Origin of the sequence: Vibrio algivorus, assembly GCF_030161215.1 — a bacterium.
GTDB lineage: Bacteria > Pseudomonadota > Gammaproteobacteria > Enterobacterales > Vibrionaceae > Vibrio > Vibrio algivorus.
Map to the genome: position 1 here is coordinate 346029 of NZ_BSPV01000009.1, position 57671 is coordinate 403699.

Below are 57671 nucleotides of genomic sequence, written 5' to 3' on the forward strand. Positions count from 1 at the left end.
TTGTTATCCGCTTTACAGCCTACCGCAGCTATTGCTGGCCTACCACGTGAAGCATCCCTTAATTTTATTCGTATGAATGAGCCTTTTACTCGTGGCTGGTATAGCGGCTCGTTAGGCTATTTTGGTCATCACCAAGCGGAATTTTGCGTTTCCATCCGTAGTGCTTCATTAGTCGATAACACAGTTAAACTTTACGCAGGTGCTGGCATTGTTCCAGGATCTGAAGCAGAGTTTGAATGGCAAGAATTGAACCGTAAAACGGCCACATTATTAAACTTGATTACCGACTATCCAATTGAAAATGAACGTGGTGAAACCGTATGAGCCAAGCTGGATTAAATCGAATTTGGGCTCAAGCTATTTTAGAGACGCTTGCTCAATCCGGTGTGAAACATATATGCATTGCTCCGGGCTCTCGTTCAACACCTTTAAGCCTTGAAGCATTAGAACTTGCACAACGTTCAGAACTTACTGTGCATACCCATTTTGATGAGCGTGGTTTAGGCTTCTTAGCACTAGGGATTGCTAAGGCAACTCAAGATCCAGTGGCAGTGATTGTTACCTCGGGTACGGCTGTCGCAAACTTATTACCAAGTGTGGCGGAGTCTGGTTTAACTGGCGAAAAACTTATTTTGTTAACCTCTGATCGCCCACAGAGTTTGATTGGTGTCGGTGCGAATCAAGCGATTGTGCAAAAAGGGATCTTTTCTTCTCATGTGAGAAAAAGTGTCGAACTTGCTAGTCCGAGCCGAGAGCCAAACCAGCCTACACCTCAAGAATTAATTCAAGCGCTGAGCGATATTAATCATGCTTTAGCTTATCAATATACTGTATCAGGTTCGCTACATATTAACTGCCCATATCCAGAGCCTTTGTATATTCAAAGTGAACAAGAAAAACAGCAATATCAGCCAGATTTAGTACAAGCGATGGACTCACAACGTCATTATTTAGAATTGACCAAATTGTATCCAAGTTACAACGTCCCTGAACTAACCAATAGCTCTCAGCAAGACATTATCAATCAGCTACCTCATTTAAAAGGGGTTATCTTGATTGGAAAAATGCCGTTGGATGACGCTCAAAAAGTTTCACAGTGGGCGAAAACATTAGGTTGGCCAATTTTTGCCGATCCTCAATCTGGTGTCAGCAGTGAATGGGCGCATTATGATTTATGGCTACAACAACCGGCTTATTTTGAACAATTATCACAAGCAGATTGTGTTTTACAGTTTGGTGCGCGTTTTGTATCTAAACGTATTGGGCAATTTATAAAGCAAGCAGTCTTGAATCATAACTGCTATTACTGGGTGTTTGAGCCGAACATTAGCGTGTTTAACCCAGATCGATTACCTCAACAAAGAACGGTGGCGGCGATAGGTGATTGCATTACGATGCTTGAAAATGCCTCACCATCATCGATTAATCACGTAGTTAGCTGGGCTGATAAACTACAACAACCGAAAGTATTGGTTGAGCAGGCCGCTTCTGATATTCAACAGAGTCACCAGTTAACCGAATGCCAACTTGCGCTGAATTTATCCCAATTGATTTCACTATTGCCTAATGCGGAGCTTTTTATCGGTAACAGTTTAATCGTACGTTTAGCGGATATGTTATCGACTATTGAATCTACGCAGGTTTATACCAACCGAGGCGCATCAGGTATTGATGGTTTGGTGGCGACGGCGACCGGTATTCAGCGTTCGAAAAATATTCCACTATTCACTCTGCTAGGCGATACATCACTGCTCTACGATTTAAATTCATTAGCATTGTTGACGACAGTGTTGCAACCTCATGTTGTGCTTGTGACTAATAATGATGGCGGGGCGATTTTTGATCTTTTGCCGGTACCAACCGAGCAAAAACAATATTTATACCAAATGCCGCACGGCTACCAATTTGAACATGCTGCGCATCAGTTTAAGCTTAATTATGCTGCGCCTGATTCATGGTTTAACTTGTTGGAACTGGTGCAGCAATATCTAGCCAATTTTGAACAAGGTGAGACCCGCTCAGCATTATTAGTTGAAGTGGTAACGCCAGCCGAACAAGCATCACAACAGATAAAATCCATATTGGCTAAAATAACCGAATTACATAACACTACCGAATAGGCGGGAAAATCTCATGCTTTATAGTCATATTGTCGACAACCAAGAAGGAAGCGGGATTGAAAAAAAGCAAGCGATTCCTGTTTTTTTGCATGGTTTTTTAGGGTCTAGCCAAGATTGGGATAGTTGTTTCTCGCACCTGAATGTTTCACATGCGATTCGTGTCGATTTACCATGCCATGGCCTGAGTAAATATTGTGAAGTAGAAGATTTCCAACAAGCCTGTCACCAAGTCCAACTAACGGTTCTTGCAAAGCTTAAAAAAGAAAATATGGATGCCTCAATGCCTTTGATTTTTGTTGGTTACTCATTAGGCGCGCGGATTACCATGTACGGTCTTGCAGAAAAGTGCTTTGAAGGACTTAATATTCAAGGTGCCATTCTTGAAGGTGGTAACTTTGGTTTGCAAACTGAAGAAGAAAAAGTACTACGCTGGGAAAATGATAAGCATTGGTCAAAACGTTTTGCGACAGAAGCGATTGATTATGTGTTGTTTGATTGGTATCACCAAGGTGTATTTGCCTCTTTGAGCCCAGACCAACGCGAAGAGTTAGTCGAGCTGCGTAGTGATAATCTAGGTTCTCAATTAGGTTGTATGCTACGTGCTACGTCACTATCAAAACAGCCTTATCTTTTAGACTCCTTAAAACAATTAACGATCCCGCTGCTTTATATTTGCGGTGAGCAAGACCAAAAATTTAAAGCATTGGCTGAGCAAAGCGGCTTGAAATTTAAATTGGTCTCAAAAGCGGGGCACAATGTTCATCATGAAAAGCCGGCGGAATTTGCCGCATTAATCTCTGATTTTATTAACCAGTTAAAGTAATCCTCTATGTCTATAGTTAATCCTCAAACTCGCACTGCGAAACTGTATCGCTATAATTTACCTATGGACAGTGGTGTGATCGTTCGCGATCAACGCTTATTACAAAGAGAAGGTTATATTGTAGAGCTTACGCAAGGCGATAACATGGCTTATGGTGAATGCGCGCCTTTGCCGGGTTTTAGCCAAGAAAGTTTAGATCAAGTGGAGTCTGAACTGATAGAAGCTCTGCAAGGTTGGCAGCACAATGGTGAATGGCGTGATTGGAATGTTATGAGTCCAAGCGTTGCTTTTGCGCTCTCGATGGCACAATGTGAGCTTGATGGTTTACTTCCTCAACAAGGAGAGTACCGCGCAGCACCTTTATGTAGTGGTGACCCTGATGAGCTGATTCCGATTTTTGAAACCATGTCGAAAGATGGTCGGCAAAAAGTCGCTAAAGTAAAGGTTGGTTTATATGAACCAATTCGTGACGGTATGTTAGTGAATCTATTTTTAGAATCAATTCCTGACTTACAACTGCGTCTCGATGCTAACCGTAGCTGGACTTTAGATAAAGCACTTAAGTTTGCTCAGTATGTTTCACCTGAATATCGTGAACGTATCACTTTCCTTGAAGAACCGTGTAAAACCCCAGAATTAAGCCGTGACTTTGCTCAACAAACCACGATTAATATTGCTTGGGATGAAACGGTTCAACAAATGGATTTTAATGGTTTTGAGTTATCTTCTTTGCTTGGCAATTATGTTGAAGCTGTGGTGATTAAACCTACCTTAATTGGTTCTATCGAGCATTGTTTATCTTTGATTGATTTTGCTCAGAAAAATGGATTACAGGCGGTGATTAGTTCGAGTATTGAATCGACAATCGGTTTAACTCAATTGGCAAGATTGTCGGCTTGGAAAACGCCACAACAGATACCTGGTCTCGATACCTTGCAACTTTTTCAAGCTCAATTAGAAATCACTTGGCCAGATAGCAAACTGCCAGTTTCAATGTTAGCTGAACAGACACTGATTAAGCAGTTTGTCGATTAGTCACATACCCCAAAGTAATTGGGGCGAATGAACGCCGACAACAAAGCAGCTACTTCAAGTACGGCGGGTATAACCGAAAGGTAGTAATGTGGATTTGATACAGCAATGGTGTGTAGAACATGCTGAAAAGACGGCGTTAGTCACCCCAACAGGCTCGTATACTTGGCAGCAATTAGATGAAGAAATCACTCAGTTGAGCTTGCAGTTAAAATCTCAAGGGGTGAAGAGTGGTCATATTATTGCGGTGATCAGTAAAAATGAACCTAAAGTGGTTTTTTTATATTTAGCGCTGTTAAGGCTTGGGGCTTTATGTGCCTTAATGCCACCTCAACCGATGATTGGGATAAAACAAAAGCTCAATATCATTCAAGCTAATTTTGTCTGGTTATCTGAATCGATTGATTCACTTCATGATACTGAGTTTGATCTTCCCTGCTTGTCATTGATTTTAGGCCAATCTCTAGCATCAGATAACGCCTCAATAGATATCGATTTACCTTATTGCTTTAGCTCGGAACAATTTGCCAGCATCGTTTTCACTTCGGGCTCGACAGGTATTCCGAAAGCAGTCGTACATGCGGTTAAGCATCATATCGCTAGTGCGAATGGTATTACCCAACAGTTTTTATTTAAAGAACATGATTCTTGGTTATTAAGCCTACCTATTTACCACGTGTCAGGGTTGTCTATTATTTGGCGTTGGTTGGCTAAAGGGGCTAAGTTAGTCATAGGCAGTGGTAACCTACAGGTTGACATTCAGCAAGTGACTCATGCTTCACTTGTTCCCATTCAATTACAGCGTTTACTAGATTCAGGCCAGACTATTCAACTAAAACGAGTTTTACTCGGTGGCTCTCATATTCCGCTATCGCTTACCGAAAGAGCAAGTAAGCAGGGGATAGAATGCTGGTTAGGTTATGGTATGACTGAAGCCGCTTCTACAGTGATTGCCAAGCAAGTGGATGCTAGTCCAACCGCTGGTGCATTATTACCTTTCCGAAAAATTAAACTGCAAGATGGACGTATTTATGTAGCAGGGGAAACCTTAGCCGCAGGCTATTTATTCCAAGGGCAACTTACGCCGCTCGTCACTGATGAGCAGCCTTGGTTTGATACCAAAGATCTTGGGCAATGCTATCAACAAGCGGGCAAAGTCGATGAATACATTATTCTAGGTCGGGCCGATAACCAGTTTATTTCTGGTGGCGAGAATATTCATTGTGAAGAAATTGAAGCAGTATTAGTTCGCCACCCCGATATAAAGCAAGCCTTGGTTCTTCCTATTGAAAATGAGCTATATGGTTATAGACCGGTCGCGTTTATTGATACGGAAACTCTGCAAGATTTTAACGTTTACCAAGAGTACTTGTTACCTTATTTAGATAAATTTAAGTGCCCAGATGCGTATTATTTACTCCCTGCACACTTAATGAACTCTGGAATTAAAATTTCTCGCGCAGATCTTAAAAAGTACTATCAACAAGTTATCACCTCATAAGTGCTTACGTATATAGCCTCAGGTTTGAGTGATAGCTCTGAATTCAGCACTTTGGGTATAGTGACAATAGTTATTTTATAGCACTAAACAGAATTTATTTATTGAACGAAAACCCGGCATACTTATTTCATCGTAAGCCTATTTAAGGATGAATATGATGAAGTTACTTGTCGTTGCAGCAGTGATGGCTTTAGTTTGGGTGTCGATTATTTCGAGTGGGTTGATATCAGCTTTAGCTGAGTTAGGGGCTTTTGTGGTGGTGATCGCTTGGGTTTTAAAAAGTAAGCAAGCAGTAAAAAGAAAAGAGGCCCGTATTGAGCCTCATGTATAACTAAATCACTTAGATGTGGTCTACTGGATATGAGTCATAATATAAATTAGTGAGCTTATAGAGATAATTGCCCATAGTGCTACACCAAAGATCATCGGCTTAGGGCCGGCTTCTTTAAGTTTTCCGATTGAAATGCCGCAACCAATTAAGAATAAGCATAGTACGAGCGTCTGTTTGGCTACACTGTAAATGGTGTGATAAGCCGCAGAGAATTGTGGTACTTGATCACAGAAAATAATGGCCGCACAATAAAAGAGAATAAAGAAAGGGATCGTAATTTTTTTACTTTCGCTTTTAAACATCATTGCACTAAGGAAAGCGACAGGCACAATCCATAATGCACGAGCTAGTTTTAACGTTGTCGCAATTTGTAAAGATTGCTCACCATATGCTTGTGCGGCACCGACTACTGATGATGTGTCATGAATCGCAATAGCAGCCCAAGTACCAAATTGCACTTGACTCATGTCTAGTACATGACCGACTACTGGGAATAAGAATAACGCCACTGAGTTAAGCACAAACACTACAGCTAGGGCCATACCAACAGGTTGGTCTTTTGCATTGATTGCTGGAGCAACCGCTGCAATCGCACTCCCCCCACAGATAGCAGTTCCTGCTGCAATTAAATGACCAGTTTCTCTTTCTAACTTCATCTTTTTCGCAAGTAACGTACCGATAAATAGCGTACAGAAAATACTTGTGACAATAATGCCAAAGCCTTGCTCAGTTGCGTGAATCGCTTGATCTATATTGATCCCAAAACCTAAACCGACAATGGAGTATGCCAATAGCTTTTTAGTGATCTTGGTAACAGGAATAGTGTGAGGAACAAAACCAAAGCTCGTTAATAAGAAGCCAAGAGTCAGTGCAACAGGAGAACTTACCCAAGGTGTAAAACAAGCTAAGGCAGCAAGGGTGAATAAACCATAATTGCGAATATAAGAACGCATAACAAACCTAAAACGTGTAAAAAATAAGGTGTAAGAATACCTGAAAGTAGTGGTTAATTAAGTCTTAATCTTTTAAACATATCGTTTAGTATTTATTAACGATTTAAAGTAGGTTATGTATTAACTAGTTTGCTTCGAGATTAGTTAAATTTTTAAAATACTTGGTCAGATAGCTAATCATAGCCAGGTTGAGTAGTCCTAATAGTATAAAGAAATCAGGGATTGTCATGTTAATGATACTCAAACAGATAATACCTATAATGGCACTACCAACCATGAATAGCGCATTGAAAATATTGTTAGCTGCGATTACCTGAGCGCGAGTTTGGTCACAAGCTAAGGTTTGTACCAAAGTATACAAAGGTACAATGAATAGCCCTCCACAAATTCCAAGTACTAATAAAGCAATAAATACCGGATATAAATGACTAGAAGTGAATAGTGTTGAGATGGTAATTAGGGTGTCAGTATATTTAGGTGTTGCCAACCCTAATACTAAACTACAAACGGTAATTCCAAACCCACCTAGCAACATTAATTTAAAATTGATTTTTTGATGGGATAGTTTGGCACATAGTAATGATCCCACCGCAATACCAACCGAAAATAATGCTAATAAAAAAGACACACTGGTGGAGTCGCCATTCAAATAGTGTTTAGTGAAATTGGGAAATTGAGTTAGATAACTTGCGCCTAAAAACCAAAACCAGCTAATCGCGATGATGGCGGCATAAATGGTTTTGTGTTGTTTCACCAGTAGTAATGTTTGTTTAGTATGCTGTACGGGTTTCCATTCAAATTTGACCGCTGAAATTTTAGCTTTGGCCTTGGGGATAAATAGGCTAGAGATAAAACCTAATAGGGCAAACGAGACCACTGCTATTGCCGTAATAGAGTAAGCCGAAGGCGCAGCCACAATAAAGCCTGCCCCTATTGTTCCGAATAAAATTGCCAAAAAGGTTCCGGTTTCGACCCAAGCATTCCCTTTGAGTAGTTCTTGAGGCTTTAAATGTTGAGGTAACAATGCATATTTTACCGGACCAAAAAATGCCGATTGTGCACCCATAAGAAACAATAAAAATAATAATGCGATGTAGCTTTGAGTTAGAAAGCTAATCGCACCAAGTAGCATAATCACTACTTCAGCCAGTTTAACCATACGGATTAATGTTGATTTCTCACATTGGTCGGTTAGTACACCGGCACTTGCCGAAAAAAGAAAAAACGGCAAGATGAACAAACCCGCTGCCAAATTAATAAATAAAGTGCTAGACATTGGTAGGTCATCGACACTGGCAAAAGCAACAAAAAGTAACAGAGCGTTTTTATAAATATTATCGTTAAAAGCGCCTAAAAATTGGGTGACAAAATAGGGAAAAAAACGCCTTGAAAGAAAGATGGGTGCTGGTTGATTATTCATTGTTATCCTTGAAACAGTGCGTAATACTCTAGCCAGTTTGGGGCTCAGTTTGCCTTGTTAGTCTCACCAATATGCTTTATTCGCAGTATGGTTACAACTAGATTTTAACTCAATGAGGCATACAAAGTGCAGGATTGAGTAACTCTTAGTTATCCGCAATTGAAGTCATCTATTGTGTAGCTTCTGACCAATTGCAATATTCTGAAACATAGCTGTAGTGTACACCTTGCATATTACCGCTATGATGAATTCAGTTTTACTTATTAATATAAAAGGGATCGTATGAATCGACTTTTTGTCATGGTGGCCTTGATTATGGTATCAATGGTTACAGCACCAATCGCTGAAGCAAAACGCTTTGGTGGTGGTAAGTCTTTCGGTAAAAGTTTTAAAACCGCACCAGCACCAAAACAGAATGTGCAAAATACTAATACGTTAAATAAAAAGCCAGATGCAACCAATACTCGTCGTGGTGGCATGATGGGCGGTATGTTAGGTGGTTTGTTGGCTGGTGGTCTACTTGCTTCTTTATTCATGGGCGGTGGTTTTGAGGGTATCCAATTTTTTGATATCTTAATTCTTGGTTTGATTGCTTTTGTTGCATTCAAATTTTTACGCGGCATGATGGGGGCAAAACAAGGTTCGATGAATCGAGGGCCTCAAGCTGCATATTCTGGTGCGATGAATCGCCAGCAATTTGAGCAGCCTAATGTGCAAAACTTTGAGCAACCTCAATCTTCAGGTGGTTTTGGTGCAACAGGGCAGTCTGATGTTCCTCACAACTTCCCTCCAGGTTTTGATCGTGTAGCATTTGTTGAAGGTTCTCGTGAGCATTACCGCACATTGCAAGGTGCTTGGAACTTTAATCAATTAGATAAGATTGAAGAATACGTCACTCCAAGCCTGTTCGAAGAACTAAAAGCTGAACGTGCACAACTTCAAGGTGATCAACACACCGATGTCATGTACGTTGATGCCGAAATTGTTCGTGGTGAGTACGATGCTTCAAAAGCACAATTGAGTATTCAATTTACAGGTCGCTACCGTGATGCTGTAGAAGGCATAGAAGAAGATATCGATGAAGTTTGGCACCTTGAGCGTGATTTAACCGCGAATAATGCGCCGTGGTTAATCGTTGGTATTCAAACTAACTCGTAAAGTTAGCTCTTAATCACAAACATGACTGAGCCAGTGGAGCAATCTGCTGGCTTTTTTATTGTCTATACACTAGTCAATCAAATGACTATTCCACATGTTGGCGATGTCGGTCAGCTCTTTTAACACAGCGCTTGGTTTTGTTTTTCTTGAGATAGAGATAAAGATTAGGTTGTCAGACTCAGTAATATTATCAACATCGGCTAGCTCAGCTAATCGTTGAAAGAAAATGTCTTCATCCATTTGGCATTTAAAAATGGGTTTTTCAAGTTTGATGATTTCCATGTGTACGACTTCTTTTCTCTGAGTCACTTGGGTATAAATGTTACTGAATATAGATACTACAGAGTATAGATGGTACTTGGGGATAGCTAAGTGTAAGACATAAAAAATCCCCAGTAACAAAATGCTACTGGGGATTGATTTTATTTTTGAATACAGCTTTAAAACTTATTCAGCTTGAGCCGCTTGAATCGCTGTTAGTGCTACGGTGTAGACGATATCGTCAACCAATGCACCACGAGACAAGTCATTCACAGGCTTACGCATACCTTGTAGCATTGGACCGATAGATACTAGGTCTGCAGAACGTTGCACCGCTTTGTACGTTGTGTTACCAGTATTTAGGTCTGGGAATACAAATACAGTGGCTTTACCTGCTACAGGAGAGTTAGGGGCTTTAGAAGCAGCAACGTTTTCCATGATAGCAGCATCGTACTGAAGAGGACCGTCAATGACTAGGTCAGGACGCTTCTCTTGAGCGATCTTGGTTGCTTCACGTACTTTATCTACGTCTGCACCTTTACCAGAAGTACCCGTAGAGTAAGAGATCATTGCAACGCGTGGATCAATACCAAATGCTTTTGCAGAATCTGCCGATTGAATTGCGATTTCTGCTAGTTGCTCTGCGTTTGGATCTGGGTTGATCGCACAGTCACCGTATACCAATACTTGGTCTGGTAGCAGCATAAAGAACACAGACGATACGATAGACGCACCAGGAGCCGTTTTGATGATTTGGAACGGAGGAACGATAGTATTCGCTGTAGTGTGAACAGCACCTGATACAAGGCCGTCTACTTCACCCGCTTCTAACATCATAGTGCCTAGGAATACTGAATCTTCCAGCTTCTCACGAGCGACCACCTCAGTCATGCCTTTCGCGCCACGTAGTTCAACTAAGCGAGCTACGTAGTTTTCACGAACTTCTTCAGAGTTGATGATGGTTACACCAGCGCCTAGTTCAACACCTTGTTGGGCCGCAACGCGTTTGATCTCATCAGGGTTACCTAACAGCACACATTCAGCAATGCCACGCTCAGCACAAATCGCAGCAGCTTTAACCGTACGTGGTTCATCGCCTTCAGGAAGTACGATACGTTTACCTGCACGACGAGCAAATTCAGTTAATTGGTAACGGAATGCTGGTGGGCTTAGGCGACGGATACCTTGAGTACCTTCGGATAGAGAATCAATCCAAGGGCCATCAATGTGGCTTGCCACGTGATCGTTGATAAATTCAATACGTTCTTTATCGTCTGCTGGGACTTCTAAGTTAAAGCTTTGTAGGTTAAGCGAAGTCTGCCAAGTGTTACCTTGTGCTTTGAAGATTGGCAGACCGGCATCAAATGCAGGCTTACATAAATTAGCAATAGATGTTGGGATGTCGTAACCACCAGTTAGCAAGATTGCACCAATTTCTACGCCATTCATTGAAGCAAGAGCAGCCGCAACGATAACGTCTGGACGGTCAGCTGATGTTACAAGTAATGAGCCTGGCTTAAAGTGTTCAATCATATTTGGTAGAGAGCGCGCACAGAAAGTGATGCTCTTAATGCGACGAGAATTAATTTCACCCGCATTAATGATGTCCGCATTTAAGTGTTTCGCCATATCGATAGCACGAGTGGCAATTAACTCAACTTTCCAAGGCACACAACCTAGCACGCGGATTGGACTAGAGTTGAAGATTTGCATTACTTCGATATTAGCTTGAGCTGTATTATTGGCCTCGTCAAAAATCTCAGAAAGGTCTGGACGAGTACGGCCTGCTTCATCAACTGGTGCATTTAGCTTATTGATGATAACGCCTGAAATTGATTTATTTTTGGTGCCACCAAAGTTTGAACAAGCAACATCAATGCGTTCTTTTAATTGCGCAGGGTTGTTGGTACCAGGTGTTGCGACAAATACGATTTCCGCACCGAGTGTTTTCGCAATTTCTGCGTTTACTTGGTTAGCAAAAGGATGCTTACGAGTCGGTACTAGGCCTTCAATAAGAACTACTTCAGAGCTGTTGCTGATTGCGTTATAACGCTCAACGATTTGCTCAAGTAGCACATCCATTTTTTCATTACTGATCATGGACTCAGCTTCTGACATCATAGTAGGCTCAGCAATTTTGATATCGCTGCTTGCCGAGATAATTGATGATGTAAGATCTGGGATATCATCGCCACTACGAGGTTGAGCGATAGGTTTGAAAAACGAAACATTTACACCCTTACGCTCCATAGCACGTAAGACGCCTAAGCTCACGCTAGTAAGACCAACACCAGCGCTAATAGGAACAAGCATAATAGTACGAGACATAGAATTATTTCCTCTAACTATTGAAAGTGACTGGGTAGAAAATACACAGTCATAAAAGAAAACAGGCTAACGTAAAGTTAGCCTGTTAAGTATTAAAGACCCGCTAGACGAGCTGTATCTTCAGCGATAACCAATTCTTCATTGGTTGAAATAACCATCGCTGGCACACGGCTGTTGTCTGAAGTGATCACACCTTCACCACCGAAGCGAGCGGCAAGGTTTTTCTCGCTATCAACTTCAACACCTAAAAGAGCAAGACGCTCAAGAACGAGTTGACGGATAGGGCCAGAGTTTTCACCGATGCCACCAGTAAATACGATGGCATCTAAACGGCCATCAAGAGTCGCTGTGTAGCCTGCAATGTATTTAGCAAGACGGTGACAGAATACGTTCATTGCACGAGCAGCTTCTGGTTTGTCTTGGTAGTTGTCTTCAACGAAACGACAATCAGAAGTCACTTGAGTTAGACCTTGTAAACCAGACTCTTTGGTTAGGATTGTATTGATTTGTTCAACAGAGTAGCCAAGAGCATCATGCATGTGGAAGATGATTGCAGGGTCGATATCGCCACAACGCGTACCCATTACTAGACCTTCAAGTGGAGTTAGACCCATTGAAGTATCAACTGATTGACCATTCTTAACTGCACAAACTGATGCGCCGTTACCTAGGTGACAGTTAATGATATTTACTTCGTTTTCTGGTTTATCCAGTAGGTTCGCTACTTCACGAGTAATGAATAGGTGAGAAGTACCGTGCATACCGTAGCGACGGATGCCATTTTCTTTGTATAGGTTGTAAGGAAGCGCATATAGGTATGCCTCTTCTGGCATTGTTTGGTGGAATGCAGTATCAAATACAGCCACGTTTTTCAAACCAGGGAAAGCGATTTTAGCCGCTTCGATACCAGCAATTGCTGCAGGGTTATGAAGTGGTGCAAGGGTAATGCAATCTTCGATACCTTTCATTACGCCATCATCGATTAATACAGAAGATGTGAATTGTTCGCCGCCATGCACAACACGGTGACCGATAGCACCAAGACCTTCACCTAGTTCTGGTTTAGAAGCCAGAATAGTGTCCACGATGAATTTTAACGCTTCAGCGTGTGCTGCACCGTTACCAAGTTGAGCTTCATGCTTTCCATCTAGTTTCCATTTAATACGTGCTTCTGGAAGACCTAAACATTCAGAAAGGCCGGTTAGAAGCTCATCGCCAGATTCCGCATCAACGATTGCAAATTTTAGTGAAGAACTACCGCAGTTTAAAACTAGGACTAGCTTTGACATGAGTGAATACCTGTATTCGTTCAAAAAATGACTGTAATGAAATAAAACAATTTCAAGAATAGACGACAATCGGGGATCAACGTATTATTCTTTAAATATGCCTTGCTTTTGGTGCTTTTTGCATAAGAAGCAAAGGCGATAAAATTGATTTAATGCGACACAATTCTCGGTTTGCTTTGTAATCAAGCAACTGAGATTATAAAAGTGCGCAAAGGATAACGATTATATCCTAAGATAACAAAAAATTTTTAATGAATATTAACTTTAGTCAATTTTATTACAGTTTTTGTTGATTTTTTGTTGTTTTATTTTAGTTGGCGGGAGGGCTTATGAGTCAAACAGGGTTTATTCACCGTTTTAAAGATGGCCAGCAATACATGGATCTTTGGCCGGTTCGTAAAGAACTTGCTCCTATGTTTCCTGAGCAACGTATAATAAAAGCAACTAAGTTTGGTATTAAAGCTATGCCTGCCGTTGCAGCAATAAGTGTATTACTGCAAATGAGCTTGCAAAATTACAATGCAATGCCGCAAGCCATTGTAATCGCTTTATTTGCGATTAGCCTACCTTTGCAAGGAATTTGGTGGCTTGGTACTCGCTCTAATACTGTATTGCCGCCAAGCCTTGCTAATTGGTATAGAGAGTTATATCAAAAAGTGGCGGAATCTGGCGCAGCGCAAGAGCCAATAAAATCTAATCCTCGTTATAAAGAGCTAGCTTCTATGCTTAAGAGAGCGTTTCGTCAACTTGATGAAACCGCACTGGAACGTTGGTTTTAGCTTTTTAAATCACTTCTCATAATGAACAAAACAAAGCCCTAGTAATTAGTTATTAGGGCTTTGTTGATATTTTGCTATCTGTTACTTCCTTTTATATAGATTAACTGGTAAGAATATGTCTATCCCCCTTCGTACTTGAAGGTGCAGTTTTGTTGACAGCGTTTATTCACCCCCTGTCTTTTTATAAAGAAAGTCATGGGCGAGCTATGCTCATGGGATCTTATTCACTTGTCATCTCACTGTACCTAATTACTTTGTACTTTGGGTATATGACAGGGAGCTCTGTCGGGATATTAATAATAAAATTACCCAGATAACTAGGGTATAAACACAACATTTATTGCTGAATCAAGGAGTCAAGATGAAAGCAAAACAACTTTTCGCAAGTGCAATTTTTGCAGGTGCGGCGTTACTTACTACCACAGGTGCTATGGCTGAAACTTACAAAGTATCAGTTTCACAAATCGTTGAACATCCGGCGCTTGATGCATCGCGTAATGGATTAATTGATGGTTTAAAAGCGAAAGGATATGAAGAAGGTAAAAACTTAGAGTTTGAATATCGTACTGCTCAAGGTAACCCTGCCATTGCTTCTCAGATTGCCCGTCAATTTGTTGGTGAAGGTGCTGATGTACTCGTTGGTATTGCTACCCCCTCTGCTCAAGCATTAGCAGCAACCACCAAGAATATTCCTATTGTATTTACAGCAGTGACTGACCCTGTAGAGGCTAAGTTAGTTAAAAGCCTTGATAACCCTTCTGGCAACGTAACAGGCCTTTCTGACCTCTCTCCGGTAGGTCAACATATTGACTTAATGAAAGAGCTGCTTCCCAATTTGAAAACTATTGGTGTGGTGTATAACCCAGGTGAAGCGAATGCGGTTGCTTTGATTAATTTGCTTAAAGCGGAAGCAAAAACTCGTAATGTTCAAATTATTGAAAGTACAGCATTGAAGAGTGCGGATGTTCAATCGGCGACTCAAGCTATTGTGGCAAAATCCGATGTGATTTACGCGATGATCGATAACACAGTTGCGAGTGCTATTGATGGTATGGTTGCTGCTGCTAATCAAGCGAAGAAACCAGTTTTTGCAGCTTCAACTACTTATATTGAAAGTGGTGCAGTGATTGGTCTTGGTGCAGATTACTATCAAGTTGGTGTTCAAACGGCTGATTATGTTGCAGCGATTCTTGAAGGTAAAAAACCTACAGACCTGCCAGTCACCGTAGCCAAAGCTTCCGATTTAATTATCAATCAGCAATCAGCGGATAAACTTGGGATTGAGATTCCTCAATCGATCTTGGATCGTGCTGAAGTATATAAAAAGTAAGGTTATTGATAGAGCGGCTAAGTTTAGTTTAGCCGCCTTTAATATTGGATTGTATTCTCCAAATTGAATTGGGGATTTTGTTACTGGCAGTAAAATGCTGGTAATAGTAAGCAGCGAGGGAGTATTTATGTCTGCTTTTGCCTTTTATGGCGCTTTAGAACTAGGCCTAGTTTATGGTTTAGTTGCACTAGGTGTTTACCTTACTTTTCGAGTTTTAGATTTTCCTGATCTAACGGTGGATGGTAGTTTTCCTATGGGGGCCGCGGTTGCTGCGGCAGCATTGGTGTCTGGTGTTAACCCGTGGATCGCGACAGCAATGGCATTTGTTGTTGGTGGGATGAGTGGGTTAGTTACGGCTTTTCTCGCGGTACGTTGTGGAATTTTGCATTTACTTGCCTCTATTTTGACTATGTTAGCGGCTTTCTCGATTAACATACGTATCATGGGAAGACCCAACTTATCCCTGCTAGGTGAAGAAACGATATTTACGCCATTAGATGCTTTCGCTGGCACTTTGTTTGTTCGTCCTTTAGCAGTGGCAATTATCGTTATCATTTCGGCATTAATTATTATTCGTTTACTTAATAGTGATTTTGGCCTTGCTTTAAGAGCGACAGGTGTTAATGCTCGAATGGTTGCAGCACAAGGTGCAAGTACTGGTTTTTATACGTATTTTGGCTTAGCTCTTTCAAATGGGCTGGTTGGTTTTGCAGGCGCAGTTTTAGCTCAAACCAATGGCTTTGCAGATGTGACTTCTGGGGTGGGGACAATAGTCGTTGGTTTGGCGGCTGTTATTCTTGGTCAGACATTGATTCCTAGTCGTAAGATATGGGTAGCAGTTGTTGCTGTTATAGTCGGTTCTGTTTTGTACCGTATTGCAATCCAGTTTGCGCTTAATACTGGTATGTTTGGTATGCAAGCATCAGATTTAAATTTAGTGACGGCTATTTTGGTTGCGGCAGCTTTGGTTGCGCCGAAAATTAAAAGCAATATGAAAGCCAAGCGTGCAGCCAAGGGGGCTTTATGATTGAGCTCAAGAATATTGAAGTGACATTTAACCCGGGTACGGTTCTTGAAAATAAAGCGTTAAGAAAAGTATCACTGAACGTTCCTCAGCATCAATTTTTGACAGTGATAGGCTCCAATGGTGCAGGTAAATCGACTTTACTGGGTGCCGTGACGGGTGAAACGCCAATGATTGGCGGTAATGTCATTATTGATAATGTTGATGTGACAAAACGTTCAGTTGATCAAAGAGCCAATATGTGTGCAAGAGTCTTTCAAGATCCACTGGCTGGAACTTGTGGCGATCTGACTATCGAAGAAAATATGGCAATTGCTTATATGCGTGGTAAGCGTCGAGGTTGGACTATGGCGCTCACGAATAAACGCCGTAAGTTATTTCAAGAGCGAATCAGTATCTTAGGTTTGGGACTTGAAGATCGCTTAGGTGACAATATTGGCTTGCTTTCTGGTGGCCAACGTCAAGCAGTCAGTCTGATTATGGCAACGCTATCTGATAGTAAATTGCTGCTTCTTGATGAGCATACCGCTGCGTTAGATCCGCGAATGGCTGCTTTTGTGATTGATTTAACCAAAACGGTAATTAAAGAGTTTGATCTCACTGCCATGATGGTGACCCATTCGATGAAAGATGCTTTAGATTGTGGTGATAGAACTATCATGCTGCACCAAGGTGAAATTGTACTTGATGTCGAAAGTGACAAACGACAAGGTATGCAAGTATCAGATTTACTCGAGATGTTTAGTAAAGTGAGGGGAGAAGAACTCTCGGACGATAGCTTGTTACTAGGTTAAATTTAGATCTACAATTTAATTTACTCCTCTTATCGATGTTTATTTATTATTGATATGGGGAGTAATTTCTTTTTACTGACCTTAACCTGATAGTGTAGAATGACGTTCTATTTTTTGGATGTCATTCACCTAGGTTTTTATTTTTCAAATGGTTTATCGTTCTCGCCTAACATTCAAAGTTGTTTTTTTAGTCCCTCTGATTCTAGCTATGACAATATTAGCTTTTATTGTTACAGGCTACGCCAAAGATATAAATAAAGATTTGAACGTAGAATATAACAGTATTAGCCGTAATATTGAGCACTCGGTTAAGTTGCTTAGTGGCATGAACTATAGTTTTGCATTGTATTTTAATGATCAAGATGAGCATCTTCATCAAATTAGTAAACATGATTTACATACGCAAGAAATGGGAGCTGATGGTTTATGTTTGTGGTTGCCAAAGAGTCGTAAAATTCAATCAGCCTATCGTGCAGATGCTCGTGAAGTTTTAAAGCTTGATTATGCCGCTAAAGCGTTCGCTGAAGGGTGTGAGCCCGGATCTGACTTATATAAAGATATTGAAAGCAAGTTGGTATTAGCGCCTAATTTTTCATTTGTGAATGGCATTGAAGACTATATTTTAGGTTTATATTACCTTTCGCCTAAAGGTTACCTAATTGCTTCACCAGCTCATATGGTCGATCATATGCACCAAAATACTGTCAGTATTGTTCAACAGCGTGAATATTGGCAGGAAGCTAAAAGTGGCATAAGTTCTATTCGTATTAATGGGCCAGTAAAGGACATTGCTACCGATAATAAAATCTTAATTATTTCAGCTGGATTATTTGATGAAAATGAATTCCATGGTGTAGTGGCGCTCGATGTTTTGGTTTCTAAACTCTATACAGAAGGCTCTTCGATTGGGGAACGAATTCAGTTTATAAACCTTAATGATGCGGTTCTACCTAGTAATGCATGGATGCCACGCACCTTATGGATTGATGGTGTTAAGACCAATCAGATGATGTACTTTAATTGGCAGTGGTCACATGAAATTCATAGTTTCTTAGTTAATAGCGCCCCTTCTCTTTTTATGTTGCTTGCTCTATATGCCGTTCTAGTCATTAGTTTGATATACATAAAAATTACTAATGAAAGAAAGCATTTTAAAGATTTATCACAACGTGATCCTTTGACTTCTTTGTTAAATCGCCGAGGTTTTGAAGTTGCTTATAAAAGCTTTGATAACCAAAAATATGAAGGGCTAGCGGTTTTTGATATTGATGACTTCAAAAAGATTAATGATGCTTTTGGGCATGATGTCGGTGATGATGTGATTTGTGGTGTTGCTAATTGCTTAAATCGAAACTCAAGATCGAGCGATGTGGTCGCACGCTTTGGCGGTGAAGAGTTTGTTTTATATATGCAAGGCACTGATGCAGATAAAATGATTGAAGCGATTCAACGTATTCAATCGGAAATTGGCTCAACGTCTACTAAGGTTATTGAGCAAGGCTATACTATTTCAGCTGGTTTTGCGATTAAGCTAACGAGTCAAAACACTGGCTTAGAACAGCTCCTTAAAGAGGCGGATGATAAGCTTTATACTGCGAAAAAAATGGGTAAAAACCAAGTCGTCATTGATTAATATTAAGTAGACTAATTATCAATGAATGGATTTTATATAGTCTACGATAGGTTGCGCTTTGTTATAGCGTCGGATATTGCGGAATAAATCATCAGCTTGTGCGTATTCATGACGTAAATAAGAAAGCCATTGCTTGATTCTGTTAGGGTAGTACAGACCCTTGTCCCCTTCGATTTCAAACTCAGAGTAGTTGAGCATGAGATCAACGACTTGCTTCCAAGGCATCGCGTTTTCGTTATATTTTACTACATTTCCCAAATTGGGTAGATTGAAAGCTCCTCGGCAGACCATTAAAGCGTCTGCTTTCGTTTTTTCAAGGCAAGCTTGCCCATCCTGGTAATTCCAAATCTCGCCGTTGGCAATAACAGGTATCTGACAACGCTGTTTTATCTGCTCAATATATTCCCATTTAATTTCACTGGCTTTATAGCCTCCCATCTTGGTACGACCATGTACTGTTAATTCATCGGCACCGGCTTGCTGTATAGCATCGGCAATTTCAAAACAATCTTGTGGGTCTTCCCAACCTAAGCGAATTTTGGCTGAGACCACAATATTATTCGGTACGGCTTTACGACAAGCGTCAACAATTTGATAGATTAATTCAGGGTGTTGGAGTAGTGCGGCTCCACCTTTACTTTTATTGACCATTTTAGCAGGACAACCAAAGTTAAGGTCGATGCCCTGTGAGCCCAGTTCAACAGCGCGCACGGCATTTTCTGCCATCCAGTTAGGATTTTGCCCAAGCAGTTGTAGCCTAACAGGCGTTCCTGAGCGAGTTTTTGAACCTTGGAATAGCTCTGGGCATAAACGAGTAAAAACATGTTCTGGTAATAATTGATCGACCACGCGAACAAACTCAGTCACACAGAGATCATAATCATTAATGTCAGTCAGTAATTCGCGCATTAAATGGTCAAGTACACCTTCCATCGGGCCTAGTACGACTCGCATGGCTTTTCTCCAGAACAGTATAAAAATAGGTTGCAGATTGTAGAGGGTTCGGTTTGTATTGTCACTGGCTATATATTTTTTATGCTTGAAGTCACTTGGGTATAAACAAACTTATTTGGTACTTTTGGGATGACTCGTTACACTAAGCGGAAACATAAAGTATGAGAAACCTAAATGCCGCTCATTGAACATATCAATTTAGATAATACCGAATACACGCCAGCCTTTATAGAAGGGGCTATTTTAGCTGCTAATATGACACCAAAAGTCTTGCAACCTGATGTTTGGATTGCGCCTTTGGTTGAGCTAGATAAGCAACAAGCAGAAGCGAATTTAACTCGTCATTTTGAATTACAATACTCTTATTTAATGGCTTGTGAATATGATGTGCTAAGACTATTAAGCGTTGATTCAAATGATTATCAAGATTTAGCTGAGTTTGCCGAAGGCTTTATGACAGTGTGGCCTGTGATTGAAGCTGGATGGAATGAAGTGGCTGAAATTCCTGATGGTACGGTACGAATGCTGCAAGGTTTATTAACAACTTTGATGCTTGCTATTGATGAAGAGGCTACACAGCAACAAATGATTGAGGCGGGAATTAAAGTGCCACCGACTTTATCTGCATTATTACCTCAACTTAATATCATGATTAACGAAGTGGCAAAAGCTGCCGATGAAGCGCTGCAAGGGGCAAAAGCACAAAGCATCAACCCATATAAAGAGATTGGCCGTAATGATGTGTGTATATGTGGTAGTGACAAGAAGTTTAAACATTGCTGTGGCAAGAATGAGTAATTTCTGGTTATAGAGCTATAGAGGATAGGGCAACGAAAGTTGCCCTATTTTTTATTTGTTTTTTACGAACTGAGATAGCACGATGACAGCAAGTACCACTAAATTGATGCTGAATATGATCGTGAGCCATTGTGGCATTGAAAGGTCTAAAAACTGCCAAACAATTTTAGAACAATCACCGGTTGGTTCAAACATCCAAGGGGCCCATTGGTTAAGTGGTGCCCAAGTCGGGAATTGAGGGAAAATATCGCAGGTAGCAAAAGGTGAAGGGTTAAACTGATAACCAACATGCTCTAACGATAGTTGTAAACCACGAAAGCTGCTATATCCCCATGTCGCTAATCCAGCCCATCGAACCCACTTATTCATCGGGTTTAAGAGTCCGATAATGGCAGATGCTCCGATACCGATAAAAGCAACACGCTCATAAACACACATAACACAAGGTGCCAACATCATCACATGTTGGAAGTACAAAGCGGATAACTCAAAAAAGGCAACACTTAACAGTAATAGTATCCATGAGAGTCTTTTTTGCGAAAATGTATTAATAGAAGATAACCACGCCACAACGACTTCCTTATTTCTGATGCGATAGATATAGTGAAAGAAATAAAACTTGTAACATCAGAGTGTTAAATTGATCAATAGTTCAAAATTATGAAGTGGGAAATGCTGCCTGTAAACAACAATTCCCACTTAATTTTAATCAATGGACTATTAGTGACCAATAATAGGGCTAGCTTGTGTCGCGATCTCAATCGTAGATGAGGTAATCCATCCCATAGAGTTAAAATAGGCTGTCATAGGTTCTAAAAGGAACTGAATACCAAAGTAACCTACAATAGCTAGCACTAATGTATACGGTAATGCCATAACGACCATGCGACCATAAGATAAGCGAATTAATGGGGCAAGTGCCGAAGTTAATAAGAATAGGAAAGCAGCTTGACCATTTGGTGTTGCAACTGACGGCAAGTTAGTACCGGTATTGATTGCGACTGCTAGTAAATCAAATTGATCTCGAGTAATTGCACCATCTAAGAGAGCTGTTTTCACTTCGTTGATATAAACTGTGCCGACAAAAACGTTATCAGACACCATGGATAATAAGCCATTTGCGATATAGAACATGGTGATTTGTTGATTACCTTCAAGTTCTAACACGGCTTCAATGATAGGTTTAAACAGATGTTGATCGATAATAACGGCAACAACTGCGAAGAAAACAGCTAATAAAGCCGTAAATGGTAGTGCTTCTTCAAAGGCTTTACCTAATGAGTGCTCTTCGGTAATACCAGTAAATGAAGTTGCCAAGATAATTACGGATAGGCCAATAAGACCCACGGCAGCTAGGTGGAAGGCCAAGCCTACAATAAGCCAGACGGCAATAATAGCTTGTACATAAAGTTTCGCAATATCTTGTTTAGTACGTTTTTGTTGCTGTTGATAATCAAATTCTAATAATATTTTTCGGACATTATCAGGTAGCTCTGCGCCATAACCAAAAACTTTGAATTTTTCGACGGCAATACACGTTAAAATCCCACACACAAAAACAGGGACAGTAACCGGGGCCATACGCAAGATAAACTCACCAAACTCCCAACTTGCTTGGTCAGCAATAATTAAGTTTTGTGGTTCACCTACCATCGTCATTACGCCACCAAGTGCAGTACCTACACCCGCGTGCATTAACAAAGAACGTAAAAAAGCACGGTAATCTTCTAAATCGTTACGAGTAATTTCAGGGATAAGCTCATCGGTGGTGTGATCATGATGTGCTCCGGAATCAGGGTTAGAAACCACTTTATGATAAATAGCGTAAAATCCAATAGCCACACTGATGATAACGGCGATAACTGTTAATGCATCTAAAAATGCGGATAAGAAAGCGGCGGTAACGCAAAAAGAAACAGAAAGCAAAATTTTAGAACGTACACCAAGCAAAATTTTAGTGAACAAAAATAGTAGCAATTGCTTCATAAAGTAGATGCCAGCTACCATGAATATTAATAGCAGCAATACTTCGATATTAGCTGCGAGTTCATGTTTGATTTGTTCTGCTGTTGTCATTCCCATCGCTACTGCTTCAATGGCTAATAGACCACCAGGTTGTAATGGGTAGCATTTTAGAGCCATAGCTAAAGTGAATATAAATTCAGCGACTAGTAACCAACCGGCAGTAAAAGGATCAATAAAAAAGAATACGATGGGATTAATGATTAAAAAGGCCACAATGGTAACTTTATACCAATCTGGGGCCTTGCCCAGGAAGTTTTTAATGAAGGCGTTTCCTAAAGACATACTCATGAACTTACTCTTTTCACTCCAAAAATTTGAACTTATGCACAGTATGACGAGATTAGTATATCAATATGTGAAGCGGATCAATATTTCACGTGTCAATATAAAACTATTTCGTCGTTATGGTGGAAAGTTGCTATTAAGTTTATGTTTTTGTTACTAGTGTTGTTGTTTTGTTTGCTTTTTGTGGCGATGAGAATACAGGCAAAGCAGAAAGAGTAAAATGACAAAAATAAAATAAGTGGAAGTGGGTTATATTTTTGCCATAAAAATTGAATAAAGCTTCGGAGAGATCTCTCATTTTGAGACATTTATGAGAGATAGGTCTTCTATACAATATGGAATGATGGTTTTCAGGAAGTTGGAAGTAGTGGTATGATGAGTGTAATTTTCATTCCTAAAACTAGGTAAAGTGAATACATGGTTATTAAGGCAAAGAGCCCTGCAGGATTTGCAGAAAAATATATTATCGAAAGTATCTGGAACGGACGTTTTCCACCTGGCTCTATTTTGCCGGCAGAAAGAGAGTTATCTGAACTGATCGGCGTTACTCGAACGACGTTGCGTGAAGTATTGCAACGATTGGCCCGTGATGGATGGTTGACCATTCAACATGGTAAGCCAACTAAAGTTAATAATTTCATGGAAACATCGAGTTTACACATTCTCGATACACTCATGACGCTTGATACCGATAATGCGACAAGTATTGTTGAAGATCTATTGGCTGCTCGTACTAGCATTAGCCCAATTTTCATGGGATATGCCTTTAAGTCTAACCCTGAAGCTTGTATTAAAACCTTAAATCGAGTGATTGACTCATGTGAAACGCTTTTATCTCATCATTCATGGGAATCTTTTATTGAAGAGTCACCTTATGCTGAAAAAATCAAACAGTCAGTAAAAGAAGATAATGAGAAAGATGAAGAAAAGCGAGATGAAATTTTAATCGCGAAGACGTTTAATTTTTATGATTACATGTTATTCCAACGTCTGGCGTTCCATTCAGGAAATCAAATCTATGGATTGATATTTAATGGAATTAAGAAATTATACGATCGCGTGGGTAGCTTTTACTTTTCGAATCCAGAAGCGAGAAAGTTGGCACTTCAGTTTTATAAAGAATTATTAGTGTTGTGTGAAAAGGGCGATCGCCAAGAGTTACCTAATTTGATTCGTCGTTACGGCATTGAAAGTGGTCACATCTGGATGAAAATGAAGCAAAACCTACCGACTAATTTCACGGAAGATGATAGTTAATTTAACTCACTTCTAAGTCTTGCTTGGATCTAAACCTGCTACTAAATAGCAGGTTTTTTTTCACCAATAATTATAGCCTCTAAAGGTAAGTAAATTTCTTCACAAGTTTCAGAAAGTATTTGGTCATAAACATTAAAAATTAAGTATGAGGCTTCTAATGACAGTTGGTAGAGTTGCTCTGGTGTCTCTATAACACTTTCTTGTTGTTCCCAATATTTTAATGTCTGAATCACACCATTCTGATCATTATCAGTCATTGTTAATGGGCAAATTAATGAAAGTTGATTCATTCTTCGGCTTAACATGACCGCATGGTGGCGAAACCGTTGTTGCCCAATCGGTGTGTCGATGTCCTGAATACTGATTCTAAAGCGAGTTAAGCTTTCTAAAGTATCGAGAATTTTTTGCCACCTATGGTGATATTCTTCTGCAATATCATCATGGTGTGTATCAATTAGCCATTCAATCATGATCTCATCAGTTAAAAACATCATTTGACGAATTAACCTACCATGTTCTAGTTGATTTTTGGCGACATTGAATTCTGTCCAATTTAGTAATACAGATTGAGTTTTGTCGTATAACACGCGAATTTCTGGTCCAGTATCCGCCCCTGCGCTGAGCTTTAGATTTTGTAATATTTCGATAATAGAAAGGTTGGTTTGCTTTAGTGTCTGTACAGAGTAGACCGCGGCAGCTAAATGCGCGTGAGTGAGGGCTCGATGTTGGCGAGTCAGATAAATTAGCTGGCGTAACTGATTAATCAGACGATAGCGGTATTGGTGGCTTTTTTCTCGCGTAATGTTGAAGTAGAACATACTGGCAAGAATACCAATGAGCAGTAATATACTGATTCCGATAAACATGAACGACCTCCTTTGGATTCATATTATATTGGAATACCTTGCAAGATTTGAACCAAGTTCAGAGGCATTTATTTAACCCCAAGTTTGGATAGGATTAGACTCCTTGCTTATTCTGGTTGATATAAATTGGAGCAGCATTGCGACTTATTGGTGCAATGAGTAAAACGAGAACTTTAGGTATCAAAGACGACATAGAAATAACCCCCAATGCTGATCGTCCGGCATTTGGGGGTTATTTGATTTGGAATGGAAATCCTTACTATGAAGTGATTACATCACACGCATACCAGGTTGAGCACCGTCGTGAGGCTCTAAAATCCATAGATCTTTACCACCTGGGCCGGCAGCTAAAATCATACCTTCAGACATACCAAATTTCATTTTGCGTGGTTTCAAGTTCGCAACCATTACGGTTAACTTACCTTCCAGTTCTTGTGGTGTATAAGCCGATTTGATTCCCGAGAATACCTGGCGTACTTCACCACCAATATCTAATTGGAATTTAAGCAATTTATTGGCTTTTGGTACTTCTTCACAAGAAATGATTTTAGCGATACGCATATCAATTTTAGCAAAGTCATCAAATTCAATTTCTGCTTCAATCGGCTCTTTATCTAGCTCTGATTGTGCAGAGGCTTCTGCTTGCTCTTTAGCTGCCATTTCTACTGCCGCATCTTCTTTTGATGCTTCAATCATCGCTTCAACATGCTTCGGATCAATACGGTTAAATAACGCCTTAAATTTAGTGATTTCGTGATTGACTAATGGTGAAGCCATGCTGTCCCACGTCAATGTATCGTTTAAGAAGGCCTCACTACGTGCTGCAAGTTCAGGCATAACAGGCTTCAAGTACGTCATCAATACGCGGAATAGGTTAATACCAACTGTACAAATGTCTTGTAGATCTTGGTCTTTACCTTCTTGCTTTGCGATGACCCAAGGGGCTTTTTCATCAACGTACTGGTTGGCTTTATCCGCAAGTGAAGTAACTTCACGAATAGCGCGCCCAAACTCACGAGTTTCATAAAGCTCAGCAATGCGATCTGCTGCATCGACAAACTCTTGATACAGAGCCATTTCGGTAAAGTTGTTAGAAAGCTTACCTTCAAAGCGCTTAGTGATGAAACCTGCGTTACGAGAGGCTAGGTTCACAATCTTGTTCACTACATCGGAGTTTACGCGTTGAGTAAAGTCTTCTAAATTTAAATCTAAATCATCAATGCGGCTGTTTAGCTTGGCAGCGTAGTAATAACGTAAACATTCAGGGTCTAGGTGTTTAAGGTACGTGCTAGCCTTAACAAATGTGCCTTTAGATTTTGACATTTTTGCGCCGTTAACCGTGACATAACCGTGTACAAATACGTTGTTTGGTTTGCGGAAACCTGCGCCATCAAGCATCGCTGGCCAGAATAGGCTATGGAAATACACAATATCTTTACCGATGAAGTGATACAGTTCTGCGGTGCTATCTTGTTTCCAATATTCATCAAAGTCTAAATCATTGCGCTTATCACAGAGGTTTTTGAATGAACCCATGTAACCAATAGGAGCATCAAGCCATACGTAGAAGAATTTGTTTTTCTCACCTGGTATTTCAAAACCAAAATACGGTGCATCACGTGAGATATCCCACTGTTGTAGACCGGATTCAAACCATTCTTGCATTTTGTTAGCCGTTTCTGATTGCAAAGAGCCAGAACGAGTCCATTCTTTTAACATACTTTGGAACTGTGGTAAGTCGAAGAAAAAATGCTCAGAATCTTTCATTACAGGAGTCGCACCAGAAACAGCAGACTTTGGATTGATAAGATCGGTTGGACTATAAGTCTCACCACAAGCATCACAGTTATCACCGTATTGATCTTCAGCTTTACATTTAGGACACGTGCCTTTTACGAAACGGTCCGGTAAGAACATTTCTTTTTCTGGGTCAAATAACTGAGAAATTGTACGGCTAGTAATAAATCCATTTTCTTTCAAACGAAGATAAATCATTGACGCTAATTCGCGATTTTCATCACTATGAGTGCTATGGTAATTATCAAAGCTGATGCTAAAACCTGCAAAATCTTGTTCATGTTCTTTTTGAACTTCTGCAATCATATCTTCTGGCTTAATACCAAGTTGCTGAGCTTTCAGCATGATCGGCGTACCATGAGCATCATCTGCACAGATAAAGTTTACGGTATTACCACGTAAGCGTTGGTAACGGACCCAAACATCCGCTTGAATGTGTTCAAGCATGTGGCCGAGGTGAATAGAACCATTAGCGTATGGAAGTGCACAGGTTACTAAAATTTTTCTTGGATCAGTTGCCATATAATATTTTCGCTTCTTATTCTTGGAGAAAGACAAAGCACAGTTATTCATACTTTTTAGCTTGAGATAAAGTAGGGGAGTAAATGGTGCATTATCATCATAAAACTTTGCCTTTGATTCTACCCGATACCCAACTAACTTCAAGAACACATAAGCTTGCTAAGGCTTTATTTTTTATATTGATGAGAAAACCCTTAACTGTTGATACTGTTTGTTGGGGGGTATAACTGCTAGGATTCAATTAACTCCACATGATAAGAGAGGTTCCATGTCTGATTTTTCATCCCATTCATTGTTAGCAAAAGATGAGTATATACATCGTTTAAATCAGTTTGAGCATGAAGCTTTGATTGAAAACTGGGCAGAGATACCAAGTTTGGTTCAGTTTAGTGATGAGTATGTGAATCTTGTTTTGCCTTTTTATTATCAAGATCTAAAATCGGATTTACAGAATTGGTGTGATTTACAAACTCAACAAGATGCCCGTTTTCCTAAAACACAAGTCTCGGTACGAGTGAAACCATTGCAAGCTCCTCATGGACAAGCGGTGAAAGGGGTGAAGAACATTATCGCGGTGACATCAGCAAAAGGTGGGGTGGGTAAATCGACAACAGCAGTCAATTTAGCTCTTGCATTGCAGGCTTTAGGTGCCAAAGTTGGATTACTCGATGCTGATATTTATGGTCCGTCGGTGCCTTTAATGTTGGGCACTCAAGGTGAGAAGCCCGGCGTACGTGATAATAAATGGATGATTCCTGTTGAAGCACATGGTTTATATACCAATTCGATTGGTTATTTAATTGCCGATCAAGATGCTGCAATCTGGCGAGGTCCGATGGCTTCAAAGGCATTAGCCCAAATATTGAATGAAACCTTGTGGCCGGATCTCGACTATTTAGTGATCGACATGCCACCGGGCACGGGTGATATTCAGTTAACTTTATCTCAGCAAGTTCCTGTTACTGCTGCGTTGGTGGTCACTACGCCACAAGATCTAGCTCTAGCTGATGCTCGTAAAGGTGTCACTATGTTCGAGCAGGTTGAAGTGCCAGTACTTGGTATTATTGAAAATATGAGTTACCACATCTGCTCTCAATGTGGACATCATGAAGCCATATTTGGTCAGGGTGGGGCACAAAAAATGGCACAAGATGCCAGCTTAACATTACTTTCCCAAATTCCGCTGCATATCGATCTAAGAAGTGATATTGATAATGGTTGCCCAACCGTCGCAGCAAGACCGGATAGTGAACATAGTCAAATTTATCTTCAGCTGGCCTCTCATGTGGCCGCTAATTTATTCTGGCAAGGTAAGCCGCGAGCAGAAAATATTATGTTTGTTGATGTTAGTTGATGAAGAACTGGTTGAGAAATAAGCACTTGATCTCAACCTGCTTATTTTTCAATCTTCATCCATATTATTGGTTAATAATTTCATCTTGAAACTCGCACCTTGCAAGCGTTTGGGTATATAATCTAGCGGTTTAAATATTCAATTTCCCCAAGTCATCATGCTTTCATGAAGCTTGGTTATATTTGGAATTCCTTGTCACTATTAAGCTGGGTGCTTTACATGTCAGAACAACAAAACATGCCTGAAAAAAACAAATGCGTCATTGTAGGAATCGCCGGCGCATCGGCTTCAGGGAAGAGCTTAATTGCAAGCACCATTTATAAAGAATTACGTGCAAAAGTTGGTGATCACCAAATTGGCGTTATTACAGAAGATTGTTACTACCGTGACCAGAGTCATTTGAGCATGGAAGATCGAGTTAAAACCAACTATGACCATCCAAACGCTTTAGATCATGATTTATTATGCGAACAACTAGAGAAACTGGTTCAAGGTGAATCGGTTGAGATCCCTGAATATAGTTACTCAGAGCATACTCGTACTAAGGAAACTACCTTGATGACACCGAAAAAGGTGATCATTTTAGAAGGCATCTTGTTATTAACAGAGCCCCGTTTACGTAATTTAATGCATGCATCCGTCTTCATGGATACACCATTAGATATCTGCTTATTACGTCGAGTTAAACGTGATGTTGAAGAGCGTGGTCGTACAATGGAGTCGGTATTAAAGCAATATCAAAAAACCGTTCGCCCTATGTTTATGCAGTTTATTGAACCATCAAAGCAACATGCTGATATTATCGTACCTCGTGGTGGTAAAAACCGTATCGCGATTGATGTTCTAAAAGCACACATTGCTAAACTGTTGAAATCGTAAGACACAAGAATAGACAATTTAAGTATTGATATGAAATCACCACTTTGGAATGACTAAGGTGGTCTGAGGAGAAACGCCGGTGAGATTGTGTGATAGGGATATAAAGAAGTATTTAGCTGAAGGCAAGATAGCCATGTCTCCAGCACCATCAGAAGAAAGTATTAGTGGTTTGACGGTTGATGTCCGCTTGGGACATCAGTTTCGTGTATTTAATGATCACAGCGCACCATATATCGATTTGTCTGGTAAAAAATCTGAAGTTACAGCTCAACTTGAAAAAGTAATGAGTGATGAAATTGAAATTTCTGATGATGAAGAGTTTTACTTACATCCTGGACAACTTGCTTTAGCGGTAACCTATGAGTCGGTTGATTTACCGGCCAATATCGTTGGCTGGCTAGATGGGCGTTCTTCATTAGCGCGTTTAGGTTTAATGGTACATGTTACCGCACATCGTATCGATCCTGGTTGGTCTGGTCGAATTGTTCTGGAGTTCTATAACTCAGGGCGTTTACCACTTGCTCTAAAGCCAATGATGCCAATTGGTGCATTGAGCTTTGAAGTATTATCTGGTGATGCAGAAAAGCCTTATAACAAACGTGATAATGCCAAATATAAAAATCAACAAGGTGCGGTCGCGAGTCGTATCAATGAAGATTAAATAGACTCAGTGACTTTAAGATGCTGAATTCAGAGCTATAATCCAAGTCTTTAGACAAGGAAGATTTATGAGGAATATAAATACCTTTCAAGTAAATCTATAGATATAAAAGGGCTAATAGAAAGCCCTTTTTTTATGGATTGTCAGTATCTTCTTACTGATTTTACTTTATCTAAACGAATGATAGTTTGTTATACTAGCTATTAAAAATATGTATGTTTGTTTTGAAAAGGATCTCCATGAAAAAAATACTTCTATTCCTTTCTATACCAATTGCCGCGGTTTTAATTGCCATTTTGGCACTGGTCATTTTTGTTAATCCTAATCAATTTAAGCCGCTTATTATTGAACAAGCTAAGGCTCAAACGGGCTTTGACTTAGTGATCGACGGTGATATTTCTTGGAATTTCTTTCCATCCCTAGGTTTCTCAATAGGTAAGACCCAAGTATTAAATCCAGCAGAAGGCTTTAAGCAGGCGCAAGTGGTTAAATTTGATGAGGCCGCTTTGGATGTATCAGTACTCCCATTGCTTGAAAAGCGACTTAATATTGGCAACGTCACACTAAACGGTGCTGATATCTTTATTCAGAAGTTGAAAGATGGTCGTTCAAATCTTGATGTTGTTAAACAATCCGCTGAAGACAAAGTCAATCAAACAGCCTCAAGTAGTGATGCTACTAATGAACCCGCTGAAAGTGTAAATCCTGCCAGTGAAAGTCCATGGGAAATTAGTTTAGAAGGTATTACGGTTAATAATGCAAAACTAGTGATGCTAGATGCAATGAATAGTTCAGACCTGACACTGTCTGATGTGAATTTTGCATTATCACAGTTTAGTTTCGGTGAGTGGAGTAATGCTGAGTTTGATATTACGGGTAAACAAAACCAACAAACTTTTGCTGTAAAAGGAAAGACAGAGTTTAAAGTTTCGCAGGACTTATCGGATTACCAATTACGTGGCACAGATATAGAAGCACAATTTAAAGATCCTTCTACCGATATTAAGCAAGCTCGTTTCACGCTTGATTCGTTTCAATTTAACTCTGTCAGTAAAATGGCACTGAGTGTTAATGGAACGGCATCTGGTATGAATATCGATATTAATCAGTCTGCATCCATTATGCTCGATCAGGCGATGACAGAGCTTAAAATTCAGAATATGAATGTTATAGGGAAAGTTGATGGTAAATCGTTGCCACTTAGCCCGATTTCGATGGATATGAATTCTGATATTCGCTTTGACTTAGCGAAGCAATATTTAGACGTTACATTGAAAAAGTTATCAGTGAATGAGCTTAACTTTGATGGCTCTACACAGGTGAGTTTAGCACCAAGTATTCCTAAAATAGTGTTCGATATTCATAGTCCTGAAATTAATGTTGATGCATTGCTCAAGCAAATGGAGCAAGCTGCACCTGAAAAATCAGAGACAACAGCAAAAGCCGCCACACCTAAACAGTCAAACGGTACTAATACTACTGCATCTCAAGCGGAACCGGATCTTAGTGCAACACGTACATTAGATGTCACGGGTAAAGTGAGCATTGATAAACTTACGGCAAGTAATGCCAAAATGCAGAATGTACAAACGCAGTTTAAAGTGAATCGTGGCGAGATTGATTTGCAGAAGTTTGCCGCTAACCTGTACCAAGGTTCGGTAAGTGCTAATGCTAAAATTGATGCTCGTAAAGATGTTGCTACTTATACTGTGCATAAAGAAATTAAAGGTGTTCAGGTTCAGCCGTTGTTGAAAGATATTGCACAGATGGATTTTGTTTCTGGTACTGGCAATATCACTGCAGATATAAAGGGTAAAAGTTTAGTTGTTGATAAAATGAAACAAAACTTAGCCGGTGTAGTGAAGATTAATTTTGCAGATGGTTCCTTTTATGGCGTCAATGTTGCTCATGAAATTCGTTCTGTTCAAGCTTTATTCAAAGGCAAGAAAGCAGAAGAAGTTCAGGTTAAGAAAACTGACTTTAGTGCTGTAACGGCAACGATGAACCTGTCAAAAGGTGTTATGAAAACCAATAATTTAACTGCCCAATCGCCACTATTAAGGATCTTAGGTAGTGGTCAGGCGAACTACGTTAATGAGACGGTTGATTTTCTGGTTAGTACATCGGTGGTAGGCACTTTGAAAGGCCAAGGTGGTAAAGATACTGACGAGTTAAAAGATATTACTCTTCCTATCACAATTAAAGGCACGTGGGCGGAACCTAAAATTCGTCCAGATTTAAATGCTGCATTAGATGAACAAACCAAGCAGAAAGCTCAAGCTGAGATTGACCGAGCAAAAGAGAAGGCTCAAAAAGAAGTTGATCGAGGTCTAAATAAATTACTGGGTGATGACGATTCTAAACAAAAAGATGATGTTAAAAAGGCCGCTGGTGATTTATTAAATGGCTTATTTAAGTAGAGTTTACTTTTCTCTATAAATTTAAATGCCATTTCAATTGAAGTGGCATTTTTTATGTATCTAATTTTAGGCGTCATTTTGAAAATTGATAGATAAAAGTTACCAATCAATACCTTTACGTGCTTTAACACCTGCTTCAAAAGCATGCTTAACATTTCGTACTTCCGATACTGTGTCAGCGAGCTCTATTAAGCTACGGTGAGCAGCACGGCCAGTGAGAATAACCGATTGCTCTTTAGGTCTATTTTCGATGGCTTGAATAAGCTCATCTAAATCGATATAACCATAGGTGACCATATAGGTGACCTCATCTAGCAATACGACATCCATGCTCTCATCTTGCAGTATTTTTTTGCATTCTTGCCATACTTGTTGAGCTGCTTGAGTATCTTTCTTTTTATCTTGAGTTTCCCAAGTAAATCCAGTTGCCATCACATGAAAAGAGACGCCTAGTTTTTCTAATAGATTCTTTTCACCATTATCCCATGTGCCTTTAATAAACTGAGCGACAGCGCATTTTTGACCATGTCCGACGGCCCTCGCTACAGTACCAAAACCCGATGTGGTTTTACCTTTACCATTGCCAGTGATAACAACGACTAAGCCTTTCTCTTGTTGAGCGGCTTCAATACGTTGGTCTACTTGTTGTTTGATTTTTTGCTGGCGTTGCTGGTGCTTATCTTGTTTATGCTCAGACATTTTATATCGTTCCATGAAGGTAGGGATGAGTGGATAGTAACGAATTTATCAGGTAGAAAAAACCAAAGTTTTAGAAGGCTATATTAGAATTAAAAAAGCCCAACACGATGATTGGGCTAATGGTTTATTGAAGATTATACTGCGGATTAGTCTGCGAGTAGGTCATCAATAACTTTATAGGTTGGATCTTCTTTGACATTGATTTCAATTAGGCTGCCAGCTTTATCCAGTAGAGTTTTACAGTCTTGGCTTAAGTGGCGTAGATGAAGTGTTTTACCTAAACGAGTGTAACGTTCTGCCACAGTTTCAATAGCTTCAATAGCTGAGTGGTCAACGACGCGAGATTGGCCAAAATCGATGATTACATCTTGAGGATCATCATAAGCATTGAAAAGCTCAGTAAAGTTAGCTGCAGAACCAAAGAAGATAGGGCCGTTAATTTGGTAAACTTTAGAGCCTTCTTCATTGATGCTTGTAACTGCATTGATATGCTTTGCATGTTGCCAAGCAAACATTAATGCAGAAACCACAACACCAACGCCAACCGCAACCGCTAAGTCTGTCAGGACAGTTACGATAGTCACAAGAATAATCACAAAGAAATCTTGTTTTGGCACTCGGCGAGCCAGTTTGAAAGTAGCCCATTCAAATGTTCCGATTACGACCATAAACATCACACCAACTAGTGCTGCTAGTGGGATCATTTCAATCCACGTTGCAGTGAATAAGATGAAGCAGAGTAGGGCAATCGCGGCAGTAATACCTGATAAACGGCTACGGCCACCTGAATTAATGTTAATCATCGATTGACCAATCATGGCACAACCACCCATCGCACCAAATACTGAACAAGTTAAGTTACCAAGACCTTGGCCAATACATTCACGGTTACCTTTACCGCGAGTGTTAGTCATTTCATCGACTACCGTTAAAGTGAGTAGCGATTCAATTAAGCCAATGGCCGCGATGATCAAGGCATATGGGAAAACAATTTGTAGTGTTTCGAAGTTAAACGGTACTGCTGGTAGTGCAAATGTTGGTAGTTCACCAGCGAGTGTTGCATTCATATCACCAGACATGGTGCGCAAGAAATCAACCACAGTACGGGTATCTAAGTTTAACACTTGAGTTAATGCTGTGACGACTACAATAGCGACAAGTGAAGAAGGGACAGCTTTAGTTAACTTAGGTAAGAAATAAATAATAGCCATGGTTAAAGCGACTAAGCCTAACATGATCATCATCTGCCCTTGCGGTAACCAAGTCATTATACCGTTGATATCTGGCGCTTTAAATTGACCAAGCTGGGCCATGAAGATAACGATCGCCAAGCCATTCACAAAACCAATCATTACAGGATGTGGGACGATGCGAATAAATTTACCTAATTTTAATAAACCTGCAGTAATTTGTAATAGACCGACTAATAAAACGGCTGCAAATAAGTATTGAACACCATGAACGGCAACTAAGCTCACCATCACAACAGCGGTAGCGCCAGTAGCACCAGAAATCATTCCAGGGCGCCCTCCGAAGATAGAAGTCATTAGACCCATAATAAAGGCGGCATATAAACCAACCATGGGATCGACACCTGCGACAAAGGCAAAGGCAACAGCCTCGGGTACTAATGCTAGTGCTACAGTTAAGCCTGATAACACATCATTTTTTAGAGATTGACTAGATATTTGGGGAAACATATTTACTCAGTTAAAAGTTATAAAATAAAGGACTCTAGCCATGAATGGAAAATGATACCAATGTCGCACTAAGGGGAAACAAAAGGTACAAGTGAAAGGTATTCATGATTGAGAGTGAAAATAATTTGTTGGCGAATGTTACAGAATGGTGGAATTTTCTGCAACATGTTATCGAGACCGAAAGGTATCAATCGTTGAGATAAAAAAAGCAAGACCACTACCTCTAGTGATCTTGCTTAATAATTTAACGATTAAGACTATTTAGCTCAGTCGTTAAGTGTTTTTGACATTCCAGAACTCGCATGGCCAGTTGCTGATTGGCTGCCCGCCGCTTTACCTGTGAATGTGGATTCACGGAAAGATGCAGCAACAATGGTGATGTCGTTTAACTCGCCAGTACCAGAAGCTTTTGCCATTGGTGCGCTGACATGAGATTTTGCTTTAGCAGCTTTTACTTTGACCGATTTTGGCGTCTTAGCTTGTTGTGCTTTTGGCGTGCTCTCAATAACAAGGTTATCTTGTTGCTCCGTTTTAACTTCAGTAGCGGTTTCAACTGCAAGTGCTTCACTTGGTGTTTCCGTTACTGGGGTTGCTTCTACCACTGGTGCTGCTTCTGTTTTCACAGGTTGCTGCATGGTCGGTGCTTCAGTTGTCGCAACGTTTTCTGTTAACGCTTTGCTTAGGATAACTATTTTACCCATAGACATTTCAGGAAAAGCGTAACCGCCAGTCGGGATCGATGCTTCTACTGTAGGTTGTACTTGCTTTTCTTTTTGTTTCGGCTTTTCTGCTACGTATTGTGGCCATACTTTACCCATTGCCATCTCTGGAGATGCAACACCACCTGCACGTAGGCGGTATGGGTTAGGACGGCGGTCACGAGTGCGACGACGACGTTGACCACTAGCACGAAGATGGCGTGGTGAACGACGGTTACGACGTTGTTGTCCTTCTTCTTTTTCTGTTGACTCAGGCTTAGTTGCAATTTCTGCTTGCTCTACTTTTGCTAGATCTTGAACGTTCGCTTCTTCTGCAACTTGCTCGTTAACACGTACTTTCTTCTTCATCTGACGACGTTGACGACGTTGTTTAACTTGAGTCGTTTTCTCTTCAGTTGAGGTTGATTTTGCTTGAGCTTCAGCGGCAATTTGTTGGCCTTGTTCTACAACTTTGGTTGCATTTTTAGTTGGCTTTTTATCTTGCTTTGGCTTGCGTTTTTTATCATTACGAGCGTCATTTTGAGGCGCTGCCGATTCTGCTACTTTATCTGCAGTATCGTTAGTACGTGGTTTACGGCGCTTGTTACGTTGATCGTTATTACGTTCATTACGATCTCGGTTATTACGACGACGGTTATTATCACGTTGATCGTTACGTTGACGGTTTTGCTGAGTTGGTTTTGCCTCTTCAGCCGCTTTCTCTTCTTTTGGCTCTTCGCCACCAAAGAAGAAATTACCAATAGCTTTAAACAATCCACCTAAACCACCAGACTTGGTTTTCGCTTGGGTCTCAGGTTTCGCTTTGAGCGCAGGCGTTGGAGCAGCTGTCGGAGTCGGTGCCGGAGCGCTTGATGGTGCAAAACCTTTCAATACTGGCTCTTCAATACGACGAGGCTTCATATCGGCTAAAGCAGGTTCTTTTGCTTCTGCTTCTTTAAATGCTTCAATTCGTTTAGGCATCAAGTACGATAAAATTTGATGTTCTTCACCATCGCGTAGGCGAACCACTTCAAAGTGAGGGGTTTCCATGTCAGCGTTTGGTACAACAATGATGTTTACTTCTTGATGCTTCTCGATGTGTTGTATTGATTTACGTTTTTCATTAAGTAAGTAAGAAGCGATAGGCACAGGCACAACTGCAAGTACTTGTGAACTATTGTCTTTTAGGGCTTCTTCTTCAATCAAGCGAAGTACAGATAGTGCTAATGATTCATTGTCACGAACTACACCAGTACCAGTACAACGAGGACAAATGTGGTGGCTTGCTTCCGCTAGTGATGGGCTCAAACGCTGGCGTGACATTTCTAATAGACCAAAGCGTGAAATACGACCAATTTGTACGCGAGCGCGATCCATTCTTACCGCTTCGCGCATGCGAGTTTCGACTTCACGTTGGTGACGAACTGGCGTCATATCAATGAAGTCGATAACGACTAAGCCACCTAGGTCACGTAAACGTAATTGACGTGCAATTTCATCTGCTGCTTCTAGGTTAGTATTTAATGCGGTTTCTTCAATATCCCCCCCTTTCGTTGCACGAGCAGAGTTGATATCAATAGACGTTAACGCTTCAGTTGGATCGATAACAATTGAACCACCAGAAGGTAGACGAACTTCGCGTTGAAACGCTGATTCAATCTGGCTTTCAATTTGGTAGTGGCTAAATAGAGGAACATCGCCATCGTATTTTTTAACGCGTGAAACGAAATCAGGACGCACCAATTGGATATGGGCTTTAGCACGCTCGTAGATGGTATTACTATCAATGAGGATTTCACCGATATCACGGCGTAAATAGTCACGAATAGCACGAACGATAACATTACTTTCTTGGTGAATTAAGAAAGGTGCCGCTTCGCCGTCAGAGGCTTCTTTAATAGCAGCCCAATGTTTCAGTAGAATATTTAAATCCCACTCAAGCTCTTCTGCACTTTTGCCTACACCTGCAGTACGAACAATTAATCCCATACCTTGTGGTAGTTCAAGGGTACTTAATGCTGCTTTCAGTTGAGTACGCTCATCACCTTCAATGCGACGAGAAATACCGCCAGCACGAGGGTTATTTGGCATTAATACTAAGTAACTACCCGCAAGAGAAATAAAAGTTGTTAACGCTGCGCCCTTTTGACCGCGTTCTTCTTTTTCTACTTGAACAATAACTTCTTGGCCTTCTTTGAGAACTTCTTTAATGTTCGGACGACCTTGGTAGGTGTAACCAGCAGGGAAGTAATCGCGGGCAATTTCTTTAAGAGGGAGGAAGCCATGTCGGTCAGCACCATAGTCTACAAATGCAGCTTCTAAACTTGGTTCTACTCGAGTAATACGGCCTTTATAAATATTAGCTTTTTTAGATTCATGACCAGGACTTTCAATATCTAAATCAAATAGTTTCTGACCATCAACTAATGCGACGCGCAACTCTTCTTTTTGAGTTGCGTTGATCAACATTCTTTTCATTTTTAAAATTCTCGTTGTTTTTCTTCGTGATAATTGCTTATCGCTTTATGTCGTATCAAAGGTGCCAGATCCCATGACTTTGGCTTCAACCTCACGGCTGTATAGGGGATGCTCTAGGGCACAATAGCCACCAAACATTCATACCTTTCTTATTTAAAGTTATGTCACAAAATATTGTGCTAGAACTTCAATTACTTTGGGTAGAACGCGAATGCTTGGTCCGAATTCAAGTCGGTATTACTTCTGCATTGATAACGTGAGTAGGCGATAAGTTGGTCTTCGTCAGTTGTGTCTTACGCCTAATGCAGCACATACGTTCGAAGCTTCTACTCATTAATTGCAATGGATGACATTAAATTTGCATAGAAAATGTTCAATACAACCATTGCAGCTGTGAACTATAGCAGCGCCAAGAAATATCAGCAATCAGCTTTACGTCAAAGTGCGCAAATAAATAGGAAAACCTGTGGTTAACTTGGAGGTGAGTGATATTACATCAGTATTATTAATAATATTAAATTCTTTTATAACATCAGTTTAGATTGATTTTTGTTTTAATTTTGTACGCTTGTAAGCGAAAAGTGATCGTGGGGGATAAAATAGAGATAATAATTTTCAGAATCTTATGCCTACAGGCGATGTTTGAGTGTTAGAATAGTCAGATGAATGATATTAAAACAGAAGTAAAGTTTGTTGATATTGACGCTGATATGGCAGGTCAACGAATCGACAACTTTTTGCGTAATCAATTAAAGCAAATCCCTAAAAGCATGGTTTATCGAATCTTGCGTAAGGGAGAGGTGCGCGTAAATAAAAAACGTGTGAAGGCGGAATATAAATTACAAGCCGGTGATATGGTTCGTATTCCTCCGGTGCGCATTTCGGCAGAAGAGGATGCTGCTCCCGTGAGCACTAAATTAGATAAAGTATCTGAATTAGAACATTGCATCATTTTCGAAGATGACAGTATGCTGATTTTAAATAAACCATCAGGGACTGCGGTTCATGGTGGCAGCGGTTTGAAATTTGGCGCTATAGAAGCATTACGAGCACTGCGCCCACAAGCTCGCTTTCTTGAATTGGTTCATCGCATCGACCGTGATACTTCTGGCATCTTATTGGTTGCCAAAAAACGTTCTGCATTACGTCACTTACAAACACAGTTTCGTGAGAAGACTGTTCAGAAGTATTATTTTGCTTTAGTAATGGGGGAGTGGAAGTCGAGCTGTAAAGTTGTCAAGGCTCCACTGCTCAAAAATGAAGTGAATAGTATTGTTAGGGTTAACCCAAATGGTAAGCCGTCAGAAACTCGTTATAAGATTTTAGAGAAGTTTAATCAGGCGACTTTAGTTCAAGCTAGCCCGATTACAGGGAGAACGCATCAAATTCGTGTTCATTGTCAGTATGTCGGGCATCCGATTGCTTGGGATGACCGTTATGGTGATCGTCGTTTTGATGCTTATACCGGGCAAGTCGGGCTGAATCGTTTATTTCTTCATGCAGCGAATATCAAGTTTATTCACCCTGCGACTGAAGAAGCAATGGATATTTCTGCACCGATGGAGGCTAAATTAGAAAAAGCCTTAACCGGGTTAAGAACTAAATGAGCCTAAGATAAAATATGAATGCCTTGCTTTTCAAGCATATCAATTAAGGTAATAAGCGGTAAGCCTATAAGAGAATTAGGGTCCTTACCTTCTAAACGTTTGAATAGCGCAATACCGAGTCCTTCGCTTTTGAAGCTACCAGCGCAATATAAAGGTTGTTCAGTGTCGACATAGTATTCAATCTGCGCTTGAGAGAGCGTTCTGAAGTGTACTTTGAATTTATCTAGCGTGACATCGCAGCAGCCAGTTTCACTGTTAAATAGCGCAAGGCCGGTATAAAAAGTGATGACTTGTCCACTTGCTTGAATTAATTGCTCAATAGCATTTTCTCTCGTGAGCGGTTTGCCAACAATGTTGCCATTGATCACACAAACTTGATCAGAACCAATAATGATTTGTTTTTCTTGGACTTCTAATGCGCATGATTGGGCTTTCATTTGGGCTAAGCGTAGTACCAATTGGGTTGCACTTTCATCAGGCAAAGGCGTTTCATCACAGTTTGGTTCACGAGTTTCAAACTCGATAGCAAGTTTATCGAGCAATTGTTTTCGGTAAGGGGACGTGGAAGCTAAAATTAGTTTTGATGACATAAATTAGGGCTCTTAAAGCTCAATCAATAATTTCATATACCTTAAACCAAATAACCCTATGCGTCATGTTTAACAGTGCATAGAACTGGAAAAAGGAAAGTGTAAGTTTTTTGCCTTTTCCTTTGACTAAATTCATTTTGGAGGATAATATTCGCGCCCTATGCAAAAGGTAAAAATACCGCGTACAGTTGACCCAGCAAAATCAGCTCAAAAACGCTTAGATTATCAAGGTATAATCCAGGTTAGTTTAATGAAGCGTCTTGCCGAGTTGACTGAAGGCGTCAAACGCAACGCAGAAGTATCATTGTCCTTTGAGTTGGATGAACAACGATTAGTCGTTATCTCTGGTAAAGCTAACGTCGAAGTCGATTTAGAATGTCAACGCTGTAATGAGATATTCGCGCATTTGTGCGAAGTTGAATTCACTTGCACCCCTGTTTACAGTGAGAAAAGTGAACAAGACGCACCGGAAGAGTACGATTTGGTAGATCTGAACGAGTACGGTGAGTTGGATCTGATTAAATTAGTGGAAGACGAGTTCATTCTAGAATTACCTCAAATTGCGATGCATGACGAATCTGAATGTAGCGTAAAATCAAACAATATGGTGTTTGGCGATCTCCCAAAAGAAGTTTTGGAAGAAAAACCGAATCCATTTGACGTTTTAAAAAATTTAAAGCGCTAGTGCTTAAAGCATTAGAGTTTAAAAACGAAGGAGTAGGGTCATGGCCGTACAAAAGAGCAAAAAATCACGTTCAATGCGTGGCATGCGTCGTTCACACGATGCGCTAACTACTAGTGCATTATCTGTAGACGCAACTTCAGGTGAAACTCACCTACGTCACAACGTGACTGCTGACGGTTACTACCGTGGCAAAAAGGTTATCAACAAGTAAGGTTGACCTTTGCAAACTATTACCGTTGCACTTGATGCAATGGGCGGGGATTTTGGTCCTCGCGTAACAGTGCCTGCCGCCGTGCAGGCATTGTCACATTTCCCAGAGCTGAAAGTTATCTTGGTCGGTGATCGTGAACAAATCACGAAAGAACTGACACATCTCGGATTTACTCCGACCCCTCGTCTCATCATTAAACATAGTGAGAGAGATATTTCTAATGATGAAAAGCCATCTTTAGCATTACGCAATAGTTCTGGAACGTCTATGCGTATTGCACTCGATCACGTGGCAGACGGCATGGCAGATGCTTGCGTCAGTGGTGGGAATACTGGTGCTTTAATGGCTTTGTCAAAATTTCGCCTTAAATTATTACCCGGAATAGAGCGTCCAGCCCTTGTTAGTGCGTTACCAACGGTATCTGGTAAAAAAACTTGGATGCTTGATCTAGGTGCGAATGTATCGGTTGATGCGGATACTTTATTCCAGTTTGCCGTGATGGGCAGTGCGTTGGCTGAAGTACATATTCCACATCAGCCTCGAGTAGCAATTTTGAATGTTGGTGAAGAAGAAATAAAAGGCAATGACTTGGTTAAGCGTTGCTCAGAATTACTCAGCCAAACAAAAGAAATCAACTATTCTGGTTATATTGAAGGAAATCAGCTTTTTTATGATGTCGCAGATGTGATAGTTTGTGATGGATTTGTCGGAAATGTGTGCCTAAAAACCTGTGAAGGGGTAGCGCACTTATTCCATCAAAAGTTAAAAAGTTATTTTACTTCTTCAACAATTAAGGGCTGGATTGCTCGAAAATTGTTCTCTAATTTATTTAATGAGTTAAAAACACTGAACCCCGACCAGTATAATGGTGCAAGTTTGCTAGGATTGCGCGGCATTGTTATCAAAAGCCATGGGCAAGCTGATACATCTGCTATGATCAATGCAATTGGTGAAGCAGTGTATGAAGTTAAACAGCAAGTCCCAAGCCGTATAAGCGATCGCTTAGAAGCGGTTTTACTCGAGAGGCATTATTAGTCTTCATGAATAGCAAAATTTTAGGAACAGGTAGTTATCTACCGACTCAAGTGCGTACCAACGCCGATTTAGAAAAAATGGTTGATACGAGTGATGAGTGGATTGTAACTCGTACTGGTATTCGCGAGCGCCGTATTTCTGCTCCCGATGAATCAGTTGCTGATATGGCCTATCATGCGTCAGTCAATGCGATTGAAATGGCTGGTATTAATAAGCACGATATTGATCTAATCATTGTTGCGACCACTAGTGGCAGTCACAAATTCCCATCATCAGCTTGTCAGGTTCAAGCTGCACTGGGCATTAAAGGTTGTCCTGCATTTGATGTGGCAGCAGCTTGTTCAGGGTTTGTGTATGCTTTATCGATTGCTGATCAGCATATCAAAACAGGTATGGCGAAAAATGTGTTGGTGATTGGTGCCGATGCCTTATCTAAAACCTGTGATCCAACAGATCGTTCAACGATTATTTTATTTGGTGATGCAGCCGGTGCAGTCGTGCTTGGTGCAAGTGAAGAACCTGGCATTATTTCAACTCATCTGCATGCAGATGGTCGCTTTGGTGAGTTACTTAGCCTTGAAGAAGCAAAGCGTGGTGAGTATATCGACGCTTGGTTGCATATGGCAGGTAATGAAGTCTTTAAAGTTGCGGTGACCCAACTATCTAAGTTAGTGAAAGATACACTAGCGGCGAATGATATGGCGAAGACCGAGCTTGATTGGCTTGTACCACATCAAGCGAATTTACGTATCATTTCAGCTACTGCCAAGAAGCTTGCTATGTCACTTGATCAAGTGGTTGTAACGTTAGACCGCCATGGTAATACCTCAGCAGCGACGGTTCCAACTGCATTAGATGAAGCGGTTCGCGATGGTCGAATTCAACGTGGACACATGCTGTTATTAGAAGCGTTTGGTGGTGGTTTCACATGGGGCTCTGCGCTCGTTCGATTCTAATTGTTAAGTTTAGCTACACGTTAGGTAAATTAGATTTTAATTTTAAGGAAATTTTCTATGAGTAAGTTTGCTGTTGTATTTCCAGGGCAGGGCTCTCAAACTGTTGGTATGCTAGCGGAACTAGGCGAGCAATATGAAGTTGTAAAAGCGACGTTTGCCGAAGCATCAGAAGCACTTGGTTATGATTTATGGGCCTTGATTCAAGATGGTCCTGTAGAAGATTTAAATGAAACACACCGTACTCAGCCAGCATTATTAGCTGCATCTGTTGCGATTTGGCGCGTATGGCAAGAAATCGGTGGTGAGCAACCTCAAATGGTGGCAGGCCATAGTCTAGGTGAATATTCAGCATTGGTGTGCGCAGGCGTTATCGATTTTAAGCAAGCTATTAAGTTAGTTGCGCTACGTGGTGAGCTTATGCAACAGGCAGTTCCAGCTGGTGTTGGTGCAATGTTCGCAATTATTGGTTTAGATGATGCAGCGATAGCTAAAGCATGTGAAGAAGCGGCGCAAGGCGAAGTGGTGTCACCGGTAAACTTTAACTCTCCAGGCCAAGTTGTGATTGCTGGAAATAAAGCCGCGGTAGAGCGTGCTGGCGAACTTTGTAAGGCTGCAGGTGCTAAACGAGCACTGCCTTTACCGGTTTCTGTACCTTCACATTGTGCATTAATGAAGCCTGCAGCAGATAAACTTGCTGAAGCATTAACGGATATTGAGTTTAACGCACCGAACTTACCTGTGATTAATAACGTAGATGTGATTGCTGAAACCGATCCTACAAAGATTAAAGAAGCACTTGTTCGTCAACTGTATAGTCCAGTTCGTTGGACTGAAGGTGTGGTTGCGATGCATGAACAAGGTGTAGAGAATCTACTAGAGTTTGGACCAGGTAAAGTATTAACTGGTTTGACGAAACGAATTGTAAAAGCCTTGAGCGCACAAGCTGTGAATGATCCAGCTTCTCTTGATGCCGCTCGCGGTTAATACTGATGGCATGGTATTGAGCTATGCCTAGGTATCACATTTTCAGTCATAAAGAGGATTTATAATGAATCTTGAAGGTAAAATTGCACTAGTAACTGGTGCCAGTCGTGGTATTGGTCGTTCGATTGCTGAACTATTAGTTGAGCGTGGTGCGACCGTTGTAGGTACTGCAACAAGCGAATCTGGCGCACAGGCGATTAGTGACTACCTTGGAAATAATGGTAAAGGTTTAGCCTTGAATGTAACGGATGCAGACTCTGTTGCGGCGACGATCAAAACCATTAATGAAGAATTCGGTGGAATTGACATTTTAGTGAATAATGCTGGTATTACTCGTGATAACCTGTTGATGCGTATGAAAGATGACGAATGGCAAGATATCATGGATACTAACCTAACATCGATTTTCCGTTTGTCTAAAGCGGTTCTTCGAGGCATGATGAAGAAACGTCATGGTCGTATTGTTAACGTGGGCTCTGTAGTGGGCACCATGGGCAATGCTGGACAAGCAAACTACGCAGCAGCGAAAGCTGGCGTAATTGGTTTCACAAAATCAATGGCTCGTGAAGTTGCTTCTCGCGGCGTAACGGTAAATACTGTTGCTCCAGGTTTTATCGAAACAGATATGACAAAAGCACTGAATGATGACCAACGTACTGCTACACTATCACAAGTGCCAGCAGGTCGATTAGGTGATCCGCGTGAAATTGCATCAGCAGTCGCCTTTTTAGCTTCTGACGATGCCGCCTATATTACTGGCGAAACACTGCATGTGAATGGTGGTATGTACATGGTCTAAATCTGTTTGGGTGTTTTTTATTCACCCATATGCATGATTTAGGTCAAAAATGTACCAAATTTCAGTGAAAAACATGAAATTTGTGGTTTGACCAGCAAGGTCACCCTTGCAACTTTTCAAAGTTTGAATAAACTACGGCTAACATCGCATTTAAGCGAACTCTCTGTAATAGGAAAAGAAAAATGAGCAACATCGAAGAACGCGTAAAAAAAATCATTGTTGAACAACTAGGTGTAGATGAAGCAGAAGTGAAAAACGAAGCTTCTTTCGTTGATGATCTAGGTGCTGACTCTCTAGATACAGTAGAGCTAGTAATGGCTTTGGAAGAGGAATTCGATACTGAAATCCCTGACGAAGAAGCTGAAAAAATTACTACTGTTCAAGCTGCAATCGACTACGTAAACAGCGCACAGTAATAACATCCCCAGGCGGTCTCCCAGACCGCCTGAGTTTTATCTTATATCATCTATCCTTACATACTCTCAGTATTAATCTCCGGAGAAAAAATCGTGTCCAAGCGTCGTGTAGTTGTTACAGGCATGGGGATGTTGTCACCGGTAGGCAACACAGTTGAATCCTCTTGGAAAGCCCTTTTAGAAGGTCAAAGTGGTATCGTCAATATCGAGCACTTTGATACAACCAATTTTCCCACTCGTTTTGCAGGATTAGTCAAAGACTTTGACTGCGAAGAGTACATGCCCAAGAAAGAAGCTCGCAAAATGGATTTATTTATCCAGTATGGTATTGCTGCGGGTATTCAAGCTTTTAATGACTCTGGCATTGAAGTGACCGAAGAAAATGCCACACGTATTGGTGTCGCTATTGGTTCTGGTATTGGTGGTATTGGTCTGATCGAAGAAGCGGCACATACGCTCAGAGATCGTGGACCACGTCGTATGAGTCCATTTTTTGTGCCTTCAACCATTGTCAATATGATTGCAGGTCACTTGTCTATCATGAAAGGCTTACGTGGACCAAATATCGCTATTTCAACAGCATGTACTACAGGTTTACATAATATCGGCCATGCGGCTCGTATGATTGCTTACGGTGATGCTGATGTGATGCTTGCTGGTGGTGCTGAAAAAGCATCGACTCCGCTTGCGATGAGTGGCTTTGCTGCTGCAAAAGCATTATCAAGTCGAAATGATGAACCACATCTAGCTTCTCGTCCATGGGATAAAGACCGTGACGGTTTTGTACTAGGGGATGGTGCAGGCATGATGATGGTAGAAGAGTACGAACATGCGAAAGCGCGTGGTGCAAAAATCTACTGTGAAATTGTTGGTTTTGGTATGAGTGGCGATGCTTATCACATGACGTCTCCTAGTGCCGACGGCTCAGGCGGCGCATTGGCAATGGAAGCGGCTATTCGTGATGCTGGCATTACTGGTGACCAAATTGGTTATGTCAATGCTCACGGTACATCAACACCAGCTGGTGATGTAGCTGAAACTTTAGGTATCAAGCGAGCTTTAGGCGAAGAAGCAGCGAAGAAAGTACTCGTGTCATCAACAAAATCAATGACAGGTCACTTATTGGGTGCGGCAGGTTCAGTTGAATCGATCATTACAGCTTTAACTTTGGTCGATCAAATTGTTCCGCCAACTATTAACTTAGATAACCCTGATGAAGGTTGTGATCTGGATTATGTACCACATAAAGCTCGCAAAGTTGAGAACATGGAATACGCTCTATGTAACTCATTTGGCTTCGGTGGCACCAATGGTTCGTTAATCTTTAAGCGTATTTGATTGGTATAGATTAAAATAGCTGAATAAGCCATTTTATAAAGCGGTTTAATGTTATAGCATTAAGCCGCTTTTTTTTACTTTATTTATTACGATACGATCAATGCTAAGTAAGCAGGTATGACGATGTTTTTTGTCAATGGAAATCAACAACAAAACGTACCAGTCAACGACCGTTCGTTCCAATATGGTGATGGGTGCTTTACCACTATCTTGGTCAAAGATGGTCAGCCCGTTATGTTAGCAGAGCATAAGCAGCGAATTGCGTTAACCTGTCAGCGACTTTTTATTACCCTACCTAACTGGGAACTTGTCACAGAATGGATTGATATGGCCATTGAACGTTCTGGGCATAAAATGCAGCAATTAAGCGGGGTAAAGTTACATATTAGTCGAGGCTGTGGTGGAAGAGGTTATAGCCCTAGTGGCGTGAATTCCACACAGGTTGTAGTACAGACATTCGCTTACCCCGAACATTATTCAACCTGGCAAGCAGAGGGGATAAAAGTTGGTGTGAGTGCCACTCGTTTAGGGGTAAACCCTCAGCTTGCTGGGCTTAAACATAATAATCGTTTAGAACAAGTGTTAATTAAGAAAGAAATTGATAATAGTGGCCATGATGACAATATCGTGCTTGATATTAATGGGAACGTTGTGGAGATGAGTGCTGCTAATTTGTTTTGGATATTCAATAATCAGCTTTATACACCCGAGTTACTGAATAGTGGGGTGCTGGGTATAAAGAGAAAACAAGTATGTGAATATGCAGAGCAGAACAACATGATCGTGAATATTGGCGACTACACATTAGACGATGTGACTAATGCTGATGAAGTGTTCATTACTAATGCGCTACATGGTGTCGTTCCAATTATTCAAATAAGTAATAAAGAATTTAATATTGGTGCAATCACATGCGCTATTCAGGAGAAAATTAACCCGTGATTAAAAAATTAGCCATTGTATTGCTTTTAATCGTAGCGGCGTCGCTAGTTGCGATGTTTTATGCTAAGTCAGAAGTCACTCGTTATGTGCAGCAGCCATTAAATATTGAATCTGAGCAGCTGATTACTATCGAGCACGGTAAGACGTTAAAAAGTGCATTATGGATGATGGAGCAACAAGGTTGGATTACTGGCAATACCTTTGCTCGTTTGTTACCACGCTTATACCCTGAAGTTATTCATATCCGTGCGGGAACTTATCAAGTTCATCCCGGTGAAACATTACAACAGGCTTTAATGACAATGGTGAAGGGTGAAGAATTTCAATTTACCATTACCTTTATTGAAGGAAGTCGTTTCAGCGAATGGCGTAGCCAGTTAGGTATGGCTAAAGGTTTAGTACATAAAACGAAAGGTCTAAGCGAGGCTGACATTGCTAAAGCACTTGGTGAAAGTCACCAAAAATTAGAAGGTCTACTATTAGCGGAAACGTACCACTACACCGAAGGTATGTCGGACCTCGATATTCTGAAAAGGGCTCATCAATCACTTACTCGTGAGTTAGACGCTGCGTGGGAAACAAGGCAAAAAAACTTACCGCTGGACACGCCATATCAAGCATTAATTTTGGCGTCAATTATTGAAAAAGAAACGGCGATCGAATCAGAACGTGAACGTGTCGCATCAGTTTTTGTAAATCGATTGAATAAAGGGATGCGATTACAAACCGACCCAACGGTGATTTACGGTATGGGAGATAAATATGACGGTAATATCCGTAAGAAAGATTTGTCGACGCCAACTCCCTATAACACCTATGTGATTAATGGCTTACCACCGACACCGATTGCTATGCCAGGAGTTAACTCTGTACGTGCTGCGTTAAATCCAGAGAAAAGTAACTATTTATACTTTGTAGCAAGCGGTGATGGTGGACACGTGTTTACTAAATCATTAGCTGAGCATAATCGTGCAGTGCGTGATTATTTGAGAAAATTACGAGCAAATAAGAGTAACTAATGAAAAACGCGAAATTTATTGTAGTTGAGGGCTTAGAAGGCGCAGGAAAAAGCACCGCGATTAATGCCGTGCTGGAAACTTTAAAGCAGCATTCAATCCTAGATGTCGTACAAACGCGTGAACCGGGTGGTACGAGATTAGCGGAAAAATTACGTGCATTAGTCAAAGAAGAACACGATGGCGAAGAGCTACACGATATCAGTGAGTTACTTATGATGTACGCGGCTCGCGTTCAACTAGTTGAAAACGTGATTAAGCCAGCGCTTAATAATGGTCAGTGGGTCCTTGGTGATCGCCATGATTTATCTTCTCAAGCGTATCAAGGTGGTGGACGTCAAATTAGTCCTGAAATTATGACCAATCTAAAACGAACAGCGCTAGGTGATTTCAAGCCAGATCTTACTTTGTATCTAGATATTGATCCTAAAATCGGCTTGGAAAGGGCGCGTGGTAGAGGCGAGTTAGACCGAATTGAAAAAATGGATATTAGCTTTTTTGAACGAGTACGTGCTCGCTATTTAGAAGCTGCTCAACAAGATCCGAGTATTATTACTATTAATGCCAACCAAACGATTGAGCAAGTGGCTGGTGATTTACATCGCGCTCTGCAAGTATGGTTTGATAATGGGCAAGCAGTAGCATAATGGCTTTATATCCTTGGTTAGAGCCACTATGGAAACAATGGCAGGTAATGCTTTCTCAGCAAGCCACGCCACACGCTATTCTGTGTAGTGCTAATGTTGGTACTGGAATAGAAGACCTAGTTAATTGCCTTGCTGCTGCCATTGTGTGTAAGAATTCAGATGAAGAAGCATGTGGATTTTGTCATAGTTGCGAATTAAGCCAAGGTGGTCATCATCCTGATATTCACTGGGTAATACCAGAGAAAGAGGGGAAAGGTATTAACGTTGAGCAAATTCGCGAGGCTAACCGTTATGCGATTGAATCATCGCAACTAGGTGGCAAACGAATAATCATTATTCAGCCTGCGGAATCTATGAATGAATCGGCATCCAATGCTTTATTGAAAACATTAGAAACTCCGCCAGAACAATGTGTATTTGTCTTGTTGACTCAAGATAAACATAAATTATTGCCTACCATTATTAGCCGTTGTCAGCATTGGCAACTGCCTAAAGTCACGAAGCCGGTGTTACTTGATTGGTTAGGATCTCAATTATCTCGTGAACAAATGCCAGGCTGGTTTAGCTTGAAAATGTATGCACAATCACCACTGGATGCCTTGTCTTTTATCAAGCAAGATAAACAGAAAGAGTGGGAGCAGCTACTTACTCTACTTTTAGTTGGAGTACAAAAGCGTTCATTTTCTTTATATGAAGTGCAAAGTTTTTTTAAGAATGAGCCACTAGAGAAAGTGTCTTGGCTGCTGTATTTATTTAATGATCTACAAAAAGCCCACTTTGGTGTGGCAGACACCCCTCAACCTGCAGTATTTGAGCAACTTGCGAGTTGTATTTCCTATACTAGTGCCTATTCTCATTATCAACATCTGCAACAAATGCGTCATTCATTAACGACTTCGAGTGGTTTGAACGCTGAATTACTGATCGTAGATTGGTATCTCACTTTAATAAAACCTTAGACGCAAAGAAAAACTTAAAGTTAAATCAATACCTTATTTGCGATAAATGAAATTAGGAACTAGACTATGTTAGTTGATTCACACTGCCACCTCGATAAATTAAATTACAATGATCTACATGTAGATGTTGCAGATGTGGTAGCCAAAGCAAAGCAAGCGGGTGTTGAACAAATGCTTAGTGTTGGTGTGACACTTGAAGCATTTCCTTCAATGCTGGCAATGATCGAACCATTTAATAATATTCATGCCTCGTGTGGCGTTCACCCGTTAGATTGCGAAAGTGAGTTTGATCTTAATACGTTTAAACAATATGCCAGCCACTCAAAAGTGGTCGCGATTGGTGAAACTGGTTTGGATTTTTTCTACCAACCTGAAACCGCGCAGCGACAAATTGAGCTGTTTGAGCAGCATGTAACAGTCGCTAATGAATTAGATAAGCCACTGATAATTCATACGAGAAATGCTCGTGTAGAAACCTTAGATGTATTAAAAAATGGTCATGCTGAGCGCTGTGGTGGTGTGATCCATTGTTTTACTGAAGATCTGGCTTTTGCGAAGGCTGCCATCGATCTTGGATTCTATATTTCTTTATCGGGGATTATTACCTTTAAGCAAGCAATAGAATTACAAGATGTCGTAAAACAGCTTCCTCTAGATAGATTGCTTGTCGAGACCGATTCACCTTATTTAGCACCAGTTCCACATCGTGGTAAAGAAAATCAGCCAGCTTATGTATCAGAAGTGGCGGCATCTTTAGCTGAGCTGCAGCAATGTGATGTCGAAACAGTATCTAAAATCACAACGTCTAATTTCAACAAGTTATTTTTACGTCATTAGGGCTTTGGAAGTAACCACTAATTAAAAGTGAGATCATGATCTCATTTTTGATGCTCAAGTTAATCAATCCAAAAAAACTTGTTTCATATCATTACTTGAATTAAAGGTCATTGTTACGATTTTTTTGTTCGGTAATGAATCTTGAGTCAATCAAGATATTTTAAAATTGTTAACTTAAGCAGTTATACTGTGGTTGTTCTTCTTTTTATTGAGATCTATATCGATAAAATAGCGTGCATAGATCACTTTGCTAAATTAAAAAAGTTGATTTTACCGCATAGATAGAACATCCTACGCCGGTTTTAAAATGTTACATTTTTATGCAAGTGGGACGGGGGAGTTACACTTCACGCTTGTATTTTTCTAAGCATAAAGGTTAAAAATTATGTCAAATAAAGCAGCAGCAGAAAAAATCCTTGAAGGGATTGGTGGTGCAAGCAATGTCAAATTCATGACATTCTGTGCAACACGTTTACGCTTTGAATTAAATGATGGTTCTATCGTAAATAAAGAAGCATTAGACGCAATTCCAGAAGTTATGGGTTGTGTTCCTCAAAGTGGTGATCGTTATCAAATCGTTATTGGCGGAGCCGTTGGTAATATTTATAACGCTATTAAAGCATTACCTTCTATGAGTGATGGTGCAGAATCTGCTGCAGAGGATAATGCGTCAGCATCAAATGACGAATTAAAATCATCTTTACGTTCTTCTGGTGTGCGTGGCAAGGTTCAGTGGATTGATGCTTTCTTTGAATATCTTTCAGATTCGTTCCGTCCAATCCTAGGTGTTTTACTTGGTGCATCATTAATTATCGCATTAGCGGCTGTTCTTGATGCTCTACACCTTGTTGATTTCAGGGGTGAAAAATCAGCAGGTTGGGTGTTTGTCGATACAATGTGGCATACCGTGTTCTACTTCTTGCCAATTATGATTGCTTATAATGCATCGAAAAAGTTAAACGTAGACCCTTGGTTAGGTGCTGCAATTATGGGTGCATTAATGACACCTGAATTCCAGAAGTTAGCCACTATGGCTTCAACAACTTCGACTGTGGATCCAGAGTTGGGTATCACAACAAAAGTTGCTGATATTTTTGGCTTTGCAATGCAGTGGAATGACTACTCAGGACAAGTATTCGTACCATTAATTATGGTCGCAGTATTAGCGCTTGTTTATCGTTTCTTGCAAAAGATCTTCCCTGAGAATGTTCACATGGTATTCGTACCGTTCTTCTCTCTAGCGATTATGATCCCATTAACCGCATTTTTAATCGGTCCACTAGGTGTTTGGATTGGTATCGACTTAGGTAATGGTCTTGCTTGGTTGAACAATAATGCGCCATTCGTGTTTGCATTATTGATTCCTATGCTTTATCCGTTCCTAGTTCCACTAGGTCTACACTGGCCTTTAAATGCCTTGATGCTAATGAACATTCAAACTCTGGGTTATGATTTCATTCAAGGTCCAATGGGTGTATGGAACTTCGCATGTTTCGGTGCAACAGCTGGTGTTCTATTAATTTCACTTCGTGAAAAAGATAAGACTATGCGTCAGACTGCTTCTGGTGCTTTAGCTGCGGGTCTATTTGGTGGTATCTCTGAACCATCTCTATATGGTATCCACTTACGTTTCAAACGTGTTTACTCTCGCATGCTTCCAGGTTGTTTTGCAGGTGGTCTTGTAATTGCAATCCTTGGTTCTCAATACCAAGGCGTTAAAACAACAGCATTTGCATTTACTTCATTGTTAACTATCCCTGTATTTAACCCAATGTGGGTATATGCGGTTGCGATTGCAGTAGCGTTTATTGTTCCAATGCTTCTTATTTTCTTTATGGACTACCGTACTGAAGAAGAAAAAGCAGCAACAAAAAAATAGTTTAAATATCCACGATATCTAAACTATTTAAATAGTAAACTTAAAGCCAGTTGGGGTTTCTCAACTGGCTTTTTATTTGCAAAAAATTGGCATATGCCTGACGGTACACCCATCATCGTACAAGTTATTTATGGTTCAATCTTGTTTGGACAATAAATTGTAGATTAAGTGCCTTGGAGGGCCGATGAAATTGCGTATTACTAGAACAGGCAGTTTGGTAGTTGGATGTATCTTAGTAGGTTTTAATGCACCTCTATTTGCAGATGAAGGTGTGAGAACAAACACCTCTGTTCCGTCGTATATAAATAATTCAGATTATAAAGTGGGCTTTGGATTTGACCGAGGCTTTAGTGTTGTTGGGCAACTTTATAATAAAGTGAATTTGTCACTTGGCGATGATGGTATAGCGGCGGACTATATTTTTCTAACCGGTAAGTTTAATCAAAAACTGCCGTTTACTTGGTATGCATCCGTCGGTGGTTTTTATGACTGGGATAAAAGCTGTCATAACGGTTGTGGAGGTTATTATGACAATAATGGACATTGGCATTCTCATCATGATTCCGACCATTATTTTAATGATTATGGGGTTCGTGTACCATTCGGACTGGATTGGAACTTTGCTAGTCGCTGGGACACTTACGTTCAACTAGCGCCTGTGATCAATATACCTGATGACTTCGATGTGGATTTTCAAGCCGCGATAGGGATTCGCTACTCTTTATAACTTTATGTAATGAATATTGAGTTGGGTAGAAAGAATTAAATCTAACCTATTGATATACAAAATTAAAAAAGCCCGCATTAGTTACGGGCTTTGTTATTTTTGATGTTAACTATTGTCTTTAATCACTTTTCATCGCACGGCGAATGCACAATGCAGCACCACCCCATGTAATGCCAAGGCCAATAATCATCATAATAATTGCACCAGTCGTCATATTAAGCCTCTTTTGATTTCTTTAAGTTAACAACGATAGAGATAACTAGCATTAGCGCCAATAAACCCCAACCTAGTGTTAATAGATCCGACATGCTGTAGCCGCCATAGCCATCTGTTAAGGTCGCAATAATCTTATTTGCTAGGATGATTGCAATCATGATTGGGCTTAAGAAACGGATACATAAGTCGAACCATACACCGATAGTAAGCTCTGATACTGCGTTAGCGTGTTTACGGATATCAGCGACTTTAAATAACCAACCGACAAGAATTAATTCGATTAGACAACTACCTAATAGGGCAATATTGTTGATAAAGTAATCGACTAAATCGAGTAGTAACAAACCACCATTGGTTGCAAACGCTAGTGATACTAGAAGACCTGTACCACATACAATACTTGCCGCTTTACGACGAGACCATTTTAGTTTGTCGATAAAAGCAGATGTTACCGCTTCCATGATAGAAATGTGCGAACTGAAACCTGCAACCACCAATGCTAGGAAGAATAGTGGACCTAGAATGTATGGTGCTGGTAGTAAGTTAATCGCCGCAGGGATAGTAACAAAGGCTAGGCCAACACCCGCAGAAACAACTTCTGTTAGTGGTTTGCCTTGTTCTTGTGCCATATAACCTAATACAGAGAAGATTAAGACACCCGCTAGGATAGAGAAACCACAGTTAATTAATACAGTCATTACTGCATTGTTACTAATGTCTGATTTTTCTGGTAAGTAACTTGAGTAAGCCAACATGATGGCAAAACCAACAGATAGCGTGAAGAACATTTGTCCGTATGCTGCTGACCAAACAGAAGGATCGGTTAGGCGACTAAAGTCTGGCTGGAACATGTAGTTTAACCCATCAACCGCACCAGGTAAGAAAATCATACGGCCAATCAAGGCAAGTACCATGATGAATAAAATAGGCATCATGATTTTACCAGCACGTTCAATACCACCTTTAACACCGCCGAATAGAGCGGCATAGGTCACAAGCCATCCGACAATCATTGGAATCGCAATGTGCCATTGAATGCTACCTAGTTGACTAGGAGAGTTATCACCACCAAGCTGTAAGTATTCACCAAAGAAGTAAGCATTTGGATCGCTGCCCCAGCCTTGAGTGAAAGCTAGGCCAACATAAGAGATTGCCCAACCGATGATCGCGATGTAATACACACCGATCACTGCAGCAATCATTACTTGGAACCAACCAAGCCACTCAAATTTTGAATTGATTTTTGCTAATGTTCTTGGCGCTGAACCACGGAATTTATGTCCCATGGTGAATTCCATGATCATAAAAGGAATACCCGCGGTGAGCATGGCAAAAAGGTATGGAATAAAGAATGCGCCACCACCATTTTCATACGCCATGTATGGAAAACGCCAAATGTTGCCTAATCCTATTGCCGATCCTACGGCCGCTAGAACAAACCCCGCGCGGGAGCCCCACTGTTCTCTTTTCATGTACAAATCCTCTGTAACTGCGTAAATGGATACTTAACAATTAGAAACAGATTTAATATTTAGGTTTAAAATTCTGTATCACTTGTTACGTTCCAGATTATTATTCTGATATTTTCAATGTGTGTTTGCAGTAGGTGAAACATTCACCTGTGCATGCTCTGAGATTACATATTCAATATAAAGAACGCAATAGAGAGGCTAGAATGTAAAGGTTAGGTTAAGTATTGGATAAAACTTGATAAAATTATCAATATACTAGATTAAACTGCTGTAATTAATATTATTGGTGTTATTCGCTGGTAATTGGTGGCCTTTGTCGATATTTATGTTTTAGTTTTTTATAGTCTAAGTGTTGTTTTAATGCTCGATTTTTTGAGCCAGTACAATATTTTGTTCTAAATCTGATGCTAAGTGCAGTTGATTTTTTGTAGGTTGTTTACTGATCTAGATAAGGCATGCTACTAAATTTAGAGAAAGATTTTTGCTAATATATTGAGAGTTTTACGACACTTTCATAGGCTTGGTGAACAGAGTCATGTTAATATCATTTCATCTTAATTATCTGAGGTTTTATTATGAGTCGTGATTTGAAAATTTCTGCAGTTATCATTTGTTCTATTATCGCTTTTCTTAGTGCGTACGCAGCTATTGTTGTTACGCATTAATCGCGTGATCTAAGAACATATTGCTACAAATAAAGTTAAGGAGTGAGTGTGAAAAATAGTGGCGTTATTACCGATGCGGGTATGTCTATTGACCTCACTACACTCAACAAGTATGCCAACGGACGGCATGCTTTAGTTGCCCAAGGAGGAGGTCAGAAAGGTATTTTTACTGCGGGTGTTCTTGATAGTTTTCTTGACGCTGCGCTTGATCCTTTCGATGTTTTTTATGGCACATCTGCCGGCGCTTTAAACTTAACCTCGTATATCTGTCGTCAACGAGGATTAGGTAAAGCTTTCATTACTGAGTTAACTACTCGCCCAGAATTTTTCCGTTTATTTAAACACATTCGTCGTAAACAACGCCTCGATCTTGATTGGGCTTTTGATCAATTAATTGCTCCTCCTTATCTACTTGATATTGATGTAGGCCGTTTTGCTTTAGGTGATCGAGAAGCCTATGCCGCAGTGACTAATATGACCGATCTTCACGATGAATATTTGCCTATTACGACTAATAATTGGGCTGATACGTTAAAAGCGACTTGTGCAATCCCAGCCTTATATCGTCATGAAGTCGAAATCGATGGTAAATATTACGTTGATGGTGGCGTTTCAGCTGCCATTCCCGCGCAAGAAGCTTGGCGTAAAGGTGCGCGCTTAATTACGGTTATCCGTACTGAGCCAATAGATTTAACTGAAGAAATCAGACAAGAACAAAGCGCTACCGTACTTAATTCATTTCTAAATAGAGTAGGGTTAGACCAACACTTAGAATCTCTACAAACTCGTATTGCAGAGAGAACGGCGAGTTGGCGTTTGGATTTTGATAGTTTTTTAAAACAACGTATTGAGCGCTCCAAACTTATAGAGACAGAACAAGCGAAGCCATTGTTAAATGGTGGACGTTGGTTATTCGGTAGTAGCGATGTTTATCGCTTGTGCCATCTACTCGGTGACCAGTTTGATGCTGGTATTATGGATATGATGTTGGTACATCATCAAACCTTTACGCTTACTCATAACTTTATGCTTAAGCCGCCAGATGATTGTTTTATTTTGCAAATTGCTCCCGATCAGCCATTAAGATCTTCACCATTACTTAGTAAGCCTGAAGATCTAGAATTTGATTACCAGCTTGGCCTTCAGGCTGGGCGACGTTATATTGAACAATTTTCTACTCTTGTATCAAAACCTGCGGTTATTCACAAAAGCGCTTATTCTTAATTTGAGTCGTATTTTAGTGATCTGATTCGATAAGCGATCGAAATGAAAGTTAACTCGATCGCAATTCTTCCTTCCTCTTATACCCACTTGAATATTTTACGCCAAAATTTCTTTTTTAGAGCTTCAAGGTAAACAAACCTTAGCAGTTATTGAAACGTTATTTTGCTGTGTAAATGGAGTGGTCATGGAAGAGAAAACTTTTCTCACGTTTGTTGTGATGAATACTCGTCTTTTAAAAACAGGTGGTGCTGCATCGCATCAATTTAAACAAGAAGGTGGTTATATCGGTAATGATGA

At 40.4% G+C, this 57671-nt stretch carries 52 protein-coding genes (2 of these 52 cut by a window edge); 36 read left to right on the top strand and 16 right to left on the bottom strand.

All coding sequences use genetic code 11. The features are described from left to right. From QQJ93_RS13950 to QQJ93_RS13975, 6 genes are all read left to right on the top strand, one after another. Nucleotides 1-324, top strand: partial view of an isochorismate synthase gene (locus QQJ93_RS13950; RefSeq protein ID WP_089123234.1) — the 3' end only. 993 nt of this gene lie to the left of the window's left edge; only the last 324 of its 1317 coding nucleotides appear in the window; its start codon lies beyond the left edge, outside the window; it ends in the stop codon at nucleotides 322-324. Beyond that, nucleotides 321-2120, top strand: coding sequence for a 2-succinyl-5-enolpyruvyl-6-hydroxy-3-cyclohexene-1-carboxylic-acid synthase (gene menD, locus QQJ93_RS13955; RefSeq protein WP_089123233.1), 1800 nt, complete (start codon nucleotides 321-323; stop codon nucleotides 2118-2120). The genes QQJ93_RS13950 and menD overlap by 4 nt, the downstream gene beginning before the upstream one ends. Before the next feature lie 13 nt (nucleotides 2121-2133). Continuing rightward, nucleotides 2134-2943 (top strand): 2-succinyl-6-hydroxy-2,4-cyclohexadiene-1-carboxylate synthase, encoded by an 810-nt coding sequence (gene menH, locus QQJ93_RS13960; RefSeq protein WP_089123232.1) that lies wholly within the window; start codon nucleotides 2134-2136, stop codon nucleotides 2941-2943. Between the two features lie 6 nt (nucleotides 2944-2949). Then, nucleotides 2950-3978 carry an o-succinylbenzoate synthase gene (menC, locus tag QQJ93_RS13965; protein WP_089123231.1) on the top strand — a complete coding sequence of 343 codons (1029 nt, stop codon included), beginning with the start codon at nucleotides 2950-2952 and terminating at the stop codon, nucleotides 3976-3978. Between the two features lie 88 nt (nucleotides 3979-4066). Further along, nucleotides 4067-5476, top strand: coding sequence for an o-succinylbenzoate--CoA ligase (menE, locus tag QQJ93_RS13970; RefSeq protein ID WP_089123230.1), 1410 nt, complete (start codon nucleotides 4067-4069; stop codon nucleotides 5474-5476). A gap of 154 nt (nucleotides 5477-5630) precedes the next feature. After that, nucleotides 5631-5807, top strand: a complete 177-nt coding sequence (locus tag QQJ93_RS13975; protein ID WP_160117483.1) for a hypothetical protein — start codon at nucleotides 5631-5633, stop codon at nucleotides 5805-5807. 20 nt (nucleotides 5808-5827) lie between these two features. On the opposite strand, the gene QQJ93_RS13980 is transcribed toward QQJ93_RS13975, so the two are convergent. Next, entirely contained in the window at nucleotides 5828-6760 is a 933-nt protein-coding gene (locus QQJ93_RS13980) for a YeiH family protein (protein ID WP_089123229.1), read from the bottom strand. A 124-nt stretch (nucleotides 6761-6884) separates the two neighbouring features. After that, complete coding sequence (locus tag QQJ93_RS13985) at nucleotides 6885-8180, bottom strand: MFS transporter (RefSeq protein WP_089123228.1); 1296 nt, start codon at nucleotides 8178-8180, stop codon at nucleotides 6885-6887. Between the two features lie 282 nt (nucleotides 8181-8462). Here QQJ93_RS13985 and QQJ93_RS13990 point away from each other — a divergent pair, with 282 nt between their 5' ends. Continuing rightward, nucleotides 8463-9338, top strand: a complete 876-nt coding sequence (locus tag QQJ93_RS13990) for a Tim44 domain-containing protein (protein ID WP_089123227.1) — start codon at nucleotides 8463-8465, stop codon at nucleotides 9336-9338. Between the two features lie 69 nt (nucleotides 9339-9407). Here the strand turns inward: QQJ93_RS13990 and QQJ93_RS13995 are convergent, their stop codons facing one another. From QQJ93_RS13995 to QQJ93_RS14005, 3 genes are all read right to left on the bottom strand, one after another. Beyond that, a complete protein-coding gene (locus QQJ93_RS13995; RefSeq protein WP_089123226.1) occupies nucleotides 9408-9620 on the bottom strand; it encodes a hypothetical protein in 213 nt (70 codons plus the stop codon). Between the two features lie 165 nt (nucleotides 9621-9785). Beyond that, nucleotides 9786-11927, bottom strand: coding sequence for a phosphate acetyltransferase (gene pta, locus QQJ93_RS14000; RefSeq protein WP_089123225.1), 2142 nt, complete (start codon nucleotides 11925-11927; stop codon nucleotides 9786-9788). 92 nt (nucleotides 11928-12019) lie between these two features. Continuing rightward, nucleotides 12020-13216 (bottom strand): acetate kinase, encoded by a 1197-nt coding sequence (locus QQJ93_RS14005; RefSeq protein WP_089123224.1) that lies wholly within the window; start codon nucleotides 13214-13216, stop codon nucleotides 12020-12022. Nucleotides 13217-13545: 329 nt separating this feature from the next. Here QQJ93_RS14005 and yfbV point away from each other — a divergent pair, with 329 nt between their 5' ends. From yfbV to QQJ93_RS14030, 5 genes are all read left to right on the top strand, one after another. Beyond that, a complete protein-coding gene (yfbV, locus tag QQJ93_RS14010) occupies nucleotides 13546-13995 on the top strand; it encodes a terminus macrodomain insulation protein YfbV (RefSeq protein WP_089123223.1) in 450 nt (149 codons plus the stop codon). A gap of 361 nt (nucleotides 13996-14356) precedes the next feature. Further along, nucleotides 14357-15325: an ABC transporter substrate-binding protein gene (locus tag QQJ93_RS14015; RefSeq protein ID WP_089123222.1), complete on the top strand. Its 969-nt coding sequence runs from the start codon at nucleotides 14357-14359 to the stop codon at nucleotides 15323-15325. A gap of 127 nt (nucleotides 15326-15452) precedes the next feature. After that, on the top strand, nucleotides 15453-16352 hold the full coding sequence (locus tag QQJ93_RS14020; protein WP_089123221.1) for an ABC transporter permease: 900 nt from the start codon (nucleotides 15453-15455) through the stop codon (nucleotides 16350-16352). Further along, a complete protein-coding gene (locus tag QQJ93_RS14025; protein ID WP_089123220.1) occupies nucleotides 16349-17143 on the top strand; it encodes an ABC transporter ATP-binding protein in 795 nt (264 codons plus the stop codon). Before QQJ93_RS14020 ends, QQJ93_RS14025 begins: the two co-directional genes overlap by 4 nt. 208 nt (nucleotides 17144-17351) lie before the next feature. Further along, the gene (locus QQJ93_RS14030; protein ID WP_160117482.1) at nucleotides 17352-18776 is read left to right on the top strand and encodes a sensor domain-containing diguanylate cyclase; all 1425 of its coding nucleotides are present in this window, start codon (nucleotides 17352-17354) and stop codon (nucleotides 18774-18776) included. Between the two features lie 18 nt (nucleotides 18777-18794). Here the strand turns inward: QQJ93_RS14030 and dusC are convergent, their stop codons facing one another. After that, nucleotides 18795-19730: a tRNA dihydrouridine(16) synthase DusC gene (dusC, locus tag QQJ93_RS14035; RefSeq protein ID WP_089123218.1), complete on the bottom strand. Its 936-nt coding sequence runs from the start codon at nucleotides 19728-19730 to the stop codon at nucleotides 18795-18797. Between the two features lie 174 nt (nucleotides 19731-19904). Here dusC and QQJ93_RS14040 point away from each other — a divergent pair, with 174 nt between their 5' ends. Then, on the top strand, nucleotides 19905-20528 hold the full coding sequence (locus tag QQJ93_RS14040) for an SEC-C metal-binding domain-containing protein (protein ID WP_089123217.1): 624 nt from the start codon (nucleotides 19905-19907) through the stop codon (nucleotides 20526-20528). Between the two features lie 51 nt (nucleotides 20529-20579). On the opposite strand, the gene dsbB is transcribed toward QQJ93_RS14040, so the two are convergent. Together dsbB and nhaB are read right to left on the bottom strand one after the other, a co-directional pair. Further along, the gene (dsbB, locus tag QQJ93_RS14045; RefSeq protein ID WP_089123216.1) at nucleotides 20580-21098 is read right to left on the bottom strand and encodes a disulfide bond formation protein DsbB; all 519 of its coding nucleotides are present in this window, start codon (nucleotides 21096-21098) and stop codon (nucleotides 20580-20582) included. Nucleotides 21099-21248: 150 nt separating this feature from the next. Then, nucleotides 21249-22841, bottom strand: a complete 1593-nt coding sequence (gene nhaB / locus QQJ93_RS14050) for a Na(+)/H(+) antiporter NhaB (RefSeq protein ID WP_089123215.1) — start codon at nucleotides 22839-22841, stop codon at nucleotides 21249-21251. A gap of 414 nt (nucleotides 22842-23255) precedes the next feature. Here nhaB and fadR point away from each other — a divergent pair, with 414 nt between their 5' ends. Continuing rightward, nucleotides 23256-24095 carry a fatty acid metabolism transcriptional regulator FadR gene (gene fadR, locus QQJ93_RS14055; protein ID WP_089123214.1) on the top strand — a complete coding sequence of 280 codons (840 nt, stop codon included), beginning with the start codon at nucleotides 23256-23258 and terminating at the stop codon, nucleotides 24093-24095. 41 nt (nucleotides 24096-24136) lie between these two features. Here the strand turns inward: fadR and QQJ93_RS14060 are convergent, their stop codons facing one another. After that, nucleotides 24137-24961 carry a hypothetical protein gene (locus QQJ93_RS14060; RefSeq protein ID WP_089123213.1) on the bottom strand — a complete coding sequence of 275 codons (825 nt, stop codon included), beginning with the start codon at nucleotides 24959-24961 and terminating at the stop codon, nucleotides 24137-24139. Nucleotides 24962-25231: 270 nt separating this feature from the next. Then, nucleotides 25232-27280: a methionine--tRNA ligase gene (metG, locus tag QQJ93_RS14065; RefSeq protein WP_089123212.1), complete on the bottom strand. Its 2049-nt coding sequence runs from the start codon at nucleotides 27278-27280 to the stop codon at nucleotides 25232-25234. 268 nt (nucleotides 27281-27548) lie between these two features. On the opposite strand from metG, the gene apbC reads away from it, so the two are divergent. The 4 genes from apbC to QQJ93_RS14085 all read left to right on the top strand — a co-directional run bounded on the left by apbC (nucleotide 27549) and on the right by QQJ93_RS14085 (nucleotide 32594). After that, nucleotides 27549-28634: an iron-sulfur cluster carrier protein ApbC gene (apbC, locus tag QQJ93_RS14070; protein ID WP_089123211.1), complete on the top strand. Its 1086-nt coding sequence runs from the start codon at nucleotides 27549-27551 to the stop codon at nucleotides 28632-28634. A gap of 237 nt (nucleotides 28635-28871) precedes the next feature. Beyond that, nucleotides 28872-29513: a uridine kinase gene (gene udk / locus QQJ93_RS14075; RefSeq protein WP_089123605.1), complete on the top strand. Its 642-nt coding sequence runs from the start codon at nucleotides 28872-28874 to the stop codon at nucleotides 29511-29513. A gap of 79 nt (nucleotides 29514-29592) precedes the next feature. Continuing rightward, complete coding sequence (dcd, locus tag QQJ93_RS14080; protein WP_089123210.1) at nucleotides 29593-30174, top strand: dCTP deaminase; 582 nt, start codon at nucleotides 29593-29595, stop codon at nucleotides 30172-30174. A 239-nt stretch (nucleotides 30175-30413) separates the two neighbouring features. Next, complete coding sequence (locus tag QQJ93_RS14085) at nucleotides 30414-32594, top strand: AsmA family protein (protein WP_089123209.1); 2181 nt, start codon at nucleotides 30414-30416, stop codon at nucleotides 32592-32594. Nucleotides 32595-32693: 99 nt separating this feature from the next. On the opposite strand, the gene cobO is transcribed toward QQJ93_RS14085, so the two are convergent. The 3 genes from cobO to rne all read right to left on the bottom strand — a co-directional run bounded on the left by cobO (nucleotide 32694) and on the right by rne (nucleotide 38169). Further along, entirely contained in the window at nucleotides 32694-33293 is a 600-nt protein-coding gene (gene cobO / locus QQJ93_RS14090; protein WP_089123208.1) for a cob(I)yrinic acid a,c-diamide adenosyltransferase, read from the bottom strand. A 146-nt stretch (nucleotides 33294-33439) separates the two neighbouring features. Continuing rightward, nucleotides 33440-34993 carry a SulP family inorganic anion transporter gene (locus QQJ93_RS14095; RefSeq protein WP_089123207.1) on the bottom strand — a complete coding sequence of 518 codons (1554 nt, stop codon included), beginning with the start codon at nucleotides 34991-34993 and terminating at the stop codon, nucleotides 33440-33442. A 266-nt stretch (nucleotides 34994-35259) separates the two neighbouring features. Continuing rightward, nucleotides 35260-38169 carry a ribonuclease E gene (gene rne / locus QQJ93_RS14100; protein WP_089123206.1) on the bottom strand — a complete coding sequence of 970 codons (2910 nt, stop codon included), beginning with the start codon at nucleotides 38167-38169 and terminating at the stop codon, nucleotides 35260-35262. Between the two features lie 662 nt (nucleotides 38170-38831). On the opposite strand from rne, the gene rluC reads away from it, so the two are divergent. Further along, a complete protein-coding gene (gene rluC, locus QQJ93_RS14105; RefSeq protein ID WP_089123205.1) occupies nucleotides 38832-39776 on the top strand; it encodes a 23S rRNA pseudouridine(955/2504/2580) synthase RluC in 945 nt (314 codons plus the stop codon). Between the two features lie 2 nt (nucleotides 39777-39778). On the opposite strand, the gene QQJ93_RS14110 is transcribed toward rluC, so the two are convergent. Next, nucleotides 39779-40366 (bottom strand): Maf family protein, encoded by a 588-nt coding sequence (locus tag QQJ93_RS14110; protein ID WP_089123204.1) that lies wholly within the window; start codon nucleotides 40364-40366, stop codon nucleotides 39779-39781. A 160-nt stretch (nucleotides 40367-40526) separates the two neighbouring features. Between QQJ93_RS14110 and yceD the strand changes: the two genes are divergently transcribed. From yceD to QQJ93_RS14185, 15 genes are all read left to right on the top strand, one after another. Further along, nucleotides 40527-41051 carry a 23S rRNA accumulation protein YceD gene (gene yceD / locus QQJ93_RS14115; RefSeq protein WP_089123203.1) on the top strand — a complete coding sequence of 175 codons (525 nt, stop codon included), beginning with the start codon at nucleotides 40527-40529 and terminating at the stop codon, nucleotides 41049-41051. Nucleotides 41052-41091: 40 nt separating this feature from the next. After that, nucleotides 41092-41262 (top strand): 50S ribosomal protein L32, encoded by a 171-nt coding sequence (rpmF, locus tag QQJ93_RS14120; protein WP_017025198.1) that lies wholly within the window; start codon nucleotides 41092-41094, stop codon nucleotides 41260-41262. Between the two features lie 9 nt (nucleotides 41263-41271). Continuing rightward, nucleotides 41272-42297, top strand: a complete 1026-nt coding sequence (plsX, locus tag QQJ93_RS14125; protein ID WP_089123202.1) for a phosphate acyltransferase PlsX — start codon at nucleotides 41272-41274, stop codon at nucleotides 42295-42297. Between the two features lie 5 nt (nucleotides 42298-42302). After that, nucleotides 42303-43253, top strand: a complete 951-nt coding sequence (locus tag QQJ93_RS14130; RefSeq protein ID WP_089123201.1) for a beta-ketoacyl-ACP synthase III — start codon at nucleotides 42303-42305, stop codon at nucleotides 43251-43253. Nucleotides 43254-43310: 57 nt separating this feature from the next. Beyond that, nucleotides 43311-44237, top strand: a complete 927-nt coding sequence (gene fabD / locus QQJ93_RS14135; RefSeq protein WP_089123200.1) for an ACP S-malonyltransferase — start codon at nucleotides 43311-43313, stop codon at nucleotides 44235-44237. Nucleotides 44238-44301: 64 nt separating this feature from the next. After that, nucleotides 44302-45036: a 3-oxoacyl-ACP reductase FabG gene (gene fabG / locus QQJ93_RS14140; protein WP_089123199.1), complete on the top strand. Its 735-nt coding sequence runs from the start codon at nucleotides 44302-44304 to the stop codon at nucleotides 45034-45036. A 182-nt stretch (nucleotides 45037-45218) separates the two neighbouring features. Next, on the top strand, nucleotides 45219-45452 hold the full coding sequence (acpP, locus tag QQJ93_RS14145) for an acyl carrier protein (protein WP_004406112.1): 234 nt from the start codon (nucleotides 45219-45221) through the stop codon (nucleotides 45450-45452). A gap of 93 nt (nucleotides 45453-45545) precedes the next feature. Further along, nucleotides 45546-46790, top strand: coding sequence for a beta-ketoacyl-ACP synthase II (fabF, locus tag QQJ93_RS14150; protein WP_089123198.1), 1245 nt, complete (start codon nucleotides 45546-45548; stop codon nucleotides 46788-46790). 117 nt (nucleotides 46791-46907) lie between these two features. Next, on the top strand, nucleotides 46908-47732 hold the full coding sequence (gene pabC, locus QQJ93_RS14155) for an aminodeoxychorismate lyase (RefSeq protein ID WP_244943721.1): 825 nt from the start codon (nucleotides 46908-46910) through the stop codon (nucleotides 47730-47732). Further along, complete coding sequence (mltG, locus tag QQJ93_RS14160) at nucleotides 47729-48751, top strand: endolytic transglycosylase MltG (RefSeq protein WP_089123196.1); 1023 nt, start codon at nucleotides 47729-47731, stop codon at nucleotides 48749-48751. Before pabC ends, mltG begins: the two co-directional genes overlap by 4 nt. Beyond that, nucleotides 48751-49395, top strand: a complete 645-nt coding sequence (gene tmk, locus QQJ93_RS14165; protein WP_089123195.1) for a dTMP kinase — start codon at nucleotides 48751-48753, stop codon at nucleotides 49393-49395. The genes mltG and tmk overlap by 1 nt, the downstream gene beginning before the upstream one ends. Beyond that, entirely contained in the window at nucleotides 49395-50354 is a 960-nt protein-coding gene (gene holB, locus QQJ93_RS14170; protein ID WP_089123194.1) for a DNA polymerase III subunit delta', read from the top strand. Before tmk ends, holB begins: the two co-directional genes overlap by 1 nt. A gap of 66 nt (nucleotides 50355-50420) precedes the next feature. Continuing rightward, complete coding sequence (locus QQJ93_RS14175) at nucleotides 50421-51191, top strand: TatD family hydrolase (protein WP_089123193.1); 771 nt, start codon at nucleotides 50421-50423, stop codon at nucleotides 51189-51191. Between the two features lie 385 nt (nucleotides 51192-51576). Continuing rightward, on the top strand, nucleotides 51577-53070 hold the full coding sequence (locus tag QQJ93_RS14180; protein ID WP_089123192.1) for a PTS transporter subunit EIIC: 1494 nt from the start codon (nucleotides 51577-51579) through the stop codon (nucleotides 53068-53070). A 184-nt stretch (nucleotides 53071-53254) separates the two neighbouring features. Further along, nucleotides 53255-53797 carry a hypothetical protein gene (locus tag QQJ93_RS14185; protein ID WP_089123191.1) on the top strand — a complete coding sequence of 181 codons (543 nt, stop codon included), beginning with the start codon at nucleotides 53255-53257 and terminating at the stop codon, nucleotides 53795-53797. A 118-nt stretch (nucleotides 53798-53915) separates the two neighbouring features. Here the strand turns inward: QQJ93_RS14185 and QQJ93_RS14190 are convergent, their stop codons facing one another. Both QQJ93_RS14190 and QQJ93_RS14195 read right to left on the bottom strand, forming a co-directional pair. Continuing rightward, entirely contained in the window at nucleotides 53916-54011 is a 96-nt protein-coding gene (locus QQJ93_RS14190) for a MetS family NSS transporter small subunit (protein ID WP_089123190.1), read from the bottom strand. A gap of 1 nt (nucleotide 54012) precedes the next feature. Next, nucleotides 54013-55485, bottom strand: a complete 1473-nt coding sequence (locus QQJ93_RS14195) for a sodium-dependent transporter (RefSeq protein ID WP_089123189.1) — start codon at nucleotides 55483-55485, stop codon at nucleotides 54013-54015. Nucleotides 55486-56198: 713 nt separating this feature from the next. Between QQJ93_RS14195 and QQJ93_RS14200 the strand changes: the two genes are divergently transcribed. Together QQJ93_RS14200 and tagH are read left to right on the top strand one after the other, a co-directional pair. Continuing rightward, entirely contained in the window at nucleotides 56199-57374 is a 1176-nt protein-coding gene (locus tag QQJ93_RS14200) for a patatin-like phospholipase family protein (protein WP_089123188.1), read from the top strand. A 184-nt stretch (nucleotides 57375-57558) separates the two neighbouring features. Then, nucleotides 57559-57671, top strand: the 5' end (the start) of a protein-coding gene (gene tagH / locus QQJ93_RS14205; RefSeq protein WP_089123187.1) for a type VI secretion system-associated FHA domain protein TagH. Its footprint extends 937 nt past the window's final position; only the first 113 of its 1050 coding nucleotides appear in the window; it begins with the start codon at nucleotides 57559-57561; its stop codon lies beyond the right edge, outside the window.

Coding starts and splice junctions, on each gene's coding strand:
- rne (WP_089123206.1), bottom strand. CDS start 38,169: ATGAAAAGAATGTTGATCAACGCAACTCAAAAAGAAGAGTTGCGCGTC.
- QQJ93_RS13980 (WP_089123229.1), bottom strand. CDS start 6,760: ATGCGTTCTTATATTCGCAATTATGGTTTATTCACCCTTGCTGCCTTA.
- QQJ93_RS14040 (WP_089123217.1), top strand. CDS start 19,905: ATGCCGCTCATTGAACATATCAATTTAGATAATACCGAATACACGCCA.
- dusC (WP_089123218.1), bottom strand. CDS start 19,730: ATGCGAGTCGTACTAGGCCCGATGGAAGGTGTACTTGACCATTTAATG.
- QQJ93_RS13990 (WP_089123227.1), top strand. CDS start 8,463: ATGAATCGACTTTTTGTCATGGTGGCCTTGATTATGGTATCAATGGTT.
- QQJ93_RS14005 (WP_089123224.1), bottom strand. CDS start 13,216: ATGTCAAAGCTAGTCCTAGTTTTAAACTGCGGTAGTTCTTCACTAAAA.
- tmk (WP_089123195.1), top strand. CDS start 48,751: ATGAAAAACGCGAAATTTATTGTAGTTGAGGGCTTAGAAGGCGCAGGA.
- QQJ93_RS14180 (WP_089123192.1), top strand. CDS start 51,577: ATGTCAAATAAAGCAGCAGCAGAAAAAATCCTTGAAGGGATTGGTGGT.
- QQJ93_RS14085 (WP_089123209.1), top strand. CDS start 30,414: ATGAAAAAAATACTTCTATTCCTTTCTATACCAATTGCCGCGGTTTTA.
- QQJ93_RS14020 (WP_089123221.1), top strand. CDS start 15,453: ATGTCTGCTTTTGCCTTTTATGGCGCTTTAGAACTAGGCCTAGTTTAT.
- cobO (WP_089123208.1), bottom strand. CDS start 33,293: ATGTCTGAGCATAAACAAGATAAGCACCAGCAACGCCAGCAAAAAATC.
- menD (WP_089123233.1), top strand. CDS start 321: ATGAGCCAAGCTGGATTAAATCGAATTTGGGCTCAAGCTATTTTAGAG.
- QQJ93_RS14185 (WP_089123191.1), top strand. CDS start 53,255: ATGAAATTGCGTATTACTAGAACAGGCAGTTTGGTAGTTGGATGTATC.
- QQJ93_RS14175 (WP_089123193.1), top strand. CDS start 50,421: ATGTTAGTTGATTCACACTGCCACCTCGATAAATTAAATTACAATGAT.
- rpmF (WP_017025198.1), top strand. CDS start 41,092: ATGGCCGTACAAAAGAGCAAAAAATCACGTTCAATGCGTGGCATGCGT.
- yfbV (WP_089123223.1), top strand. CDS start 13,546: ATGAGTCAAACAGGGTTTATTCACCGTTTTAAAGATGGCCAGCAATAC.
- QQJ93_RS14025 (WP_089123220.1), top strand. CDS start 16,349: ATGATTGAGCTCAAGAATATTGAAGTGACATTTAACCCGGGTACGGTT.
- metG (WP_089123212.1), bottom strand. CDS start 27,280: ATGGCAACTGATCCAAGAAAAATTTTAGTAACCTGTGCACTTCCATAC.
- holB (WP_089123194.1), top strand. CDS start 49,395: ATGGCTTTATATCCTTGGTTAGAGCCACTATGGAAACAATGGCAGGTA.
- QQJ93_RS14110 (WP_089123204.1), bottom strand. CDS start 40,366: ATGTCATCAAAACTAATTTTAGCTTCCACGTCCCCTTACCGAAAACAA.
- QQJ93_RS14060 (WP_089123213.1), bottom strand. CDS start 24,961: ATGTTTATCGGAATCAGTATATTACTGCTCATTGGTATTCTTGCCAGT.
- QQJ93_RS13985 (WP_089123228.1), bottom strand. CDS start 8,180: ATGAATAATCAACCAGCACCCATCTTTCTTTCAAGGCGTTTTTTTCCC.
- fadR (WP_089123214.1), top strand. CDS start 23,256: ATGGTTATTAAGGCAAAGAGCCCTGCAGGATTTGCAGAAAAATATATT.
- QQJ93_RS14015 (WP_089123222.1), top strand. CDS start 14,357: ATGAAAGCAAAACAACTTTTCGCAAGTGCAATTTTTGCAGGTGCGGCG.
- QQJ93_RS13975 (WP_160117483.1), top strand. CDS start 5,631: ATGATGAAGTTACTTGTCGTTGCAGCAGTGATGGCTTTAGTTTGGGTG.
- QQJ93_RS14130 (WP_089123201.1), top strand. CDS start 42,303: ATGAATAGCAAAATTTTAGGAACAGGTAGTTATCTACCGACTCAAGTG.
- QQJ93_RS14195 (WP_089123189.1), bottom strand. CDS start 55,485: ATGAAAAGAGAACAGTGGGGCTCCCGCGCGGGGTTTGTTCTAGCGGCC.
- QQJ93_RS13995 (WP_089123226.1), bottom strand. CDS start 9,620: ATGGAAATCATCAAACTTGAAAAACCCATTTTTAAATGCCAAATGGAT.
- pta (WP_089123225.1), bottom strand. CDS start 11,927: ATGTCTCGTACTATTATGCTTGTTCCTATTAGCGCTGGTGTTGGTCTT.
- apbC (WP_089123211.1), top strand. CDS start 27,549: ATGTCTGATTTTTCATCCCATTCATTGTTAGCAAAAGATGAGTATATA.
- QQJ93_RS14030 (WP_160117482.1), top strand. CDS start 17,352: ATGACAATATTAGCTTTTATTGTTACAGGCTACGCCAAAGATATAAAT.
- nhaB (WP_089123215.1), bottom strand. CDS start 22,841: ATGAGTATGTCTTTAGGAAACGCCTTCATTAAAAACTTCCTGGGCAAG.
- acpP (WP_004406112.1), top strand. CDS start 45,219: ATGAGCAACATCGAAGAACGCGTAAAAAAAATCATTGTTGAACAACTA.
- pabC (WP_244943721.1), top strand. CDS start 46,908: ATGACGATGTTTTTTGTCAATGGAAATCAACAACAAAACGTACCAGTC.
- udk (WP_089123605.1), top strand. CDS start 28,872: ATGCCTGAAAAAAACAAATGCGTCATTGTAGGAATCGCCGGCGCATCG.
- fabD (WP_089123200.1), top strand. CDS start 43,311: ATGAGTAAGTTTGCTGTTGTATTTCCAGGGCAGGGCTCTCAAACTGTT.
- QQJ93_RS14095 (WP_089123207.1), bottom strand. CDS start 34,993: ATGTTTCCCCAAATATCTAGTCAATCTCTAAAAAATGATGTGTTATCA.
- QQJ93_RS14190 (WP_089123190.1), bottom strand. CDS start 54,011: ATGACGACTGGTGCAATTATTATGATGATTATTGGCCTTGGCATTACA.
- menC (WP_089123231.1), top strand. CDS start 2,950: ATGTCTATAGTTAATCCTCAAACTCGCACTGCGAAACTGTATCGCTAT.
- menH (WP_089123232.1), top strand. CDS start 2,134: ATGCTTTATAGTCATATTGTCGACAACCAAGAAGGAAGCGGGATTGAA.
- fabG (WP_089123199.1), top strand. CDS start 44,302: ATGAATCTTGAAGGTAAAATTGCACTAGTAACTGGTGCCAGTCGTGGT.
- rluC (WP_089123205.1), top strand. CDS start 38,832: ATGAATGATATTAAAACAGAAGTAAAGTTTGTTGATATTGACGCTGAT.
- yceD (WP_089123203.1), top strand. CDS start 40,527: ATGCAAAAGGTAAAAATACCGCGTACAGTTGACCCAGCAAAATCAGCT.